Annotated in this window: 61 protein-coding genes and 5 pseudogenes (1 of these 66 running past the window's edge); 28 read left to right on the top strand and 38 right to left on the bottom strand. The window is 57.2% G+C overall.

The genetic code is table 11. The annotated features are described in order from the left end of the window. Positions 1 to 694 precede the first annotated feature (694 nt). From Q0I65_RS03280 to Q0I65_RS03270, 3 genes are all read left to right on the top strand, one after another. Positions 695 to 1879 carry an ATP-binding protein gene (locus Q0I65_RS03280; RefSeq protein WP_296059761.1) on the top strand — a complete coding sequence of 395 codons (1185 nt, stop codon included), beginning with the start codon at positions 695 to 697 and terminating at the stop codon, positions 1877 to 1879. A 746-nt stretch (positions 1880 to 2625) separates the two neighbouring features. After that, complete coding sequence (locus tag Q0I65_RS03275; RefSeq protein WP_296059759.1) at positions 2626 to 2964, top strand: transposase; 339 nt, start codon at positions 2626 to 2628, stop codon at positions 2962 to 2964. Next, positions 2907 to 3806: an IS3 family transposase gene (locus tag Q0I65_RS03270; protein ID WP_296059757.1), complete on the top strand. Its 900-nt coding sequence runs from the start codon at positions 2907 to 2909 to the stop codon at positions 3804 to 3806. The genes Q0I65_RS03275 and Q0I65_RS03270 overlap by 58 nt, the downstream gene beginning before the upstream one ends. Positions 3807 to 4178: 372 nt before the next feature. Here Q0I65_RS03270 and Q0I65_RS03265 read toward each other — a convergent pair whose 3' ends face one another. Both Q0I65_RS03265 and Q0I65_RS03260 read right to left on the bottom strand, forming a co-directional pair. Then, positions 4179 to 4937: an RloB family protein gene (locus Q0I65_RS03265; protein WP_296059754.1), complete on the bottom strand. Its 759-nt coding sequence runs from the start codon at positions 4935 to 4937 to the stop codon at positions 4179 to 4181. A gap of 1 nt (position 4938) precedes the next feature. Then, entirely contained in the window at positions 4939 to 6351 is a 1413-nt protein-coding gene (locus tag Q0I65_RS03260; protein ID WP_296059752.1) for an ATP-binding protein, read from the bottom strand. A gap of 141 nt (positions 6352 to 6492) precedes the next feature. Between Q0I65_RS03260 and Q0I65_RS03255 the strand changes: the two genes are divergently transcribed. The 4 genes from Q0I65_RS03255 to Q0I65_RS03240 all read left to right on the top strand — a co-directional run bounded on the left by Q0I65_RS03255 (position 6493) and on the right by Q0I65_RS03240 (position 11397). After that, on the top strand, positions 6493 to 7602 hold the full coding sequence (locus tag Q0I65_RS03255) for an HNH endonuclease (protein WP_296059749.1): 1110 nt from the start codon (positions 6493 to 6495) through the stop codon (positions 7600 to 7602). Then, on the top strand, positions 7595 to 8713 hold the full coding sequence (locus Q0I65_RS03250) for a nucleotidyltransferase (protein WP_296059747.1): 1119 nt from the start codon (positions 7595 to 7597) through the stop codon (positions 8711 to 8713). The genes Q0I65_RS03255 and Q0I65_RS03250 overlap by 8 nt, the downstream gene beginning before the upstream one ends. A 2023-nt stretch (positions 8714 to 10736) precedes the next feature. Beyond that, positions 10737 to 10994: a type IV toxin-antitoxin system AbiEi family antitoxin domain-containing protein gene (locus tag Q0I65_RS03245; RefSeq protein WP_296059744.1), complete on the top strand. Its 258-nt coding sequence runs from the start codon at positions 10737 to 10739 to the stop codon at positions 10992 to 10994. Between the two features lie 82 nt (positions 10995 to 11076). After that, entirely contained in the window at positions 11077 to 11397 is a 321-nt protein-coding gene (locus tag Q0I65_RS03240; RefSeq protein ID WP_296059743.1) for a hypothetical protein, read from the top strand. A 142-nt stretch (positions 11398 to 11539) separates the two neighbouring features. Here the strand turns inward: Q0I65_RS03240 and Q0I65_RS03235 are convergent, their stop codons facing one another. Then, positions 11540 to 12004, bottom strand: coding sequence for a hypothetical protein (locus Q0I65_RS03235; protein ID WP_296059740.1), 465 nt, complete (start codon positions 12002 to 12004; stop codon positions 11540 to 11542). Positions 12005 to 12135: 131 nt separating this feature from the next. Between Q0I65_RS03235 and Q0I65_RS03230 the strand changes: the two genes are divergently transcribed. The 3 genes from Q0I65_RS03230 to Q0I65_RS03220 all read left to right on the top strand — a co-directional run bounded on the left by Q0I65_RS03230 (position 12136) and on the right by Q0I65_RS03220 (position 14314). After that, the gene (locus tag Q0I65_RS03230) at positions 12136 to 12792 is read left to right on the top strand and encodes a type IV toxin-antitoxin system AbiEi family antitoxin domain-containing protein (protein ID WP_296059739.1); all 657 of its coding nucleotides are present in this window, start codon (positions 12136 to 12138) and stop codon (positions 12790 to 12792) included. Next, the gene (locus Q0I65_RS03225) at positions 12789 to 13679 is read left to right on the top strand and encodes a nucleotidyl transferase AbiEii/AbiGii toxin family protein (protein ID WP_296059736.1); all 891 of its coding nucleotides are present in this window, start codon (positions 12789 to 12791) and stop codon (positions 13677 to 13679) included. The genes Q0I65_RS03230 and Q0I65_RS03225 overlap by 4 nt, the downstream gene beginning before the upstream one ends. A gap of 89 nt (positions 13680 to 13768) precedes the next feature. Continuing rightward, the gene (locus tag Q0I65_RS03220) at positions 13769 to 14314 is read left to right on the top strand and encodes a hypothetical protein (protein WP_296059734.1); all 546 of its coding nucleotides are present in this window, start codon (positions 13769 to 13771) and stop codon (positions 14312 to 14314) included. A gap of 237 nt (positions 14315 to 14551) precedes the next feature. Here the strand turns inward: Q0I65_RS03220 and Q0I65_RS09685 are convergent. The 5 genes and pseudogenes from Q0I65_RS09685 to Q0I65_RS03205 all read right to left on the bottom strand — a co-directional run. Continuing rightward, a pseudogene (locus tag Q0I65_RS09685) lies at positions 14552 to 14965 on the bottom strand (zinc-ribbon domain-containing protein); the annotation flags it as partial. A 62-nt stretch (positions 14966 to 15027) separates the two neighbouring features. Beyond that, positions 15028 to 16026, bottom strand: a complete 999-nt coding sequence (locus Q0I65_RS03215) for an IS3 family transposase (RefSeq protein WP_296059868.1) — start codon at positions 16024 to 16026, stop codon at positions 15028 to 15030. Between the two features lie 2 nt (positions 16027 to 16028). After that, positions 16029 to 16154: a transposase gene (locus Q0I65_RS09680; RefSeq protein ID WP_366513211.1), complete on the bottom strand. Its 126-nt coding sequence runs from the start codon at positions 16152 to 16154 to the stop codon at positions 16029 to 16031. A 254-nt stretch (positions 16155 to 16408) separates the two neighbouring features. Beyond that, the gene (locus Q0I65_RS03210; RefSeq protein WP_296059731.1) at positions 16409 to 16780 is read right to left on the bottom strand and encodes a hypothetical protein; all 372 of its coding nucleotides are present in this window, start codon (positions 16778 to 16780) and stop codon (positions 16409 to 16411) included. 60 nt (positions 16781 to 16840) lie between these two features. Next, positions 16841 to 17683 carry a hypothetical protein gene (locus tag Q0I65_RS03205; RefSeq protein WP_296059728.1) on the bottom strand — a complete coding sequence of 281 codons (843 nt, stop codon included), beginning with the start codon at positions 17681 to 17683 and terminating at the stop codon, positions 16841 to 16843. A 134-nt stretch (positions 17684 to 17817) separates the two neighbouring features. On the opposite strand from Q0I65_RS03205, the gene Q0I65_RS03200 reads away from it, so the two are divergent. Continuing rightward, a complete protein-coding gene (locus tag Q0I65_RS03200; RefSeq protein WP_296059725.1) occupies positions 17818 to 17979 on the top strand; it encodes a hypothetical protein in 162 nt (53 codons plus the stop codon). Here Q0I65_RS03200 and Q0I65_RS09675 read toward each other — a convergent pair. Then, positions 17903 to 18079 (bottom strand): sugar transferase, encoded by a 177-nt coding sequence (locus tag Q0I65_RS09675; protein ID WP_366513210.1) that lies wholly within the window; start codon positions 18077 to 18079, stop codon positions 17903 to 17905. The two genes, Q0I65_RS03200 and Q0I65_RS09675, sit on opposite strands and share 77 nt — an antisense overlap. A gap of 382 nt (positions 18080 to 18461) precedes the next feature. Between Q0I65_RS09675 and Q0I65_RS03195 the strand changes: the two genes are divergently transcribed. From Q0I65_RS03195 to Q0I65_RS03175, 5 genes are all read left to right on the top strand, one after another. Next, positions 18462 to 19328: a hypothetical protein gene (locus Q0I65_RS03195; protein WP_296059723.1), complete on the top strand. Its 867-nt coding sequence runs from the start codon at positions 18462 to 18464 to the stop codon at positions 19326 to 19328. A 3-nt stretch (positions 19329 to 19331) separates the two neighbouring features. Further along, positions 19332 to 20507, top strand: a complete 1176-nt coding sequence (locus tag Q0I65_RS03190; protein ID WP_296059720.1) for an AAA family ATPase — start codon at positions 19332 to 19334, stop codon at positions 20505 to 20507. A 353-nt stretch (positions 20508 to 20860) separates the two neighbouring features. Further along, a complete protein-coding gene (locus Q0I65_RS03185) occupies positions 20861 to 21388 on the top strand; it encodes a type IV toxin-antitoxin system AbiEi family antitoxin domain-containing protein (RefSeq protein WP_296059718.1) in 528 nt (175 codons plus the stop codon). Continuing rightward, positions 21385 to 22218 (top strand): nucleotidyl transferase AbiEii/AbiGii toxin family protein, encoded by an 834-nt coding sequence (locus Q0I65_RS03180; RefSeq protein ID WP_296059714.1) that lies wholly within the window; start codon positions 21385 to 21387, stop codon positions 22216 to 22218. The genes Q0I65_RS03185 and Q0I65_RS03180 overlap by 4 nt, the downstream gene beginning before the upstream one ends. Before the next feature lie 372 nt (positions 22219 to 22590). Further along, positions 22591 to 22911 (top strand): hypothetical protein, encoded by a 321-nt coding sequence (locus Q0I65_RS03175; protein ID WP_296059711.1) that lies wholly within the window; start codon positions 22591 to 22593, stop codon positions 22909 to 22911. Between the two features lie 505 nt (positions 22912 to 23416). Here the strand turns inward: Q0I65_RS03175 and Q0I65_RS09670 are convergent. From Q0I65_RS09670 to Q0I65_RS03165, 3 genes and pseudogenes are all read right to left on the bottom strand, one after another. Then, positions 23417 to 23524 (bottom strand): annotated as a pseudogene (locus Q0I65_RS09670) (hypothetical protein); the annotation flags it as partial. 222 nt (positions 23525 to 23746) lie between these two features. After that, complete coding sequence (locus tag Q0I65_RS03170; protein ID WP_296059709.1) at positions 23747 to 24385, bottom strand: hypothetical protein; 639 nt, start codon at positions 24383 to 24385, stop codon at positions 23747 to 23749. Positions 24386 to 24401: 16 nt separating this feature from the next. Next, the gene (locus Q0I65_RS03165) at positions 24402 to 24584 is read right to left on the bottom strand and encodes a sugar transferase (RefSeq protein WP_296059866.1); all 183 of its coding nucleotides are present in this window, start codon (positions 24582 to 24584) and stop codon (positions 24402 to 24404) included. Between the two features lie 366 nt (positions 24585 to 24950). Between Q0I65_RS03165 and Q0I65_RS03160 the strand changes: the two genes are divergently transcribed. From Q0I65_RS03160 to Q0I65_RS03140, 5 genes are all read left to right on the top strand, one after another. Continuing rightward, a complete protein-coding gene (locus Q0I65_RS03160; protein ID WP_296059707.1) occupies positions 24951 to 25202 on the top strand; it encodes an ATP-binding protein in 252 nt (83 codons plus the stop codon). A 34-nt stretch (positions 25203 to 25236) separates the two neighbouring features. Continuing rightward, the gene (locus Q0I65_RS03155; protein ID WP_296059704.1) at positions 25237 to 26355 is read left to right on the top strand and encodes an ATP-binding protein; all 1119 of its coding nucleotides are present in this window, start codon (positions 25237 to 25239) and stop codon (positions 26353 to 26355) included. A 161-nt stretch (positions 26356 to 26516) separates the two neighbouring features. After that, positions 26517 to 26672 carry a hypothetical protein gene (locus Q0I65_RS03150; RefSeq protein ID WP_296059702.1) on the top strand — a complete coding sequence of 52 codons (156 nt, stop codon included), beginning with the start codon at positions 26517 to 26519 and terminating at the stop codon, positions 26670 to 26672. An 872-nt stretch (positions 26673 to 27544) separates the two neighbouring features. Beyond that, a complete protein-coding gene (locus tag Q0I65_RS03145; RefSeq protein ID WP_296059701.1) occupies positions 27545 to 28846 on the top strand; it encodes an AAA family ATPase in 1302 nt (433 codons plus the stop codon). Positions 28847 to 28851: 5 nt separating this feature from the next. Then, positions 28852 to 29505 (top strand): retron system putative HNH endonuclease, encoded by a 654-nt coding sequence (locus tag Q0I65_RS03140; RefSeq protein ID WP_296059699.1) that lies wholly within the window; start codon positions 28852 to 28854, stop codon positions 29503 to 29505. Positions 29506 to 29603: 98 nt separating this feature from the next. On the opposite strand, the pseudogene Q0I65_RS03135 reads toward Q0I65_RS03140, so the two are convergent. The 4 genes and pseudogenes from Q0I65_RS03135 to Q0I65_RS03120 form a co-directional block, all read right to left on the bottom strand. Next, positions 29604 to 29792, bottom strand: a pseudogene (locus Q0I65_RS03135) (IS3 family transposase); the annotation flags it as partial. Positions 29793 to 29931: 139 nt separating this feature from the next. Then, positions 29932 to 30249, bottom strand: coding sequence for a tyrosine-type recombinase/integrase (locus tag Q0I65_RS03130; RefSeq protein WP_296059697.1), 318 nt, complete (start codon positions 30247 to 30249; stop codon positions 29932 to 29934). Further along, a complete protein-coding gene (locus Q0I65_RS03125) occupies positions 30192 to 30347 on the bottom strand; it encodes a hypothetical protein (protein ID WP_296059870.1) in 156 nt (51 codons plus the stop codon). The genes Q0I65_RS03130 and Q0I65_RS03125 overlap by 58 nt, the downstream gene beginning before the upstream one ends. Next, complete coding sequence (locus tag Q0I65_RS03120; RefSeq protein ID WP_296059695.1) at positions 30340 to 30636, bottom strand: hypothetical protein; 297 nt, start codon at positions 30634 to 30636, stop codon at positions 30340 to 30342. The genes Q0I65_RS03125 and Q0I65_RS03120 overlap by 8 nt, the downstream gene beginning before the upstream one ends. A gap of 205 nt (positions 30637 to 30841) precedes the next feature. Between Q0I65_RS03120 and Q0I65_RS03115 the strand changes: the two genes are divergently transcribed. From Q0I65_RS03115 to istB, 4 genes are all read left to right on the top strand, one after another. Then, positions 30842 to 31372: a hypothetical protein gene (locus Q0I65_RS03115; RefSeq protein WP_296059694.1), complete on the top strand. Its 531-nt coding sequence runs from the start codon at positions 30842 to 30844 to the stop codon at positions 31370 to 31372. After that, complete coding sequence (locus tag Q0I65_RS03110) at positions 31357 to 31659, top strand: hypothetical protein (RefSeq protein ID WP_296059692.1); 303 nt, start codon at positions 31357 to 31359, stop codon at positions 31657 to 31659. The genes Q0I65_RS03115 and Q0I65_RS03110 overlap by 16 nt, the downstream gene beginning before the upstream one ends. Positions 31660 to 31743: 84 nt before the next feature. Next, the gene (locus Q0I65_RS03105; RefSeq protein ID WP_296059691.1) at positions 31744 to 32325 is read left to right on the top strand and encodes a hypothetical protein; all 582 of its coding nucleotides are present in this window, start codon (positions 31744 to 31746) and stop codon (positions 32323 to 32325) included. Further along, on the top strand, positions 32318 to 33091 hold the full coding sequence (gene istB / locus Q0I65_RS03100) for an IS21-like element helper ATPase IstB (RefSeq protein ID WP_296059690.1): 774 nt from the start codon (positions 32318 to 32320) through the stop codon (positions 33089 to 33091). The genes Q0I65_RS03105 and istB overlap by 8 nt, the downstream gene beginning before the upstream one ends. 147 nt (positions 33092 to 33238) lie before the next feature. Here the strand turns inward: istB and Q0I65_RS09665 are convergent. Both Q0I65_RS09665 and Q0I65_RS03095 read right to left on the bottom strand, forming a co-directional pair. Continuing rightward, positions 33239 to 33517: pseudogene (locus Q0I65_RS09665) on the bottom strand (tyrosine-type recombinase/integrase); the annotation flags it as partial. Between the two features lie 199 nt (positions 33518 to 33716). Beyond that, positions 33717 to 33851: a hypothetical protein gene (locus Q0I65_RS03095; protein ID WP_296059689.1), complete on the bottom strand. Its 135-nt coding sequence runs from the start codon at positions 33849 to 33851 to the stop codon at positions 33717 to 33719. Between Q0I65_RS03095 and Q0I65_RS03090 the strand changes: the two genes are divergently transcribed. Continuing rightward, positions 33850 to 34350, top strand: a complete 501-nt coding sequence (locus Q0I65_RS03090) for a hypothetical protein (protein ID WP_296059688.1) — start codon at positions 33850 to 33852, stop codon at positions 34348 to 34350. The genes Q0I65_RS03095 and Q0I65_RS03090 overlap by 2 nt on opposite strands. Before the next feature lie 251 nt (positions 34351 to 34601). Here Q0I65_RS03090 and Q0I65_RS03085 read toward each other — a convergent pair whose 3' ends face one another. Together Q0I65_RS03085 and Q0I65_RS09660 are read right to left on the bottom strand one after the other, a co-directional pair. Then, entirely contained in the window at positions 34602 to 35069 is a 468-nt protein-coding gene (locus Q0I65_RS03085) for a zinc-ribbon domain-containing protein (protein ID WP_296059686.1), read from the bottom strand. A 24-nt stretch (positions 35070 to 35093) separates the two neighbouring features. Further along, a pseudogene (locus Q0I65_RS09660) lies at positions 35094 to 35276 on the bottom strand (zinc-ribbon domain-containing protein); the annotation flags it as partial. A gap of 284 nt (positions 35277 to 35560) precedes the next feature. Between Q0I65_RS09660 and Q0I65_RS03080 the strand changes: the two are divergent. Beyond that, entirely contained in the window at positions 35561 to 35887 is a 327-nt protein-coding gene (locus Q0I65_RS03080; RefSeq protein ID WP_296059864.1) for an ATP-binding protein, read from the top strand. Positions 35888 to 36391: 504 nt separating this feature from the next. Here the strand turns inward: Q0I65_RS03080 and Q0I65_RS03075 are convergent. The 5 genes from Q0I65_RS03075 to Q0I65_RS03055 all read right to left on the bottom strand — a co-directional run bounded on the left by Q0I65_RS03075 (position 36392) and on the right by Q0I65_RS03055 (position 40388). After that, positions 36392 to 37495, bottom strand: coding sequence for an AAA family ATPase (locus tag Q0I65_RS03075; protein ID WP_296059685.1), 1104 nt, complete (start codon positions 37493 to 37495; stop codon positions 36392 to 36394). 1 nt (position 37496) lies between these two features. Further along, on the bottom strand, positions 37497 to 39200 hold the full coding sequence (locus Q0I65_RS03070; protein ID WP_296059684.1) for an AAA family ATPase: 1704 nt from the start codon (positions 39198 to 39200) through the stop codon (positions 37497 to 37499). 69 nt (positions 39201 to 39269) lie between these two features. Then, positions 39270 to 39737, bottom strand: coding sequence for a hypothetical protein (locus Q0I65_RS03065; protein ID WP_296059681.1), 468 nt, complete (start codon positions 39735 to 39737; stop codon positions 39270 to 39272). Continuing rightward, positions 39737 to 40009 carry a hypothetical protein gene (locus Q0I65_RS03060; protein ID WP_296059679.1) on the bottom strand — a complete coding sequence of 91 codons (273 nt, stop codon included), beginning with the start codon at positions 40007 to 40009 and terminating at the stop codon, positions 39737 to 39739. The genes Q0I65_RS03065 and Q0I65_RS03060 overlap by 1 nt, the downstream gene beginning before the upstream one ends. 226 nt (positions 40010 to 40235) lie before the next feature. Then, the gene (locus Q0I65_RS03055; protein WP_296059676.1) at positions 40236 to 40388 is read right to left on the bottom strand and encodes a hypothetical protein; all 153 of its coding nucleotides are present in this window, start codon (positions 40386 to 40388) and stop codon (positions 40236 to 40238) included. Between the two features lie 160 nt (positions 40389 to 40548). Here Q0I65_RS03055 and Q0I65_RS03050 point away from each other — a divergent pair, with 160 nt between their 5' ends. Then, positions 40549 to 40812, top strand: a complete 264-nt coding sequence (locus Q0I65_RS03050) for a transposase (RefSeq protein ID WP_296059675.1) — start codon at positions 40549 to 40551, stop codon at positions 40810 to 40812. A gap of 103 nt (positions 40813 to 40915) precedes the next feature. Here Q0I65_RS03050 and Q0I65_RS03045 read toward each other — a convergent pair whose 3' ends face one another. The 13 genes from Q0I65_RS03045 to Q0I65_RS02990 form a co-directional block, all read right to left on the bottom strand. Further along, entirely contained in the window at positions 40916 to 41737 is an 822-nt protein-coding gene (locus tag Q0I65_RS03045; RefSeq protein WP_296059674.1) for a hypothetical protein, read from the bottom strand. A 568-nt stretch (positions 41738 to 42305) separates the two neighbouring features. Then, the gene (locus Q0I65_RS03040; RefSeq protein ID WP_296059672.1) at positions 42306 to 42560 is read right to left on the bottom strand and encodes a hypothetical protein; all 255 of its coding nucleotides are present in this window, start codon (positions 42558 to 42560) and stop codon (positions 42306 to 42308) included. Between the two features lie 23 nt (positions 42561 to 42583). Next, the gene (locus Q0I65_RS03035) at positions 42584 to 44086 is read right to left on the bottom strand and encodes a serine/threonine-protein kinase (protein WP_296059670.1); all 1503 of its coding nucleotides are present in this window, start codon (positions 44084 to 44086) and stop codon (positions 42584 to 42586) included. A gap of 247 nt (positions 44087 to 44333) precedes the next feature. After that, positions 44334 to 45512, bottom strand: coding sequence for a UDP-N-acetylglucosamine 2-epimerase (non-hydrolyzing) (wecB, locus tag Q0I65_RS03030; RefSeq protein ID WP_296059669.1), 1179 nt, complete (start codon positions 45510 to 45512; stop codon positions 44334 to 44336). Between the two features lie 85 nt (positions 45513 to 45597). Beyond that, entirely contained in the window at positions 45598 to 47091 is a 1494-nt protein-coding gene (locus Q0I65_RS03025; protein WP_296059667.1) for a polysaccharide biosynthesis C-terminal domain-containing protein, read from the bottom strand. 47 nt (positions 47092 to 47138) lie between these two features. Then, on the bottom strand, positions 47139 to 47351 hold the full coding sequence (locus tag Q0I65_RS09655) for a hypothetical protein (RefSeq protein WP_366513213.1): 213 nt from the start codon (positions 47349 to 47351) through the stop codon (positions 47139 to 47141). 304 nt (positions 47352 to 47655) lie between these two features. Then, the gene (locus Q0I65_RS03020; RefSeq protein ID WP_296059666.1) at positions 47656 to 48729 is read right to left on the bottom strand and encodes a glycosyltransferase family 4 protein; all 1074 of its coding nucleotides are present in this window, start codon (positions 48727 to 48729) and stop codon (positions 47656 to 47658) included. 177 nt (positions 48730 to 48906) lie between these two features. Then, entirely contained in the window at positions 48907 to 50376 is a 1470-nt protein-coding gene (locus Q0I65_RS03015; protein ID WP_296059665.1) for a glycosyltransferase, read from the bottom strand. After that, positions 50327 to 51550, bottom strand: coding sequence for an NAD-dependent epimerase/dehydratase family protein (locus tag Q0I65_RS03010; protein ID WP_296059664.1), 1224 nt, complete (start codon positions 51548 to 51550; stop codon positions 50327 to 50329). The genes Q0I65_RS03015 and Q0I65_RS03010 overlap by 50 nt, the downstream gene beginning before the upstream one ends. A gap of 1 nt (position 51551) precedes the next feature. Next, positions 51552 to 52604, bottom strand: coding sequence for a polysaccharide biosynthesis protein (locus Q0I65_RS03005; RefSeq protein ID WP_296059663.1), 1053 nt, complete (start codon positions 52602 to 52604; stop codon positions 51552 to 51554). Then, entirely contained in the window at positions 52594 to 53814 is a 1221-nt protein-coding gene (locus Q0I65_RS03000; RefSeq protein WP_296059661.1) for a hypothetical protein, read from the bottom strand. Before Q0I65_RS03000 ends, Q0I65_RS03005 begins: the two co-directional genes overlap by 11 nt. 28 nt (positions 53815 to 53842) lie before the next feature. Beyond that, on the bottom strand, positions 53843 to 54634 hold the full coding sequence (locus Q0I65_RS02995) for a hypothetical protein (protein WP_296059660.1): 792 nt from the start codon (positions 54632 to 54634) through the stop codon (positions 53843 to 53845). Then, positions 54627 to 55414: the 3' portion of a hypothetical protein gene (locus Q0I65_RS02990; RefSeq protein ID WP_296059659.1), read on the bottom strand. Its footprint extends 529 nt past the window's final position; only the last 788 of its 1317 coding nucleotides appear in the window; the start codon falls outside the window, past its right edge; it ends in the stop codon at positions 54627 to 54629. The genes Q0I65_RS02995 and Q0I65_RS02990 overlap by 8 nt, the downstream gene beginning before the upstream one ends.

Here is a 55414-nt window from a genome sequence, read left to right as displayed (position 1 = left end):
GTTAGCATTGCTTGCTTTCATTTCCCTTGCATCTCCCTTTCTTTTTCCTTGTTTCCGACAATTGCTGTGTATCTCCATTCCCGCCGTTACGGCTTTGGCGGGAAATAGTTTGCTGGATGGGTTTACGGAAAAAAGCAGGGTACCCCCAATCTTGTGAGGGTACCCTGTAGCTGTCGGTATCTAAGCTGAAGCGCGCTGTGGTGCCGGCGACATATAGAGTTTCACCTTGTTTCGAAACGGCAGGTTCGATCCTTTCCGATTCGTCCACGATGTCACCCCAATTCATCGACACTGGCATCAACACAGATGAGATAGATAGTAGCAGAACTATTGCTATTTGGGGTAAACGAATCGGGCATTTTGGGAGTCTTGAGGGGGTCATTTTCAGAGTTGCCAAGGAGATTATTCTGACGTTTGCCGTGGACTTCTGGTAATCCACCAAGCTGGGGCTTCTATCGTTGCCAAAAGACGCAAAGCAGAGCGCCCGACCCCCATCTCTCGGGTGCGAGCATTCAGCAAAGATGCACCGATTCAGCTATTCACTTGCTTCGCAACAATTATTCGGTGTACTTCGCATTTCTTGGGCATTACTGGTTTTGCGAAATAGTTCTAGCTGTATAATTCGCGTTATTGAATTCGACTGCGATTTTCGGAATAGGAATGCGCTATGAAGCTCATATACCGAACCGCCTACATGAATAAACTTGCAAGCGCGATGGGCACGCCCGACATCAAGGTGATCACAGGCATCAGGCGTTGCGGCAAGTCGAAATTGCTTGAAGCGTTCGCCGACCAAATTCGGGCAAGCATCCCGACGGCGAACATCATACGCATCAACTTCAACTTGCTCGAATTCGAACCGCTTATGCAATACTGCGCGTTGCACGACTACGTCGAAAAGCATTTCGTCGAGGACTGCAATAATGTGCTAATAATCGACGAGGTGCAAATGTGCGAGGGCTTCGAGAAGGCCATCAATAGTCTGCACGCATCCGAGAAGTACGACATCTATATCACCGGGTCGAACGCCTTTTTGCCGTCGAACGATCTCTCGACCCTGTTCACGGGCAGGACCTTCGAGGTGGAAGTGTTCCCCTTCTCGCTCGCCGAGTTCGCGCAATACCACGAAATCGTATCGCCCGACGAGGCCCTGACGCGCTACCTGCGAGAAGGAGGTATGCCAGGTTCCTATCTATACCCCGACGAGAGAGCTCGATTCGTCTACATCTCCGACGTGCTCGACACGCTCGTCCTGCGGGACATCAGGCAAAAATACCGCATACGCAACGCTGAACAGCTCAAAAGGACATGCGAGTTCCTTATGGACAACGTCGGCAACATCTCGTCGCTGAAGAGCATGGCGGCCACGCTTTCGCAGGCGGGTTTGAAGATTAACGACAAGACCTTAGCGGCTTACATCGACCACCTCTGCGACGCATTCGCTTTCTACCGCGTGCGCCGATTCGACGTAGCGGGAAAGAAATATCTCTCGATGGGCGACAAGTACTACTTGGTCGACCATTCGTTTCGTTACGCGAAGCTCGGAACCCGCAGGCTCGACTTCGGGCGCATCTACGAGAACATGGTTGCGATCGAGCTGATGCGACGAGGTTGGGAGGTATACGTCGGTGTTCTCTACCAGAAAGAGGTCGACTTCGTGGCCACCAAGCAGGGACAGCGCATCTACATCCAGGTGAGCGACGATATCTCGCAGGAAAGCACCTTCGAACGAGAGATCACGCCCTTGCGGAAAATTCGCGACGCTTATCCCAAGGCCATCATCGCCAAAACCGGTCACGAAACAACCGACTGGGACGGCATCAAAGTCATCGACCTGGGACGCTGGCTCATGGGTCAAACGGGAGAGTTCGACGCTTAGCGGGGCTGCGGGGCGAAGAGCAGTCGGGCCGCTGATCCGGATTCCCGCCAAATTTCCGCCCCTGGGGAGCAGAGCCGCTAGTTCGTGGTCAACTGAGCGAGATGTGTGCCATCTTTTCTAAGGATAATTCAACTTGCTTTTCGCTGACCTGGGGTTTTAATTTTCGAGGGTGTCCCAAGCCATCATGAAAGGGCAAATCGGGCGAAAAAACGTCGCACAACGGAACTGCGGCAGGATTCTTGTACCTCTTCCCGATGCGCTTGTTGGAGAGGGAGGCGGTGGGCGCAAGAGTACGAGGAGATGGACAAAGACGCCTTCCCCGGAAACGGCAGCCCGAAGGTCAACAAGGATTATGAGATCGTGAAGCTCCGCAAAAGGATAGAGAAGCTCGAACGCGAGAATGAGCTGCTAAAAAATTTCCGGGCCTTCTTGAGTCAAGACCATGCGCGAGGCGCGGGTTCCTTAAAGAGCACAGGGGCGAGTTCGGCCCCATCAGAAAGGCATGCGGGATCTTGCGCGCGCCCGAATCCGAATACCATGGCTACGCGAAGAGGAGGAATGCGGATGCCGCGCGAGCATGGGCGGAGGGATGTCTGCTGGACAAACGACTCAGCTGACCGAGAACCGACCGCAGCTGACCGTTTTGCGCACGAGGCTATCGCTGACCTGTATCGTCTTTTCGGACACGCATGCTAGAGGAACCGACCGTCTAGAATGCAAGTCGACGACGACGAAAGGACGATGCCATGTCGAACCCAGCCGCCAAGTACACCGACGAGTTCAGGCGCGAGACCGCCGACTACGTGATCTCGACGGGAAGGCCGATCTCGGAATGCTGCAGGGAACTGGGCCTCAATTCCAAGACGGTCAACCAATGGGTGATAAAGCGCAGGCGGGAGCTTTCCGGCCAGCCCGACCCGAAGGCCGAGGACCGCGAGCTGCGCGAGGCCAGGAGGCGCATACGCGAGCTCGAGATGGAGAACGCGTTCCTGAAAAAAGCCGCGGCCTTCTTCGCCAAAGAGCAGGGGTGGCCGCGCGCTACCGCCTCATGCTGGAGGAGAAGGCCGGGTTCCCCGTCTCCCTGACGGCCCGCATTCTCGGCGTGAGCCGGTCGGGCTCCTGCTCGTGGCTCGCGAACGGCTGCCCGGAAGACGACTGGTCCGCCGAGCGCGACGCGGTGATGCGCGTGTGGCTGGAATCCGACAGGCGCTTCGGGTTCAGGTTCGTGTACGCGATACTGCCGCCGGAATTCTCCCGCTTGACGCGCTACCGAGTCCTGAAATTGATGCGCAAGCTGGGGATACGCGGCTGCACGCCCAACGCAAGGAAAAGGACCGCGGTCCCCGACCCCAAGGCCAGGCCCCGCCCCGACCTGGTGCGCCGCGACTTCGCGAGCCCCGTCCCCACCTACAAGCTCGTGGGCGACATCACCTACCTGCGCACCGGCGAGGGATGGCTTTTCCTCGCCACCGTGATCGACCTGTGCACGCGCATGGTGGTCGGCTGGTCGCTCGCCGACAGGATGACCGCCGACATCGCCGTGGCGGCGCTGGAATCCGCGAAATCCCGCGGCTACGTGGCGGGAAACGCCATATTCCACAGCGACAGGGGGGCGCAATACACCAGCCGGCTCCTCGCGGAATGGGCGCGCGACAACGACGTGCGCCTCTCCTGCGGCCGCACCGGCAGCTGCCACGACAACGCCGTGGCCGAGTCGTTCTTCGCGACGCTCAAGAACGAGATGTACCACAGGAGGAGATTCGCCACCAGGGCCGACGCCAAGCACGCCGTCGTCGAGTTCATCGAGGCCGACTACAACCGCAGGCGGCCGCACTCCACCATCGGCTACCAGGTGCCGGCGCAGGCCATGGAGTCGTTCTTCGAGCGCACGAGGCCGGAGCCGGAGGCGATGCCCTCGGCCGCGTAAATTCCTCTAGCCAAAGTGTCCGAAATCTTGACACAGGTCAAAGATCCCGGAGGACGTCGCTGGCGAGATGGAGTCCGTGCTCAAGGGCCTGGGCACGAACTTCTCGCAGGCCGTGAGGCTGCTCGCGCTGCAGACGACCGCGCTGGGAGGGATGCCGTTCGCCGCCGGCATCCCCCGGAAAGCGAGTTGAGGGGCGGCCGGCTTCGCGGAAAGCTCTGGGCGCTTCTCCTCGGCAAGGCGCCCTGCCCGCTTGAGCATGCTGAGGCGGGCAGGGCTCCGATGCGAATGCTGCGCGAGCATGGGCGAAGAGATGTCTGCTGTATGTGCAAACGACTCAGCTGACCGCAGCTGACCGTTTTGCGCACGAGGTTATCAAGCAAGTTCGTCTTCGACTCCGAGACGCCTGCACAGCCCGAGGTAGCTTTCCTCGGAAGACGCGCCGGTGCGCATGATCTCCATGATACGCGCGCCCACGTTGCTGGTGAGCCGGCCGATGGATTGAGACGGATCCTGGTTGAGCGCCCGCTCGTTCATAACCGCAACCCCAAAACGTCGCGCAAGTCCTCCGACTTTCTCGTTATGCTTCACGTTGAAGCCGAGGACATCGCTCGCGAGCTTTTCGACGTAGCGACGTTTGCCGCCGACATAGCCGTTGCCGAGAATCTCCTCCTCATTAGGCAAGACGTACTCCTCCAACGCGTCGTCGAGGTGCAGTAGGAGATACAGCTCGAAGCTCGGGTTCGTCACCGCAACCTCGGCAACCCCGGAGAACATGCCGAGGTCGGACGCATAGCGCTCGGAGTCGCCCTTGTACACGTCGGCATCGAAGAACACGACAATGCGGTCCGTCTCGGGGTCGAACCCAAACGCCTCCGCATCGCCCCGGATGAGCCGCGCCTGCTCCAGGAGCTTCTTCGGCGCGGACTGGTTTCTCTCGTTGCCGGTCCTCTCCACGGGCCTGAGCTCGATGAGCTCAGGGGCGTTCATCTTTGCGAGCCGCACGGCAAGCGACTCCAGATACCAATACTCGGTATTCGGCCCCTCGCCGATGAAGAAGCACTTCGATTTCGGTTTCCTACCTCCTCTAGCGGAGCGAACCGACCAGGTTTCAAGGGAGTTCAGAGGGGGCATGCTAACCCTCCCGAACATTCAGCGCGGCGCGGGCGCGAGACAGGTCGATAACGGGCACGCCGCCGTACCTGCCCTCCAGGTACTTCTTGTTCAGGCGGGCATCCGAGCGCGCCCCGTCGGCGGCGAAGTCGTCAAGGGGGTACAACCTCGACAAACCTTCCTCGTCGCGCTCCACGAACCAGATTTCATCGCGGCGGAAGTACTCGTAGGACATTATGTCGTTCTCATGTGTCGTGAACACCAGCTGGCAGTCGTCGTTCGCGTGCACCTGGTTGAACAATTCAACCAGGTGCTGCGTCAGCATGGGATGAAAGCTCCTGTTGAGCTCGTCGATCACGAACACCTTGTCCTCGCTTTGGGTGAACAGGATATCCATGAAGTCGAACAAACGCCTCGTGCCGTCCGACTCGTCCTGGAAGTCGAACGTCAGCAAAGACCCTCCGTGCCTCGTCCTCAAAACCGTGGCTTTAGGCTCACCGGCCCCTTCGCGCTCGATTCCCACGAAGAAGTCCTCGTTGCGAATGGTCAAACCGAATTTGTCGCTGTCGCGTTTAGGGGCGTTGGCCCTCAGCAGCTCGGTAATGGTGAACCTGATCTCGGGCGGGACGACCTTGTCGAGCTCGTCCATTCCGACCTCCTCTTTGCACAGTCCGCTGATGCCTGTGTCGAAGGACGAGAGGACCTCGGCCACCTGGTCAAGCGTACTCGATTCCGTGTAGTACTCGGTGGAAGAGGCACGCTGGTTGACGCCGATCGTCTCGATCCCCGCATCGAACCATGCGAAAGCCCTCTTGAGCGCATCGAGAGCCGAGTCGCCCGAGAACGAGCGGCCCTTTCCTATGTAGGAGAGAAACAGGCCAGACCCCATCGTCTCCGACTGATCATGGCAGAAGTCGTCAGCGTAAACGTCGAGCCTGGCGACATCCGCATTATCGGCGGCCTCTCGAACCCCGCTGCAATCTATCGACGACACGCCGTCTCTGAGGAAGAGGGGCTTCGCGTCGCCGCCCAGGGAGTAGAGCCACTCCGAGGTGACATGCATCTTTGACAGAATGCAGCTGAAACCGTAGTCGAAGACGCGCCCTTCGGTTTCGAACTGGATGTCGAAAGTGGACTCGTCCTCGGCGTGCCCCTCCCCACAGCGGCAGTACTCCCTTATCCCTTCTTGGGGCAGCCCCCCGCCCATGACGGCGGCCTTCATGAACGCGAAAGCCTTGTATAGGGTGCTCTTGCCTGCGGCATTGCCACCATAAATCACGGCGTTGCGCAGAATTTTCGCCTCCTTGGAGGAGGCGCAGACGTGCCCTTTCAGCTTGCGCACCTTCGCAGAGGAGACCATCTCTAGGGTGACGGGCTCCAGCCCAACAGATTTGAAGTTCTTAAAAGAGAGCCGGATGAGCATCGTTTCCTCCATTTTGAAACCCAACGCGAAAACGCCGGGTCATTCCTGTCGATATATCTAAAGTGATTCTAATATTTGACGCTTTTTTCGTCAAATGATATTATCTTGGCAAACGACGAGAATTTCGACAAATAAATGATTCAGGAGGTTTGATTGGGCAATCGCAAAAACATTCCATCCGCAACAAGGGACGCGCTGTGGGGCAAGGCCGCCGGATGCTGCCAGATATGCTCCAAGCCGCTGTTCGAGGGAGGCGCATATAGAACATCGGGCAACTACTCGAACATAGCCCATATCCACGCATACAGCGGGGACGGCCCCCGGTTCAACGAGAATCTGTCGGAGGACGACAGGAACTCCATAGAGAATCTTATGCTCCTGTGCCCGCAGTGCCACAAGACCATCGACGACGACGAAGTTACGTACACCGCGGACGTGCTACGAAGCATAAAGTCCAAACGCGAAGAGTATGTCAGCAAGGTAATGCAGGCTTCGAGGCCCCAGAGCGCATACGTTATCACCGTCACCTGCCCCATACATGGGAATGCGACCGAGATATCGCGCAGCGAATGGTCCCAAGCCATGGCCTCCTCCGGCATGGTGCACGCAGGGGACACGGAAATCAGGGTCATGGACTCGAATGCGGCGTCGGGATCGATCGCCAACGATTGCTCTCTGCTTGCCAGGAAAATCAACAGCCGCAGACTAACCATGGACCCGACCGTGCCGCTTGCCATCTTCGCAATCGCGCCCCAGCCGATCTTGATAGCCTTGGGCAGCCTCATCGGAGACAAGCAGCAGGTAACCGTGTTTCAGAAGCAGCGGGATACGGACTCTTGGTGCTGGCATGACGAGGAGCGCCAAAGCTCTTTCCAGCACGACGCCGTCCCCTCCTCCGATTCGGCCGAAGTCGCGCTGGTGCTCTCCGTCAGCGGCGCCGTCAGCAAGGAAACCCTGCCTGCTGAAGTGACAAGCTCCGGAATGCCCGTCGTGGAGTTAAGGGCAGCAAACCCTTCCGTGTATATAGCCCGCACGCAGGAGGACGTCAGGGCCTTCGAGCGCGAGGCGATCAGCCTCCTTGACGAAGTCCACTCCGCAATGCCGCATGTCGCGAAGGTCCACATCTTCCCCGCCCTTCCCGTCAGCATGGCCGTCACGCTAGGCGGCCTCTTCAACCGCAACCTTCTCACCAAGGCCGTCGTCTACGAGAAGACCGACGGCAAATTCAGCCAGTCGATAGAGATCGGAGGCAGCGATGACTAGCCATAACCTGGATATCCTTTACTCGAAGCTCGCCGAGTCCATCAGCATAACCGATGCGATGGCCGATGCCGCAGAGCGCAGCTACAAATCCGTCGGGAGGCACCTAGACGACGATACCTCCCTTGGCGAGACCGACGTCTACACCCAGGGCTCGTTCGCACTAGGAACAGTGATCAGGCCCATAAGCGGCGAGGACGAGGATTACGACATCGACCTGGTATGCGAGATGGAAGACGCGGCCTCTGCGCCAGCATCGCACATCAAGAAAGCCGTGGGGAAAAGCCTTAGAGGCTACCGCAAGGACACCGAAGACGAAGGCAAGAGATGCTGGACATTCCAATATGACAAGTTCCACATGGACGTGCTGCCCTGCTCGCCAGACATCACCCACTGCAGTGACGACACGGCGATCAGGCTCACCCACAAGAACCCGGACGGAAGCTATTCCGACAGGTACAGCAACCCGAAAGGCTACCGCGACTGGTTCATCGCCAAGGCCGGTCGCCCCTACGAGGTCGCGAGGTCGAGGGCATCGTCGACCATCTCCTGCTCGTTAGAGGAGGTTCCCGAGTACTCCGTCAAGTCGCCTCTGCAGCAAGCCGTCCAGATACTCAAGCATCACCGGAACATCATGTTCGCCGGCCGCGACGATGCCCCGATATCGATAATCATCACAACGCTAGCCGCCCGCGCCTACAGAAACGAGCAGGGCACGTTCGATGCGATCCAGGGGATTCTGAGCCGCATGGACCAATACGTGGAATGCCGAAACGGCATCTACAGCATCAAAAACCCAGTGGACGAATACGAGAACTTCGCCGACAAATGGAACGATTGCCCTGAGAAGGCAGCCGCGTTCCACGATTGGCTCGCAGCCGCAAAATCCGACCTCGTTGATACGGCGCTGAACACCAAGGGCATGGACAAGCTCAAGGAGCACCTGGGAAGCTGCATGGGCAATCGACAGGCCAATGCCGCCTTCAAGGAGTTCGGCGGCACGCTAAAAAGCCGGCGGGAGAACGGCGAGCTCTTCGCCTCAGCGGCCGGCATCGCCCCTCTTGCGCTGCATGGCGAGAAGGCAATCCCCAACCACACGTTCTTCGGCCTATGAGGCATGCGGCAAGATCGCTGAGCATGGGGCAGCAACTTTTCGCTTTAAAGCACCGCTTCCCAAACTCGAGCGTAACGCACAGCAAAGGAATACTGACCTGGGAGGCCATGCTCACCCCGACCGAAGGATGCGAGACATACGAGCTTCGGCTGACTTGGAGCAAAGGACGATTCCCAGAAGTCTGGGCCAGATCCGGGGCACTTGAGCGATGCGAAGACCTCGGCTCGATACCCCACCAATTCGGATTTGATGAAAAGTCAAAGAGCGTGAAGCTTTGCCTTCAAAGGCGAGATTGGGACAGCGGACAGCTCATAGCCGACACGTATGTACCATGGGCCATGGAGTGGCTCGTCTTCTTCGAGCTTTGGTTGGCAACAGGAGAGTGGCTCGGTGGCGGCGAGCACGTCGTATAGGCTCGCAATCGCCACTGCCCAGCTCGGCATGGCGGAGAGCAAGGGCACTGGAGCCTGTTCCGCTCGAAAGGATAAACGAGCGGTCGTAAGCGACTGATGTAACTTTTGGCACCCTGAAACTTGACACCGAGCCCCGATTTCATGGCAAAATCGGGGCTATTCATCGCGCGCATGTAAGTTTGATGACGCGTTCATCTGGCAAGCAGCGCGCAGCGAGCATGCAGCAAAATCGCCCCTCCGGCTATCACATCAATCCCACTCCTCGATGCGGGCGAGAGGAGGGCCGGCACCATAGCGACCTGACAAGCGTGCCTTTGGAAGAGCCCGTTACCGTCGATAATCGCAGAGACTTTTTCGTCGGTTGGCGCTCAAGCCCGCACTAACCTCGCAGGATTCCATATCGCCGCTTTTAGTGACGTTTGAACGGTTTTAGCCGGATTATGGCCAGTTTACGTCCGGCAGAATGTCGCGAGCGATTGCCGCCGATGTCCGATGGCAGCGAACAGACTGCGAAGCCAGCCACAACGCATTTGGTCCAAGAGATGCCGAATCGCGCCTATAGACAGAGAGGCACCACGCCCAGAGACACTGCCGTCTCCTCCACAACTGATCTCCCAGCTTGTCGAAACGCTCGACGACAAACTGGGGGACTGAATCGAAGCTGAATACAGCCTTGCCCGCTCCGGCACGCCGAGGCGGTCGGAGCACCGATGCGGATGCCGTGCGAACACGAGTAGTTGGATGTCTGCTGTAGGCCGTGGGCCTACAGCAGACATCCCTTTTGTCAAGACGAAAAAACAAGATTACCTGCAGAAATGCTCCGACTAGGAAGTTGAACTATCTGCCTTCTGGAGTTTGGGCCTCAAGACTTTTACAGCTCATGCCCACCTTCATTGGCAATGAACCGGCTCCGAAAAGCCGCCTTCAAATCGGATAGCAGATCGTCCCATTGGGACAGATTCCCAATGGGACGATTCTTTGCAAACAGCTTGCGGCTACACAAACCCTATCCAGATCAAGCCAAGCGGAGCCGCTCAACCCGGGAACCCTAGCGCCTCATCATTAATTTCTTGACCTTGGAGAGGATGCCGGCCGTCACCTTCCCCGCGGGAAGCTCCAGCCAACTGCCTTTCGCGCTGGAAAGCTGGCGGACGCAACGCCTGTCCGAGAAGAATTTTTCAAGACGGGTGCACACATCAGCTCAACCCTCTTCGCGCATCGACTCGTCTCCGAAGATGTCCTTGGCCGTGCAGGAGCCCAGAACCCCGACGCCGATTCCTTTGATTCGAAGGCGATAATAAATGACGAACACGTCTCTATGCCGCATCGATCCGGCGCCGAAGCGCAGCAGAGACCGCATCTTCTCGGCAACCGTCTACTCATCGCTGTTTGGAACGCCCTTGACCGACCCTTTGAGACGTTGGAAGCCCGCATGGCCGCTCGCATGCCTGCTCCGTAGAATCATATAGCTGGTCCGCATTTCCACGGAGCAGGCATGCATCCAGCCGAAAAGAAAGCGACGCAAAAGAGAGCCAACGCGCAGCCAAACCCCTATCCCGACAAGCTCACAAACGCTGTCAAAAGCTTTACGAATGCGTTAAGGTTTTGACATGGCACATTTCGATGACATATACGACATCGCAGCCGACGGGCACGGGATAATCACCGCCGCGCAGGCTCGAGAAGCCGGCGCGGCGCCCAGCGAGCTCAACCGCTGGTGCGCCGACGGCAGGCTCCTGCGGCGCGGCCACGGCGTGTACAAGCTCGCGCGCTGGGTGCCCACGCCATACGACGCCTACGCCGAGGCCGTAGCGCTCGTGGGCGACGGGGCCTACCTGCATGGCGAGTCCGTGCTCGCCACCAAGTAATTCAGGTGACCGCGAACTGACCGTAGCCAACCGCGAGCCGACCGCCCCCAACCGGCAACCACGCGAGAAACGAGGGCAATTCATGGAGTCAAAATACGAGGAGATGGCCCGGCAGATGAGGGCCGACGACGTAAGCGAGGAGATGATCGCCAGGTTCGTCGCCGAGGAGATGGAGGAAGACGAGTTCCGCCGCGGCAAGGGCGTCACGGAGATCGAGGCGTTGCGGGAGTGGAGGAGGATCCCCGAGCACATCCGCAAGCTGCTGCTCGCCAACGCGTTCTGCCATAACTGCGGCACGGCGGAGTTCGCGCCCGGCTACACGCTGCGCATGCGTCACGGCCGCGTGCTCGTCGAGGGCCGGTGCGCGGAATGCGGAGCTGAGGTAGCAAGGCTCTGCGATTAGCCGTTCACGGAATCCTGCAGGGAATAGGTAGCCGCTGGATGAGCAGCGCTCCCGTGAACCGGGGCGCCCCAACCGCCGGACCAAACCCTTTAACGAGAAAGTCCGCCATTATCGCAGCGCCACTATACTAAAACGCAAACTCTCAATGAAAACGCGCGAAGTCGGCACACTCGTATTTCGCGTATCTGTCGAGCGCATACTCTTCCCGCTTCCCTTTTGCCTTGTTCATCTTGTAGCCGTTGAACTTGATGCTCCTTTTGCCCGCGTTTCTCCCCGACGGGATGGGCCTGATCTCGCTCAGGAATTCCTCAGAGGACATGATCCACATCTTGTCTAGGCGCTCTGAAACGAACACGAAGTAGTAGTTTGGGCGCGGCTCGTGGGATATGAAGGCGAACATGGCGCCGTCTCCCATCTTGACCTCTTTCGAGCGCGCCTTGATCCGGACCTCGACGAAGGTGCCGTCGCCCTTCTTCACCACGCAGTCGACGCCATGGTCGTCGACCAAGGGAACGTAGCCGTCCAGCCCCTCCATCAGCATCTTGCCGATGATGCGGTACTCCATCCGCTTGCCAAAACCAGCAGAGTGCCTGAACGAGAAGCCCATGGCTTGCCTTCTTTCGAAAAAACGGCTAAATAATCCGAGGGTAAAAAATATCTTAACCGCTCGAAGGTACCCTATCCGCAAAAACAAAAGGAATTAGTTGCAAAGGTAGGCTATTACCCTACAATTGAGACATGAAAAGAAACGACCACATATCGTCCATCGCCGAGCTTTCCGAGTCGGAAGGTGTGTTCACGACGGCGCAGGCAGCCAGGATGGGCATACCCCGCGACGCCCTCCACGACGGCGCGCGCGCCGGACGCCTGGAGCGCGTCGCACGCGGCGCCTACCGCCTAGTCGGCTCGGGTTCCGAGCCGACCGACGAGCTCGCGGCAATTTGGAAGCTCACGGCCCCTGCCGAGCTCACGCACGAGAGGGCGCATGCCGGGGCGTGGGACGGCATCGCCGTAGGCGGCGCCACCGCCGCATCGCTGCTCGGCATCGGCGACTTCTACCTCAGCCCGTACCACATCTACGCCCCCAGGCGCATCAACTCCAGGAACAAGGACGCGAGCTTCGCGGTGCGCAAAATCGCACGGGACGAGGTGTCATTCGAAAGCGGCCTGCCCGTCACCGTACCGGAGAGGACGATATTCGACCTCGTGGCGGACGACGAGGATCGCTCGCTCGTGGCGGACGCGCTGCGAGACGCGTGCAGCGGGCGCAGGCCGTTCGACCTCGACAAGCTGGAAGCGCTGCTCGCGTCGAGATACGGCCGGCGCAAGGGGGAAAGGACGCTCGCATCGCTGCTGGCAGACGCGGGCATGGCAGGAAGGGGGCCGCAAGCATGACATACAAATCAGCTGCAGCGCTGGAGATGGCCGTCAAGGAGGCCGCGAAAGCCTCGCCGCAGGACACCGGCCGCGCCATAGCGGGCTTCTACTTCCACAGGCTGCTGTGCCGGGTCTTCGCCGACGGCAACAAGTCCTTCGTGCTCAAGGGCGGACGCAGCGTGCTCGCACGCACGCTCGACGGCAGGGCGACGCGCGACATCGACCTGCTCTCGACGCTCGACAGCATAGAAGGCGCGCTTGCCGACCTGCGAAGGCTCGCGCAGCGCGACCTGGGCGACTTCGTCGTCTTCGAGTACGCGGGCGCCGAGCCTATCAAGCCCGATGACGAGTATCGCAGCGGCCTGTCGGTGCGGTTCATCCCGATGCTGGGCGCAAAGCGCATGCAGGCAATAGCCATCGACCTGGTGATCGACGAGGTGCCGCTCGAAGGCGCCGAGGCCGTTTCACCGGCCGACAGGATAGACGTCAAGGGTCTCGATACATGCGACTACCTAGTCTATCCGGTCGGCGCAGCGCTCGCGGACAAGTTCTGCGCGCTCGCCGAGCGCCACAACGGCCGGGCGTCCTCCAGGGTCAAGGACCTCGTGGACATCGTTGTCTACACTCTGACGTGCGACATCGACGGCACCGACTTACAGGCGCGCCTGCGCCGCGAGATGGCTGTCAGGAAAATCGGGCCGATAGAGTCGTTTGCGATTCCGCAAGAATGGGCCAATCCCCAAGCCCGCCAATTCGCAAAGCTCTGCGCGCAAACTGGAATCCCCACGCGCCTGCACGACATCGGCGAGGCGTCGAAGCTCGCGGCATCGCTGCTCGACCCTGCGTTGGAGCAGCGATGCGGAGGGCTATGCTGGGACCACGAAAGCCTGAACTGGGAGGAGTAGCTCAGAGCGAGTATCAATGAGACAGAAAACGCCCGGCGAAACGGGCTGCGTCGTATCGCGGCATCGCCCAGGCGCTCTTCCGCTCGGAAATGATCGAGCGCTACGGCACGGGCATCCCGCGCATCAAGAGAGACTGCAATGCTGCCGGGGTGAAATTCGGATACAGGCAGACCGTCAACACCACCATCATCCACTTCGACCGCCCAGGCGAGCAGGTCACCCACACGGACGAAGGCGGCAACCCCGTTCCCGTACCTGCTGACGCGGGGGCCGGAAAGCAAGGCAAGGGCAGCCGAGCCGAACCGTCGCGTCAGCTCGATGAGAACGAGAAAAACGCCGTCGACGCGGCGCATGAGCAAGGCAGGGCCTCCGTCAAGAACTTGGCCGAAAGCGCCGGGATCGGACGCGATTCCGGCGCCAATAATCCGCCTAAAACGGTGATTCAGCTTAGACAGTCGATCTCAGATTTTGCATCTGGCCACTTTCTTCCATTCGGCCGGGAAGCCCATGGCCTCAAGAACGCGCCCCGCTCCCTTCGATGTCGCATAGCAACAGGCGTCAAGATACTTGCCTTGGGACTCGCCATATGCAGCGCATCGAGCATTATCTCCCTGAGCTCGGCGTCGAGCTCGTAAAGCGCCACTCCGAAAAACTGCCTCCAGATCGGATAAAGAATCGTCCCATTGGGGCAAGTTCCCAATGGGACGATTCTTCGCATCAGCGTCGACGCATACATAAATCTAACCATCGAAAACGATGCGGACCCCCACAGCTGCCACACATACCCGTCCAGTCCAATATTCGCAAAATCACGCCTATAGGCAGGAGGCGCCGACGCCTCCCCCGTTCCTTCCTCGCCGAGGGGCCGAGGGCTAGTCGAGCCTTATCGGCCTCTCGGGCCTCTTCCTCCCCGAACAGTACGGGCAGTAGCCCGGCCTGGCCCTCACCCTGTCGCGGACGGCCATCTGGCAGACGTGGCCGCACCCGCCGCGCCACCATGCGGGCTTGCGGCTTACGGCCTGCACGCCGGTGGGCTTCAAGCGCTTGTTCATGCGCGGGTGCCACATGGCCGCTATGCTGGGATGCGTGGTGGCCAGGTCGTTGTAGCCGGCGAGCACCTTGCGCCCCGAGCAGTACGGGCAGCCCGGGTCCGCCTTGCCCTTGCGCGCTCGGTTCGCTATGAGGCCGGACCACTCGTGGCCCTCCTTGCGCTTCCACCAGACGCGCTTGTTGGAGTGTGGGTGGTAACTTAGAAATGAACATATGGGACTGCGGTGGAAATCCTGGACCGTTTCGGGTTAGGCGATTTTGAGTGGGAAGGAGAAACTGGACTTTCTTTTAAGGATCCTCAAGCGTGTTGCCGCTCGTATTCCATTGGAGACATGCAGTCCAGGGTGGAATGCATGCGCGCCCTATTGCAATAGAGCTCTATGTGTTTGAAGATGTCCTGCTCTGCCTCGTCCCTCGTCCCATAGCTCCTCTCGTCCGCCGATTCCCTTTTCAGCGTCTTGAAGAACGACTCGGCCACCGCGTTGCCCAGCGGCGTGCCGGGCCTTGATACCGACCGGACCATGCCATGCGAGTCCAGGCATCTCTGGAAGGAACGGGAGGCGTGCTGCGCGCCTTGGTCGTCATGGAAGACGAGGCCGCCGTCGTCTGGCGGACCCTCCCTGCCAACCGCCCGCCCTATCGCGTCGATCGCGACCTTCCCGGTGATGCGCTCGGACATCGACCGGCCCACGACCTTGCGGGAGAAGGCGCCTGTCACGGCCGCGAGATAGAGCCGCCCTTCGCTTGCGGGCATGTAGGCGATGCCGCCCACCCAAGGCCTGTTGCGCCCGCCCGCGGAGAAAGCGCGCTCTGCCAGGTTCAGCCGAGGGTCTCCCGGCTCGACCTTCTTCTGGATGCGGTGTTTTCGGGTCGCGCCCCTTCCGGCAAGCCCGAGCTTCCGCATGGTGCGGAGCGCGCGCTTCTCGCTCACGGCGATGCCGCTTTTCGCAGTTCGCGGTTGATGCGCCGGTAGCCGTAGCGGCCCTTGTGCCGCTCGCTCTACCTGGGTGTTGGACTTCTTCCGGCCGAGATGCTCGTAGAAACCGGATTTCGAGACCTTCATCAGCCCGCATGCCTTCTTGATGGGGCCGATCTCGCCCCTATGCCCTTCGAGGAACCCGCGCCTCGCGCATGGTCTTGACTCAAGGAGGCCCAGAAATTTTTTAGCATCTCGTTCTCGCGCCCGGGCTCCTCGACCTTCTTCTCGAGCTTCACGATCTCGTAGTCCTTGTTGATCTTCGGAGATCCGTTTCCGGGGAACGCGTCGTCTCCCGTCTCCTCGTATTCGCAGGCCCATCGTCATAGCGTCGAGTCCTTTATCCCGAGCTCCTCCGATAGGTCTTTGACCGTCATTTCCCCGGACAGGACCGCCTTTGCCGCCGAGGCCTTGAACCGCTTGTCGTATCGCTTTCTTCTTTGGGTCATCTTGAACACTTCCCACTCTTAACTTGGTGCCCAATTCATCATACCTACTCCGCTTAAGCGTTGGATCTGCTGTTTTGAGACTCGATGAACAGGTTCCGCCCCGCGATATAGAGTCCTATCCTGTCGTTTTGCTGCCCTTGGAGGACGAGCTCAACGTCCTGGCTGACGGCATCAAGTATTTCAGCCATCTCGGCGAGCTAGTCCTGAATCGCCTTAAGCTACAGCACATTCATCGCTTCATGTGTGTCTACGCCCTACCCGGAGAGCTCCTCGCTGATGGATGGCTTCTTGCCGTAACGGTCGTCGGCATCCCTGATTTGAGCGTAGGACTGGCCGTCCTTGTCAGAGTCGAGCTTGATGATCCCCCTGTCGATGGCATCCTTCATTTCGTCTGTCATGTTCACGACGTAACGCGTCGTCTTCTCCGCCCCAACTCCAAGGTCTTTCGCAATGTCAGCCGCTACTGCCACATCGGTAATCTTCTCGATGATTGCCTCAGATTGCTGCTCATCTGCTTGAATTAGTTTCTTGAAGACGCTGATGGCGAAATCGTTTTTCCTGCAGGCAAGCGATCCGCCGGCCTTCTCAATCGCCTGCTGCCTTGTTGCTACCGCTCTATTTGTCATGGCATATCCCTGTCTACCTAGAGAGACCAGTTGCCCTCGATTTGAAGGCTCGAATTTGCATTAAGCTGAAACTGTCTCTTGAACCGGGCGAATCAATTCAAGATACCGGCGTCCGAGCGAGGTAATCGAATAAGAGTCAGAGGTGCTGATTCTTTGGAGCTTTGGGGGCTTGGGGATTTTGGGGTTCCTCTTGCCAAGCTGCGAAAGAAGCTCGCTGACTGCATTTTGAACAGCCTCGAGGTTCTTTTCCCGCTTCTCCTCGTTTTTGCTTTCGAGTAGGCCTAAGCGACATAGCTTTTCGCGAATGATTCTATACTCACTGCAGTCAATTCCTTCTTCCCGAATCAGCCTATCAAAGCTGTCGTCGGCCATATGCCCGGTAATGGGATTGTAGTAGTGAAGTTTAAGGGCGCGGATGTCGAGTCTATTGAGCCTCGACAGATCGTCGAACAGCGTTAGGACAAATGAGTCGCCCGCACTACCGTGCGCCATGCAGTTTATGAAGGCATTGACATTACGAGACACCTTTTCGGGCTCGTTCTCGTCGACCACGCTGTCAAGAAATGCATCCCTGTATGAGCCGTTTGTGTATTTGTCCCGAACAGTTGCTTCTAGGGAGTCCAATCTTTCGTTGACGATCTCGATATTGGAAGACAGCTTGTCGATCAGAATAATCAAGTTTCGCTCTGTTCGCCTCATGCGGCATCCGAAGACGAGGCCAAGGGCACCGGGAGCTACTGCGCCGACAACGCCGTCTGCGAGGATTGAGGCGGCACCCTGAAAGCCTGCGTCGTGAATTGCCGAGGCGAGCAATGGGAGGTTGTCTGCCGCTGTCTCCACAACGGCTTCTGCGCCAGTTGTGGCAAAATCGGCTGCAATGCCCTTTGCCTTTCTGCTATCCATTTTGCTCCTTAGTCAGGTGACGTAAAATTCTTTGCGCACTTTGAAAGCTGAACGCGTCCAGAAAAGAGAAAGGACATGGCGCATGCCGTCGGTATGATTTGGGTGTCGAATTCAATCATGCTAGGAGGCAGGCCGTGTCCGATTCAATCCTATCATTCGACAAGCAGACCGTGAAAGGCAAAATGCGCGAGCTGGTCAGGAAAACCATCGAGGAGACCATCAACGCCACAAGTCGAGTGCAACTTTCTCCTTCGGCAAAAGGTCATAGCCGCCCCTCACCTGTGCAAGCCCACTAAGACCAGGCGTCACCATGGTGCGATAGTGCCATCCGTGAATACGCTTCTCAAACTCGACACAGAAAGCTGGGCGCTCCGGACGGGGACCGATTAAGCTCATCCCTTTTGTCAAGACGAAAAAACAAGATTACCTGCAGAAATGCTCCGACCAGATAGCTGAACTATCTGTTTCCTGGAGTTTGAACCTCCAGACTTTTGCAGCTCATTTCGACCGTCATCGACGATGAACCGGCTCCGAAAAGCCACCTTCAAACCGGATAGCAAATCGTCCCATTGGGGCATTTTCCCAATGGGACGATTCTTCGCATCAACGTCGATGCATACACAAACCCAGCGATTTAGCGAAACGGCAGATCTGAACAAATCGCGAGGCTTTGAAGCATCGACGAGCAACACCGGCTTAGCTCGCAGCTAAGGACGCATGCCTCGACCGCCGCTATAATTCAAACGGATAACGGAATGGCACAGCGCATTGGAGTCATATGGCAAAGAAGAAGCAACCGCAAGCACAAACGCCGGAACTGTTCACCGTCTACTACATGAATCAAGACAAGGTTTTCGAGATGCGCATGCTCCTTGACAACCGGCTTCAAACGGGGCACACGGGAGAGCAAACGGGCTCGACATCGAGCGAAGCCAACATCAACGCCGAAGCCGGCGCAAAAGTCCCGTTCCTTACAGAGCTACAGGGCAACATCGAAGGAAAGATCGGCCACGAGAAGCAGACCAAAATGGTCGATACGCTGGAATACATCCACACAAAAAGCCGCATGCTCTCCGACATCATCGCCCGTTGCAGCGTCTTTGAAGGGAACTCGGCCAACGAAGGCGACCTCGTTTACATCGACGACGTCAATCTGGAGCTCCTCAACGAAGACGAGGTACGTGCGCTCGTCGCGATCATGACGGGGACGTTCGACGGCTTCACAGTTCCCGAGGCGGGCGGGCTCGATATCGGGCACATGTTCCAATCGATAGTAAAGGCGGGGGCGTCGTTCAAGCTGAGAGGCGAAGCCGGAGATGGCTGCGGCGGCCCCATCCTCCTGAAAATACCCATTGACAGCGGCAGCCTCTTCGAAAGCGGATACTCAATCGACGACCTGCTCATAGGCAAGGTTGGCGTCGTGGGGATCTGCAAGGGCAAGGTAAAAACGGACGATCTGCGCAGCTCATTCGATTACTTCCAGACCAAAGACAAGCAGCAGCCGAGCGAAGACGACGGCTTCATCGAGTGCATGGAAGACGTGGGCGCAGAACCCGAAGGCCCGCAAGACGAAGCCGTCGAAAAGCCCACCTACATCGACGTGCTCTCGATTATCCAGGCCGTAAAAGCAAAACCGGAAGCGTAGCCCATGCTCAAACTGACGACTTACAGACGCGGCCAATTCCCCGATCTCAAGGCGAAGCTTGAAGCAGACGGCTACACCTACGCGTCGGCAATGGAGCTGTGCAGCACGCAGAAGCTCGCCTCGCTGTGCAGCGAAGGCCCCGTCGCGCTCGACGTCTCGCCGCTGCTGCCGCTCCTCGATCCCGCCAGCCGCCTCAACGACACCGCATCCGTCACTGAGGTGCTGATGCACCAGCTTCCCGACGACACGCTGTTCGTGGCCGATGAGAACGCGACAGCGGGTCGTGAGTACGACATGCGCACGCTGTTCGACGAAATCGAGAAAGCCGAAATCGAAGGAGAGCCAGCCGAGGAAGCAATGCGGGTCGAGCGCGGAGCAAAGCTCCTCATAGACCTGAGCAACGAGAAGACCGACGAGCTCCTTGACGACTTCGACAGCAAACTCATCGGCCAGGCTCCGTTCAAAAAGGCGCTGCGCAAGCAGGTCGAAGCCTTCAGGCTGTTCAACTCCATCGGCGAGCAGCCGATACTATCCATGCTCCTGCTCGGCCCATCCGGCGTCGGCAAGACCGAGGCGGCCCGCATCCTCAGCGACCTGCTCGCACCTGGCCAGCCCCTTCCGAAGATTAACTTTGGCAACTACAGCAGTAAAGACTCCCTCAACTCGCTCATCGGAAGCCCGCGCGGCTATATCGGCAGCGAAGAGGGCGAGCTCACCCTAAAAATCGAGGCCAGCGAATCCGGGGTCATCCTCATAGACGAGTTCGAGAAGGCCAACCCAGCGGTTTGGAGCTTCTTCCTCGACCTGCTTGAGAGCGGACATTTCACCGACTCGCAAGGCGCGGTGCACGACCTCGACGGCTATGCCATCGTATTCACGTCCAACGCTCCAAAAGAAGAGGTGCGGGAGAAGTTCCCACCCGAACTCCTCTCCCGCTTCAGCCTCAAGGCAAGGTTTGCCCCTCTGAGCACAGAGGGCAAGCAGGCATTCGTGCGACGCTATATCGAAAACGTCGCGACGAAGTACCAACACACTCACAACACGCTTCCCCATCCCGACGATGTAGTAAACGCGGCATTGGAGGGGATCGACGTTTCGAAAGAAGAGAATATCCGAGTACTCAAGAATGAGGCCCGCAAATGGTTTGCCGACTACATAAATGAATGCGCCGATCTTTAAGCGCCATGCCGCGCTGTTTCTGCGACCCTCGGTCACGGATGACAGCAAGCCCAGCGAAAGCGCCGCTACCCAATCAACGTATTCCTGTCGCCGCATTCAGCAAAAGCGCCGACGCGCTCGGCATCGCCCCTCCCACGCCTAAGCCGAACGCCTCCATGCACCCGCAGCCCAAGCGGCCATCAAAAAATGCAGACCTCATAGCTGCCAGTACGTAGCTGGTCCTCATCTCTACGGGATAGGCTTACATTCAGCCGAAAAGAAAGCGACGCAAAAAGCTAACGCGCAGCCAAACCCCTATCCCGACAAGCTCACAAACGCTGTCAAAAGCTTTACGAATGTGTTAAGGTTTTGACATGGCACATTTCGATGACATATACGACATCGCAGCCGACGGGTACGGGATAATCACCGCCGCGCAGGCTCGAGAAGCCGGCGCGGCGCCCAGCGAGCTCAACCGCTGGTGCGCCGACGGCAGGCTCCTGCGGCGCGGCCACGGCGTGTACAAGCTCGCGCGCTGGGTGCCCACGCCATACGACGCCTACGCCGAGGCCGTAGCGCTCGTGGGCGACGGGGCCTACCTGCATGGCGAGTCCGTGCTCGCCATGCACGGCCTGGCGCTGGTCGACCCGCGCGCAATCGAGGTCGCAACGCCGAAACGGGTGCGGCGAAGGCTCCCCTCCTGGGTGGAGCCCGTGACCGCGCCCAAGGGCGAGCGCACCACGTCCTACGAAGGCATCCCCTCCCAGCGTGTGGCAGACGCCATAGAGTCCTGCGCCGGCTCGGTGATGCCCGCCCGACTCCTCGAGGCTGCCAAGCAGGCGCGCGGCGAGGGCCTGGTCGCCGCCAGCGAGTACGAAAGATTGGAAAGGGAGCTGGCATGACGCAGCCTAAAACACCCAACAGCAGAAGGAACCTAGACCTCGCCATAGACAGGCTTTGCGCGAAGACCGGCGACGAGCCTGGCCGTGTGAAACGCCTGCTGGCCACCGCGATAGTCGGACAGATGCTGCCCGACGGCGCCGCCAAGGGCGGCAACGCCCTCAAGATCCGCTTCGGCAAGGACTCCACGCGCTTCTCGCGCGACCTCGACACCGCGAGGGCCTCGTCGCTGGGCGAGTACGTATCGCGTCTAGAGGGCGCACTCGCCAAAGGCTGGTGCGGGTTCACCGGCACCGTCGCGCCCAAGGAGCCGCCGTCGCCCGAGGGCGTGCCCGCCGCATACGTCATGCAGCCGTTCGAGGTCAAGCTCTCCTACAACGGAAAATCGTGGATGACGCTACCGCTGGAGGTCGGGCACAACGAGATAGGGGACGCCGACGACCCCGACATGGTCTCCTCGCCCGAGGCCGCGGCCATCCTTGCCCAGCTCGGGTTTCCCGAGCCGGGACCCGTCCCATGCATGAGGCTCGAGCATCAGATAGCCCAGAAGTTGCACGCGGCCAGCAGCCCGGGCAGCGAGCGAGCACACGACCTGATAGACCTGCAGATAGCCGTCGCCGGCGGCAGCGTCGACTACGCAAGGACCCGCGAGGTGTGCGTCAGGCTCTTCGGTTACCGCCGCGAGCAGGCCTGGCCGCCTGCTATCGTCAAAGGCGAGGGATGGAACGAGCTGTACGGCTCGCAGGCCAAGGGCCTAGATGTCCTGCCGACCGCCGACGATGCCGTCGAGTGGACGAACGCCCTCGTGGCCAAGATCGACGCATCTGAGTAGAGGACACGGGGCGCAGCTTGCCTCATATCGCGCCTCAGCAGTGTCGGCTACTGCCTGGAGCTGTCGACCTACTGTACGCCTGCTGCCGGGTTGCAACCTATCGCTCCCCGGGCGGCGCGAACGGTGACGTTTGCAGGCATCCTAGATGCGAGGGACGTACGGACCGAAGGCATAAGGCACCGCCCGCCAACCAGCAAGATTGTCGAGGGCGCAGATACAAGGTCGGCGAATTGAACCCCTGCGGATGGGCGACGAAGAACACGAAAGGCCCTCATCATAAGCGTACCCGCCGCCCGATACCGACCAAGCAATTCAGATGACCGCAAGCTGACCGCCCCCAACCGGCAGCCACGCGAGAAACGAGGGCAATTCATGGGGTCAAAATACGAGGAGATGGCCCGGCAGATGAGGGCCGACGGCGTAAGCGAGAAGACGATCGCGAGGTTCGTCGCGGAGGAGATGGAGGAAGACGAGTTCCGCCGCGGCAAGGGCGTCACGGAGATCGAGGCGTTGCGGGAGTGGAGAAAGATCCCCGAGCAAATCCGCAAGCTTCTGCTCGCCAACGCGTTCTGCCACAACTGCGGCACGACGGAGTTCGCGCCCGGCTACACGCTGCGCATACGTCACGGCCGCGTGCTCGTTGAGGGTTGCTGCGCGAAATGCGGAGCCGAGGTAGCAAGGCTTTGCGATTAGCCGTTCACGGAATCCTGCCGGAGGTAGGTAACTGCTGGATGAGTAGTGCTCCCGGGAACCGAGGCGCCCCCGCTGGACCAGTCCCTTTAGCGAGAAAGTCCATCATTATCGCAGCGCTAGCCATGCCCATGGTCAAGAAGGATTCGAATGATTCCCCTTAAGGACGCACCCGAGCCAGACGAGCCCCAGTCTTGCGTCCAGCATAGCCCCAAAAACCACAACGCGTCTGCACCAAGGGCTTGACTGCTCGACTCCGTCGCCAATAATTTCCCGAAACCAGCAATTTGCTTTTAGGCGGGTCGATCCCGATTTTTATATCTGGCCATCTTCTTCCATTATGCGCTGCGCGCACATCGGTTTTGAACGTAGCCCGCAGGTGTTTTCAAACGATGCGGACCCCATAACCGCCATGCATAGCCGCCCAGTCCAATATTCGCAAAATCACGCCTATAGGCAGGAGGCGCCGATCCGCCTCCCTGTTCCTTCCTCGCCGAGGGGCCGAGGGCTAGTCGAGCCTTATCGGCCTCTCGGGCCTCTTTCTCCCTGAGCAGTACGGGCAGTAGCCCGGCTTGGCCCTCACCCTGTCGCGGACGGCCATCTGGTAGACGTGGCCGCACTTGCCGCGCCATCATACGAGCTTGCGGCTTATGACCTGCACGATGCTTAGGCCTGCCTAGCAGCCCGCGCTCGCTATAGCTCAAAGTCACTGCGCAAGAGACGTCAAGCCGTTTCCCCATATCGACTGCCCCGTCCAACTACGACCCAAGCGCGAAAAACCGGGAGCAGCTCGGAAGCGCTAAAAAAGATTTCCCTAACCAAGCGCCACCACCCGTCATCACATCCTTCCGCTATCCCGCTTCCAACGCGCGAGAAACCTGCTGGCATCTTCAGCAGAGACGCTATTCCTATCATCGTCTTCGCTCGCAACGCGGAAGGCGGCCGCGGCCAGCTGACAATCTTCCGACAACTCGAAGAAGCTGCCGTCCGCGCGCGCCCCAGCAAGAAGACCGTCGACTTTTGCGAGTTCGACCACCTTTGCGACATCAGCTTTATCAAATGTGAACCTCGTGACTTCGCCGCCACCCAGCGAGGTGTAGCGCCCCAGCCCGAACGAGAGGAAAGACGCACACCCCGCCCCGTCAGCATTGGCAATCCTCTTCGCATAAGCCATGAATTCATTGAGCTTATGCTTCTTTTGCAAAAACAAAGCATAGTGGCACCCATCGTCTAGGAACAAGTTCCTCGCGGCGGCGTCCTCGCCCACTTTGGCGCAAACGACATCGGAAAGCTCGAAAATGCTACATTCGGGCAGAAGCGTCTTGCAGCCGTCGTCTTCCGCGTCGTTCAGGCTGTTCAGCTGCCAGACTCCCATATCGCAAAGTCGGTCCAGGAGCTGTCCATACTGCTTGTCGAACGATTCCAGCGAGACCCACTGCTCAGTACCGTCCACAGCCTTGATAAGGGCGCTGACCACCTTCCTGCCTGCGTTGTCACAAGTCGAGTGCAACTTTCTCCTTCGGCAAAAGGTCATAGCCGCCCCTCACCTGTGCGAGCCCACTAAGACCAGGCGTCACCATGGTGCGATAATGCCAGCCGTGGATACGCTTCTCGAACTCGGCGCAAAACGCCGGGCGCTCCGGACGGGGACCGATTAAGCTCATCCCTTTTGTCAAGACGAAAAAAAGAAGATTACCTGCAGAAATGCTCCGACTAGACAGCTGAACTATCTGTTTCCTGGAGTTTGAGCCTCCGGACTTTTGCAACTTATTCCGACCGTCATTGGCGATGAGCCAGCTTCGAAAAGCCGCCTCTAAATCGGATAGCAAATCGTCCCATTGGGACAGATTCCCAATGGGACGATTCTTCGCATCAACGTCGACGCATATACAAACCCAGCGATGTTGCGAAACGGCAAATCCGAACAAATCGCGAGGGCTTAAAGCATCAACGAGCAATACCGGCGAGGCCGCAACGTCGAGGCCTCAAACCCGGCGAGGTATAATCCAAAACATCGAACGCAAAATAGGAAGGCAGCCCGAATGAACCTAGGCAGCGAGAGCGAGACCGTCGAGTTCAAGAAGTCGACAGGCGAGCACAAGGAGGCTCTGCAGGCCATGAGCGCCATGCTCAACAAGCACGGCCGCGGCGAGCTCTACTTCGGCGTCAAGGACAACGGCGGGGTCATAGGTCAAGACGTCACCGACGCCACCATCCGCCAAGTCGCGGGCTGGATTTCCGACAAAATTGAACCGTCCATATCCCCCGACCATAGAACACCTCGCCAGCGATAACGGCAAAACGTACATACACGTCGCGTTTTCGGGTATGGACGCACCCTATTCCGCGGACGGGCGGTACTTTACGCGCGTCGGCACGTCGAACAAGCAGATGGCCGCGTCAGAGCTGGCAACGATGATCGTCGAGCGCGACCGCGCACGCAACCCCTGGGACTCGCTGCCGTCCGGCAGAACTATCGACGACGTAGACGAGACGGCCGTGCGCGAGTTCGTCGAGATGGGCAAAACGACGGGCCGCATCGGAGACGGGCCGGCCGACGCAGCGAGCGTGCTCAAGCGACTCGGCATGATAGCCGCGAACGGCACGCTCACCAACGCCGGCGCCGTGATGTTCTGCCGCTCGCCGTTACAATACCCGAGGATGAAGCTAGGCCTGCTCGCCGGGAACGACAAGCTCGACATCTTCGACCTCCAACAGGAGGGCCTGCCGCTCATTCAACTGCTCAAAAAGGCAGAATTCTTCGTCATCTCCAACATCCGCCGCAGGTTCGTCTTCGGCGAGCCGGGAATGCAGAGGCTCGAGATCCCCGAGATACCCAGAGAAGCCGTGCGCGAGGCCATCGCAAACGCGCTGTGTCACCGCGACTACACCACGGGCACCGCCGTCGAGGTCAACGTCTACATGGACTTCGTCGAAGTGGTGAGCCCCGGGCTGTTCCCCGATGGCGACTCGCCGGAAAACCACCTGGAAGGAGGAGACGGCGGCCTCAAGCAGCGCAACCCGGGCATCGCGCAGGCACTCTTCCGCTCGGGCATGATCGAGCAGTACGGCACAGGCATCCCCCGCATCAAACGGTACTGCGACACCGAAGGCGTGAAGTTCAGCTACAAGCAGACCGTCAACACCACCGTTATCCGATTCAACCGTCCGGGTGCGCAGGTCATAGAAGAGCTCCCTTCCGGTGCGGAAAGCACCAAGAAGGCACCAGAGCTCGAAGGGGCATTCGACCTGGCTGAAGCAACTGCCATGAGAATCGCCCAAAAAAACGGTAAGGTGACGAAACGTGAGCTCATGGAAGAAGCCGGCGTAGGGCGAACTAAAGCGACGGGAACCCTGAAGAAGCTGGCCGAAAAGGGATCACTCGTGTGGGTCGGCAGAAACTCAAGGGACCCCTACCAGTACTACCGCCTCCCTGATGTCGACTAGGCGATTCAGCTGACCGCAGCTGACCGCGAACTGACCGCAGCTGACCGTTTTGCACACGAGGTTATCAAACCTCTGTTGGGTCGCCATCGAGCCGCAATCGGCAAAACGTCCTTATTCAACAGGAAGAACAAAATAAGCTGCCAGAAAAATCAAACCCCACAATGAAGAAGTCAGCAGTGGAGCAGAAATACGAGGAGATGGCCCGGCAGATGAGGGCTGACGGCGTCAGCGAGGCAATGATCGCCAGGTTCGTCGCCGAGGAGATGGAGGAAGACGAGTTCCGCCGCGGCAAAGGTGTCACGGAGATCGAGGCATAGCGAGAGTGGAGAAAGACCCCCGAACACATCCGCAAGCTGCTGCTCGCCAACGCGTTCTGCCATAACTGCGGCACGACGGAGTTCGCGCCCGGCTACACGCTGCGCATGCGCCACGACTGCGTGCTCATCGAGGGTCGCTGCGCAAAATGCGGCGCCGAAGTCGCGAGGCTGTGCGACTGATGTTGCTGTTGTGGAACGACTACCTCTCGGCAACATCGCACTCGTTGCCCCATTAGGAGCATCCAATCTCTAAACCAAGCGCCGCGACAAGGTGCGCGACCTGCGCAAATACATGCTGAACAACGCCGGCTCCGTGGTTTTCCCGAAAGAAACGATGGGCACCATGGAGGGAACGAACGCCCACGTCGGCGCGGCGAGGATGAAGGGCCGCGGCATGTCGTGGTCAAGGAAAGGCGCCGAGGCGATGGCCTGATCAGGTGCGCGATCGCAGAGGGGCGGCCGCTCATGGCGCCGAAGTTCCCGGCCTTCTTCACGGAGGGAGGGCAGGGCCGCCGAGAGGTCCCTGGCCAGGAGGCCGTCGGCGGTGCCCGAATCCGCGGGGTCCGGCTGGATGCCGCCGCACCAGGCGTCGACCTGGGCGATGAGGTCGAACGCGTGCTTCCGCGCCAGGTCGTGCTAGAATGCGGCCATCCGCAGCGCCGAACGCGCCACGACCCCCATCGCCGCGGCGAGGTTCCCGGCCGACTTTTCCCGCAAAACTTAACTCGCACTTCGGATGAATTTGCAAATTAACCATGATAGGAATAGGAATAGGCTTTGGCTAAATAGCTTCTTTAGAGTACCTTCTTCGCTGCGAGAGCTTTGTGTCGGTTATACTGATTTATCGTTGACCAATTGAACAAGGGTGTCTTATGCGTGATTTCGATTTCAGCATTAAAAGCCTCGACCTGAAAAACTACCGAAGGTTTAAGTCTCTTCATATTGTCTTTGATGATTACCTGAACGTTATTGTCGGCAATAACGGCGTGGGCAAGACAACGCTTCTTAATGCGTGCGCGGTTGCTGCGAGTTCTCTTCTTGCGAAGGTGGAGAATGCACAAAGCCTTAGCATACGAAGGGCCGACGCACGTTGCATCGCTGTCCAAACGGGATCTGTCACGGTTCGTCAGGGCCAATACCCGGTCGAAATTGAGGCTATGGGGTCATTGAATCTTCATCCGTATTGCTGGTCTCGGGAACTGCTTTCAGGGAAATCTAAAATGACAAGAAAGCAAGCCCAAAGCATTATTGCCGCAGGGTATGAGCTTCAACAACGTGTCTCTGCGGGAGAAGATGTTGTTCTGCCCATTTTGGCATACTATGACGCAAATCGTTTCGCTAGTAGGAATACTGCTATTCCTCTGTCTAATGTATCAGGTTCCTTCCTTGCTTCGCGAACTAAGGCCTATTCTGATGCTTTTGGCGTGCAAATTAACGAGGCGCAGACGCTTACGTGGATGCGGAACATGACACTTTGGGAGTTGCAATCTGGTTCAAAAAGCCCCGAGCTTGCTTGCGTTACGCGCGTATTGTCGAATTGCTTTTCGAGCGCTTCCAAGGCGAATAATGTATCTGCGTACTTTGATCTTCAACTCCAAGATATTGCGGTCAAGTTTAAAAATGAAGCCGGAGACGTAGTGATTGAGACAACGTCCTCAATGAGCGATGGCTATAGGTCAGCTGTGCTTATGTTCGCTGATATTGCTCGAAGAATGGCGCAGCTTAATCCTCAGCTTGGAGAAAACGCTTGCCATGCTCCCGGAATAATCATGATAGATGAAATCGACTTGCACTTGCATCCTAGATGGCAAGCACGCATCTTGGGCGATTTGAGGCTGGCTTTCCCGTCTGTTCAATTTATCGTGACGACGCATGCCCCCATTGTGATTTCTTCGGTTGAAGCGCGCGCCTTGCGTATATTGTCTTCGAATGGGGTGGCTCAGCAAGGCGTAGAGACATATGGTGGCAATATCGCACGAATATTGAAAACGGTTATGGGCGTAGACGAGCGTCCTGAAAAGGTGCAGGAGCATTTCAATAATTTCTACAAAAAGCTGGATGCGGAAAAATATGACGATGCTGAGGCGGAGCTTGATAGTCTAACAAGCTTGATTGGATCTAGTGATACCGAATTAGTTGCTGCGCGGACTGCGCTGTTTTTGGAACGGCCGTGAGACTCGTGATTCACATCGTAAAGGGCAAGGCGCCTAAGGAAATGGTTGAAGAGTTGGCCAGCCTTCGGTCGACGCCAGACGCCTCCGTAGATTGGGGCGAACTAAAAAACCGTGAGCCTATTCGCGAATCGCTATGTCGCGAGCAAGGCAATTTGTGCGCCTATTGCATGAGGAGGATTTCCGCCGGCGCCTCGCATGTTGAACACATCGTCCCGCAAAGCATGTGTAAGCCTGGGCAAGATGTCGACTACAATAACATGCTTGCGGTTTGTGACGGGAATGAGAATGCTGGGAACGAGAAGGGATTGACTTGTGACAGACATCGACGCAATACGCCTCTCACGGTCAATCCCTTAAAGCCTGAAACTTTGGAAAATATCGCATATCGTAGCAACGGCCTGATTTATTCTACGGATGAAAGCATTCACGTCGATTTGGTCGACACATTGAATCTCAATTGTGAAGCGGCCTATCTTCCCGAGAATCGCAAAGCAGTAATGGCGGAGTTCAACAAATGGTTGTCTTGCGCTGCGCAACGAGGAAACGCTGCCGGTGCGTGCAAAAGGCGCCGCAAAAAGATTGAGAAGAGCGAAAACAAGCCAGAGTTTGCCGGTGTGTTGTTGTACCTTCTTGACAAAAGAATTCGCCAAGGTAGATAAAGCATGACTCTCTACTGGGCGACGCCGACAACGAAGATTCTTCTCGAGGCGCATAGCATGGGGCGAATTACGGGGATGCGGACGTTTCTTTGGACCGGCTATGCGGCCAGCCCTAGGCTTCTGCGGTACTGCATCGGGCTCATCCAGCCCAGCTTCTCCTTCGGCCGTTCCTCGTTGTAGTATCTCAGATAGGCGTCGAGCATGCGGCAGAACTCGGGTACCGTCACGCCCGACCACTCCCGATGGTGGAAGAATTCATTTTTGAACCTGCCGAAGAATCCCTCGGCCAGTAATGCATATGTCGGCATTACGCGCCGAGCGCGGCATCAAGCCGTTCGTGATAGGCCGCAACTAGGTGCCGGGCAGCGTAAAACATGCGCTTCCATCTGGCTTTTGGTTGGCGGTCCCGGCACATAGCGTTTTCGCTTAAAGCGATTCCAAGAAGGCCAGCAGTCCCTCGTCGGGCTTGAAAAGCGTTTGCTGCGGAGCCTCCCCGAAGGGGTTCTTTCCTAACGCCTTTTCCAGGTTCTTTTCCTTCATCTCCATATCGGCGACCATGTACCTTTGGGTTGTCTGGACGCTCTCGTGCCCCAGCCACATGGCTATCGTGCTCAGGTCGACGCCCGCCGCGAGCATGGCCATCGCCGTCGAGTGCCGCAAAGTGTGCGGCCCTATCTTCTTGCATTTCAGGGATGGGGCGGCCTTGGAGACCCTTCGGACGACGGCGTCCAGCCGCGAGCGCATGCCTGTACGACGCCACGGAGCGACCTGTGGCCCATGAGCCAGGCCATGAACCACGATTCGACCGCCTGCTGGAACGTCACCTCTTCCGAGCTAGCCACGGCGACCACCTCCCACGCTTGCCCAGAACATGTCTGATGCAGCGTCCAAGAGCGCGTCGGTCGCGGTCAGGTACCAGTACGTGTCGGCGACCTTGGAATGCCCGACGTATGCGCTGAGGATGGGCATCATGGCGTTGACGTCGCGGCCCTCCGCGACCCATCTCTCGATGGTGTGCGTGCAGAACGAGTGCCTGCACTCGTACGGGCGGGGAGGCCTTCGGTCCCAGCCAGCCCCTTCGGGAAGGAGAACCCTCCTCGCGATTTGCCAGGCGTATTCGACCGCCCTCACGTCGAACGGCCTTCCACCGGTCCTTTGGAACAGCTGTGTTTCGTAGCATAGAAACTGCACTGGTCACCAACCCTGCTTTTCACCCGTCATCATGAAAAATTTTCACCGATCACCACGCGTGCCAGTAGTCTTGCCAACGCTTGTGCCAACCTCGGCCCGGCAGAGTGCCGGACACCCAGAGGAAGGCAGGAAGGACTTGCTGAGCATGACGCAGCAGATGCAGATCAAGGACCCGGCCGCGAAGGGCAGCACCCCTACCGAGATCAAGGAGGCCACCGGGTTCTCCTACCCCACCATCAGAAAGTACCTCGCCAAGGAGGACTTCTCACCGAAGCGGCCGGTCAAGAGGACCGAGGAGAGCATCCTCGACCCCTACAAGCCGCTGCTCGCCAAGATGTTCGAGGAGGACAGGCGCATTTACCACAAGCAGCGCCACACGGCCAAGCGCATACACAGGCGCCTCGTCGACGAGCACGGGTTCGAGGGCAGCTACTCGACGGTGCAGCGCTACGCGAAGGAGCTGAAGGCCCAAGCGAGGCTCGAGGCGGCGAAGGGGCCTTTTTTGGGCCTGGAGTGGCCGGCCGGCACCATGCAGGTCGACTCGGGCAGGCCGACTTCGACTACCGCGGGAGCCTCACCCGCATGCACTACCTCGCCGAGTCGTTCCCGCAGTCCAACCACGGCCTCGCCCAGCTGTTCGGCGACGAGAAGGCCGTGTGCGTGTGCCAGGGCCTGAAGGACACCTTCGAGCACATCGGCGGCGTCCCGCCGCTGGTGGTCTTCGGCAACGCCACCGAGGTCGGCCGCCGCGTCTGCGGCGAGGTCAAGGAATCCGACCTGTTCAAGGCGTTTCGCATGCACTACGGCTTCGAGGCCGCCTTTGCCAACCCGGACTCCGGCCATGAGAAGGGCAACGTAGAGGGCAAAGTGGGCTGGATCCGCCGAAACCTCTTTGTGCCGGTGCCCAAGGTGGGTTCGCTCAAGGCCTTCAACGAGGGCATGCTCGCGCAGTGCGACAAGTGATCGGAGGAGGACCACTACCAAAAGCAGCTGAGCTGGGCGCAGCTGTTCGAGGCCGACAAGCTCGCGCTGATGCCGCTGCCGGCGGTGCCGTTCGATGCCGTGGACTGGGTCGCGTGCAAGACCGACGGCTACGGCAAGGTCACGATCGGTCGCACCAAGGACTCGCCCGACCACAAGTACCTGGCCGACCCGTCGATGCCCGAGACCGAGGTGATCGTCGGCGTGCGCGCCTACGAGGTCGAGATCGGCACGCTTGCCGGCGAGCGCCTGCGCACCTGCACCCGCCGCTTCGGCGCCGACTTCACAGACGACGAGAACCCGGTTGCCGTGCTCGACGTGCTGGTGCGCAAGACCCGCGCGTTCCCGATGTCGAGCGTGCACGCGATGCTTGCCGAGCCCGTGCAAAAACACCTCGACGTCATGCAGTCCAAGGACCTGCGCGAGCAGCTCAAGACCATGGCCAGGGTTGCTCGCGAGCATGGCATCGAGACCTGCGCGGCGGCCCTCGAGGACACGCTGGCGGCCACCGGCGCGACCGCGCCGAGCGACGTCGAGGTCACCGCGGCGCGCATCAGCTGCGCGGGCCGCCGAGTCCCAGACGACGGCGCGGGCAAGCTGATCATGTACGATGACCTCATGAGGAGAAAGGTGGCGGGCAATGGCTAGGCTCCCGGTCAAGACGCAGGCGCGCTTCGACAGGCTCAAGGGGATGGAGCGCAGGTCGGGCTCGGTGCTGTTGAGCTCGGTGACGTACGGGAAGGCGGCCCAGGAGGCCACCGACGGCCAGTTCGAGTTCCTGTGCTCGCTGCTGCAAAGCGAGTACGACCTGAGAGTCGCGAACAAGATAGCCAAGCTGAGAAGGCAAGCGGGCTTTCCGTTCGCCAAGGACTTCAGGGACTTCTCGTGGGAGGGCATCGAGTTTCCGGCCGACTTCAGCCGCGAGGAGATGCCCACCTGCGGGTTCGTGGACCGCAAGGAGAACGTCGTTCTCTACGGCGGCTCGGACAACGGCAAGACGCACACGGCCGTCGCGCTGGGGCTGATCGCGTGCGGACAGGGCAAGAGAGTGGCGTTCAAGGAGACCTCCAAGCTGATCTTGGAGCTCAACGCCGCCCACCAGGAGGGCAGGCTCAAGCAGAAGCTCGACGCCCTGGAGAAGTGCGACCTGATCATCCTGGACGAGTGGGGCTACCTGCCGTGCGACCCCGACGGGGCCAAGCTGCTGTTCCGCGTGATATCGCTTTGCTACGAGAAGATCTCGCTGCTGTTCACCACCAACATCGACTTCTCGCGCTGGGGTGCGATATTCAGCGACTCCGACATGGCCCGCGCAATGCTCGACCGCGTCATCCACCACGGAAGACTGGTCACCTACGACCGCGAGAGCCACCGCTTGCTCAACTCGCTCATGCGGGCGGAGCCAGACGCCTAGCAGGGGGGCGGAAACCTTGCGCACGATGCCCCGGGGCTCCGGAAGGGAGCCCCCTGGGGGCCACCCAGGGCACCGTGATGATCTGTGAACAATTTCAATGATGACGAGTGAAACGGTCCGTGATTTTTGTGAAAGAAGTGCTTGACGAAACACAAACAGCGCGTCCGGGCGTCCGCATCCCGCGAGGCGGCTCATGTGCGATTCCACGGCGGCCGCGGCGGTGTCGCTCAGCGGCACTATCCTGCCGCGGTTGAACTTCGACTGCCTGACGAGAACGGCACCGGCGGCTGAGTCGTAATCGCCGAGCGTCAGGCGCGTGCATTTCGAGGGCCTCAGGCCGGCCGAGTACATCAGCCCGAACATCGTCGGCAGCGACCTCGCGCGCAGGCCGTCGGGAGAGTGCAGCGAGGCCAGCTCGGACATCATCGACGCGGCCTCCGCGTCGCTGTATATGTAGGGGTCGGTGCGGCCGTGGCACCCGCCCGGCCCTTTCGGGAGCAGCCTCGACTGCGGGTCGACCGCGCACGCGTAGCGCGAGAACGTGCGCAGCGTCTCGTAGAGCCTCACCCTGTACATGGTCCCGCATTCTCGAATCCGTCTATCCATTCGAGCGCGACTTCCGAGGTCAGGGGCCGTCGAACCCCTTTTCTTCCATGTCTTCGGCGAACCGCATCAAGGTGCGGCCCTCGGTCCTCACCTTGTATCCGAGCGAATGCTTGTAATCGAGGTAGCCGCGAACCAGCTCGGCGATCCTAGTCATGCAGCACCACCGGCCAATCGCCGGCCGCCTCGCGCAGGTGCTCGACGTCATGGCGAAGAACTTCCTCGAAGAAGTCGCCCGGCGCTTGGTGGCGGGCGTTAGCCGCACGCTCACATTGGAGGGAATAGAAATGGGCCTCGACAGCAACGTCTCGCAGTTCAATTATTTCGGGAACCATGGCGGCGCCGTGGCAGCCATGGCAACGGACAACGCATCGGTCACGGCAAACCAGACGAACAGCGCGGCGGCCGAAGAGCTCAAGACGATCCTGGAAGACCTGAAAAAGTCGACAAGCGATCTCGATGCCGATAGGCAGCAAGCCGCCCTGGAAACCATCGAGGCTATGAAGGAGGCCCTGTCCGATGCGCAGCCTAAACCCTCAATCATCAAAACGATCATGAACAGCCTCAAGGGCTTCAACGACTGCTCGTCCTTCGCGACGCATGTCGCAGCCCTAGCCACATTCGTGTCGACGCATTTCCCGGGGACCCTGGGATAGTTTGCGAAAAATGAGGCGGCTTGCATCTAATCTTTGCAAGCCGCCTCACCATCGGAGCTGCCGTAGCCTTCCTAGGTTTATCCGCCCATCCTCTCCACGTCCCCATGCGCCCGCAACCCAAGCAGCCATCGAAAATGATGCAGCCCCCATAGCTGCCACGCATACCCGTCCAGTCCAATATTCGCAAAATCACGCCTATAGGCAGGAGGCGCCGACCCGCCCCCATTCCTTCCTCGCCGAGGGGCCGAGGGCTAGTCGAGCCTTATCGGCCTCTCGGGCCTCTTCCTCCCCGAACAGTACGGGCAGTAGCCCGGCCTGGCCCTCACCCTGTCGCGGACGGCCATCTGGCAGACGTGGCCGCACCCGCCGCGCCACCATGCGGGCTTGCGGCTTACGGCCTGCACGCCGGTGGGCTTCAAGCGCTTGTTCATGCGCGGGTGCCACATGGCCGCTATGCTGGGATGCGTGGTGGCCAGGTCGTTGTAGCCGGCGAGCACCTTGCGCCCCGAGCAGTACGGGCAGCCCGGGTCCGCCTTGCCCTTGCGCGCTCGGTTCGCTATGAGGCCGGACCACTCGTGGCCCTCCTTGCACTTCCACCAGACGCGCTTGTTGGAGTTGGCGATCACATCGGTCGGCTTCAGGTCGCCGTTGCGCTCCTTGTTCCACTCCCTCGCGATCTTGGGATGCGTCGTCCTCAGGTCGTTGTAGCCTTTCAGCACCTTGCGGTCGCCGCAGTAGGGGCAACCACGGTCAGCGCCGCCGGTTCTGTTGTAAGCGGATATCTGCCATGCGTGCCCATGCCCGCATCTCCACCAGACCCTCCTCGCGCTGCCGGAGACGATGCCGTCGGGCCTCAGGTCGCCGTTCGGCCCCCAATCCCACTCAGCCAGAAGCTCGAGGTGTTGGCTCGCGAGGTCGTTGAACACCCGCACTTCCTTTGGAGCTCCTCGCTAAAGTCCTCCCTGCCGCGCACTTGTAGACCGTGTCCCGGCACACCCCTGTCTTCCTCGCTATCTCGGAGACGCTGTCCCCTTGGTGTCACAGCTGGCGCATGCGATCATTCTGATTAGACGTGCTGATCATTTCCTTTCCGGACCTCCTTTAGCGGATACATAGCACCCGTCAAGGTAGCCCATAGACTTGGCCAGCATGTCCCATGCGGGAAGTGTCGACTTTCGGCTGACGTTTATGTCGACTTAGATGTTACGGAATACAGCAGCGCCGGCTCGCCGTCGATAAGACCGGGAGCGACGCCAAGCTCGTGAGGAAGATGGCGAACTTCCAGCTGCTCGTGCTGGACAAATGGCTGCTCGAGAAGCCCGACGAGGGCTTCCGCGCCTTCATGCTCGAGGTGATGGAGAGGCGATTCAAGGAGACCCCCACGATCTTCTGCACGCAGTTCCAGCAAAAGGACTGGCATGCCAGGCTCGACGGCGGCATCCACGCCGACGCCATCATGGACCGCATCGTCCACAACGCCTCGTGGGTAGAGATGGGAGAGGTGAACATGCGGGCTAAGTACGGCAAGGGGGAATAGCGCGACCTTGGGAAGGCAAGCGGCGAATTCGCGCTCATGGTCCTGTTCACAAACGCGCCAGGTCAAGGGGGCTGCTGGGCTTCGACGCTCTGATGGAGGCGATGAGGAGCTAGGAAGGCTTCGGTGCGGAGGTGCACCTTCCGCCACCGGCGGCTGTCGAAACGTCAGGTCAGAGCAGGAATCCGCACGTGCGAAAGTAAGGCAGGATTGTGAGCTAAAGAGTCGGAAAACTTCAGTTTTCGGACGGCTTAGGGGAGCGGAAGACAGGTTCGCAACGACGCCACTGCCCGGAGCCGCGACGACAGCCCTAGCGTCGACGACGCCAAGGCACGCGAACTTCACCAACTCGACGTCTCGCTCGACCTGTGGGGAAAGCGGCCGGAATCCGCCTCGCGGAAACGGGCCATCCATTTGCACAGGCCAAGCTTCGCCACCTTGTTGAGCGAGCACCGTCTTTGACGGCCGCATCGACGGCCAGACAGCACTCTATACGCCTGACACGCTTCAACGGCTCCATACGCTGAATCCACAAGGCAAGTCGCAAGCCAGATGATCGGGAATTACCACAGCAACGCTCAGCCTCGCTCTCGTTATCGCAACATAGAGCTTCGCCCTCGTCGCCTGCTCAAGGTTTGCATCATGATTTAACAACCAGTCGCGCATTTTGGAAGTCGGGAACAACAAAACCCGGTCGAAAGTTCTGCCCTTCACGGCGCCCATGTTCTGAGCTCGAACGTCCGAAGGGACTTTTGTCCGCTTGTCATGAACAAGGCAAGCCGCACCGTAACGCTCGTTGTACGCCGCGGCATCAGACTCTCTGACAAGGAAAACACCGGCATGGTCCTCGTCGGAAAATGTGTCAGTCGACGATACGGTCGCAGGAAAGTCCGGGTATAGTGCATCAGCCAAATCCGTAATCTCTTGAGAACAACGGTGGCACGTTCGGAGAGTTTCGGAGTCAATAGAACAATCGAGGTGCCTATCCAACAGGAACCGCCCAAATCCCTTCACTCGATACTGCTTGTTTTTCGTCACGTTGGAGGTGCGATATGTTGCCTGTCGCAAATCGCCGGCGAGACGTACATCCTTAACCTTGCCGATTATGGCGGCAATGAATTCAAGGTCGTAGCCTGACATGTCCTGCACCTCATCTATGCAGACCATTGAGTAGAGCCGCGAAATCCTGTCAAAAACAAGCCCTTCGATCTTCTCATCAATATAGAGAGCTAACTCGGCAACTTTGTCGCTATAAACACGAAGGCTCCCGTCAGACTGACGGAGAGCGTAATGCCGTAAATCGCCCTTTCGGCTTCTTAGAGCGGAAGCTCCGTTAACGAGCTTGATACCGCAAATCTCTTCATCGCCAAGCCCTACTGAACCCTGATAGGGCTTCACACCTTCCCGCAAAAGGAACGTGTACCAAGGCACGATGTCAACGTTTCCGGGAGCATGCCCATACTCACGCAAAAAGACGCGCCTAATCTCGTCAGCGTTCTCATCTGTGAAGGTAGTGAATAGCACGCGCTTATCTGTGCACGCCGCCGCCAACCTCGTCAAATGCGTTGTCTTGCCCGACCCAGCGGCAGCGTCATAGAACACGCCAGCCATGCTACCCACGCCCTATGGCCGCATCGATAAACTCTATGGCGCGCACGATATATTCGGGCCAGACAATGTCCTCATCAGCCGTAAAGAACTTGTACGCGCACTCGGTCTTACTTGCCCTCATGTGTCTCAGGGCGGTGTCGCGGTCCTTGAAAGCTTTATCTAAGACAGCCCCAGTCTTTTGGAGGCCGTTGGCCTCCAAAAGCTCAGGTTCGAGCGTGTTGTACGAGTAATCCTCGATGGACCCTCGTTCCAAGCATCTGCCAGGGAAGCTGACGGCGATACGGGCGCCGATGGGTGCTTGCCCGTCGCAAAGCAACCAGTAGCGACCGTACTGCGAACGCCTTTTATCTACATCACCATCATTATCCGTCAGCGCAACAACCGGCTGCGAGACAGCCTCGGCCATCTGCAAGAACCTTTGCGCCGAGTTGGCGACCGAGACAACTTCGATCCCCTCCTGTATGGGCAAACGTCCTTTGTGCGAGTCCATGTATGCCCGCTGCACTATAAGCTCATCCGAATCGCCCTCCACAAGAATGGCCGCCTTACAAAGAAGGAAGCGTAGGGTCGAGTAGCCGGGCAGCTTCTCGAAGAAGCGAAATGTAGCGGAATCGCAGGCGTCACTTAGCCTTGCGGCGTTGCCGTCAGGACCCACGATAAGCAGGTTACCGAGGTAGAGCTTGTTGGCAACAAAACTGCTGTGCGTGCTCACAAGTACCTGCTGGCCGCCCAGACGCTCGCAAACCCCCTCAAGAAGCGCATTGAGGTTTGCATGGGAGAGATGGGCCTCCGGCTCCTCAAGCAAGATTACACCAGAGCCGCAATCACCGCTTTTCGCAAGCGCAAGCTCGACTTCGGCCATATTTTGGGAACCGGCGCCGGCATGCATGAAGGCAATTGAGTCTAGCGCAGCCACCACACCAGACTCCCAGGCCTGTTTGTTGCCCATATCGCTTCTAAAGCTGACCTTCTTTCCCGTCAGACTCGAAACTTTATCGGAAAGCAGGGAGTTGGCATTGGCGACAGCGTCGCAGCCGTCAAATTGTACCCGCGTCTGCCGATATGCCTGCAAAACGGCGATTTGGTCGTCGCGGTCCAATACATCCTTTGCAAGGTGCGAGATATAAGACTGCTGACTCCCGCTCCTCGCATTGCCCGAGGAGTCAATCAAACAAGACCGAAAGCCCAGCGTCGAAGCCACGAGCCTGTGGCGCGATAAAGTATAGCGCTTAGCGTGATAGTACTCGATAGGCAGAGCGTTGCCTTCAAGCCCTTTGACGTATTCATCGAACTCGGGGCCGAACTCGTCACGATCAAGTTCAATAAGGATGCCAACACCTGATGCGGGCGCCTTACCCACATTATTGTCGCCTTCGTACTTTGCGAGCTCGTGCGCATCAGCGCCGTCAAACGTCGCCTCGATCCGTATACACGGCGGCTCCACCACATGGCCGCTCCTGAGCATGTCGAAATAACGCCCGACGGCGTCGATGCTGAAAAGATCCTGCGTAAGCGCCTGGTTGAGGGACCGCCCGCGAAAAGTGCCCGTCAAAACGAGATGGAGTGCCTCCAGTATTGTGCTCTTGCCGAAATCGTTATTGCCGACAAGTACGTTCATGCCCTGCTTCAACGAGATGCGCACTGGTTCAGAGAACTTCTTGAATCCCTCGATATAAAGCTCTTTGACATATAGCCCTTGCTCCACTCGGCACCTCCCTGCCAACGAGAATTATTTACGTATGTTGGAACCCCTTACTTGCCCACTGCAGGTGATTTAAAGGCTTATGTGGCTGATTTTTGCCTGACGGCCGCCCTCAGCGTCAACCCAACTCACTTCGACGTCAAAAACAGGGTTCAAACCCAGATATGTAATGAGCACCTCGTCGAAGCTCTTCTGGTATTCGAGCTCTGGAAAGGGTACATGGTCCCTCATCACAAGCCCTGCCCTGTCCTTGTCCAGGACCTTGAAGTCCACCTCTCTAGCGGGCTCCTTGCCAACATTGCAAATCCTTAGGCGCCGTCCCTTGCCGACGCTGATTGCGCGAGCCTCTACACAGGCCTTGCGTCCCTCCTCGGCATCAGCAAGCTCATAAGCCTTCAGCTTGGCATCAAGTTCGGCAACCTTGGCCTGCAATGACTCCGCCTTGTTGGATTTGCGAATAGAGACAATCGAAGTCACAAGCGCGGCCAAAGCGATGACATCACCAATGGCCGTTGCTGCATCAATGCTTGCAAGATCCATTAGCGAAAAGCCTTCTTGAAAACCGTATCAAGCTCTTTTTGAACAGCGGCCACGACTTCTTCAGAAATCTCGTCAACGGCAGCGCTGATAGACTCGGAATTATCCTCTATGAGCGCTCCTTTCGTGGTTTTCAGGCTACAGTGGGCGCATTTGAGCTCGGTTTCATCCGGCGCATTTGACAAATCACCAGCGACGTCGTCATATTCGAACTCGTCGTTGCCGCATGCGCGACAAACCATCCTTACCTCACGCGAGAGGTTGTCAAGATTCATGCCTGTCCTCCTGAAACGCCCAAGTGCCGGGCTACGCCACGCTAGCGCACGTATGCACTAACAAAACTCTCACAACTACCTGTACGCGCACCCCTGATTCTCGTGGAACAAAATGCGGCAGGTATGTCTTTTGAGGCTACGCTGCTCACAGCCATGATAGCATCATCGCCGACAGTCGCACGCTTGAACTGTTTTCCGTCGGCGTTACTTTGATGGAGGTCGCGCTCTACCAGCCGGTTGCGACCATGCCGGAATCGATACCCGCAGCATAGCGCACTTGAGCCGACGTGCAAGCCACCGACGAGACATGCTCGGCCCCACGTCCCTTGCCGGCACTCAGCAGAACCTTCGTGTCGACCATCAACACGAAGTTCCTCATCTTCCTGGCCTCGGCGCGACGGACAGCTCGCGTGTCAGCCTGTGAAGCTCGCGGTGCGATGCCATACGCTGCGTTCGACGGCTGGTACACCGACCCCAGCTACGGCCTATCCCGCACGCCTCCTCGTGCGGGATAGGCAAGGTCGAGGAGGTGGCCAGAAGTGCACAGGCGCTTCTGCGGCATCGTCACGGCGGTGAGATTCGACATAGGCAACGGGCGCGTGGAGGCCATCAACAACAAGGTGAAAGTCACCGTGAGAATGGGCTACGGCTTCAAGAACGTGGACAACCTCGTGGCGCTGCTCATGCTCAGGTGCGGCGGCTGCAAGCCGGCGCTGCCGGAAAGACCGGCAAAGGAGAGGAAGTGCTCGAAAAGGAGGGGCAAGAGGACGATGAGGGAGGGTAGCGGTAGCTTCTTAGGCTAAGTCCCTGTCACACAAACTACCAAAGCCCCATCAAAAAGACACGCTGACAGCATTGACAAGCGTACAGTCTAGCGACACATCATGTTAGGGATAAGAAAGGTGCTCAGACGAGCGTCTGCAACACATTGAGCACATAGGGCAAGGCCGCCAATGCCACATCAACGCCCTTGTCGGTCAACCAGCCTAGGACCTTTCCGAGCTTCCCCTCCGCATCTTGCTTAGACTTGCCCTTGGACATATCCAAATCAAGCAACAGCAGCTCTAACTCTTTCTTCAGCTCGTCATCCAAAACGTTACACGGAATGGCTTGGACCTGCTCGGCAACCTGCGTTATCGTCAAAACGTTCTCGACGCTGTTGTGATTGACGGCGTTGGATTGAATATTCACGGTGCGCGATGCGGACTTTGCGAAACCGGAAGCCACCTTCGCCCTGTAATGCTTCAAGTGATCCCTGATATAGAGCAGGTCATCCCTGAAGGTCGAAGTCTCCGATTCGAAACCATAGCCCCTCAAGCCTACCGAGATATTCTTAATTTCACCCCCGTAAACTTGAACCATCCTATCAACGAATGGCTGTACTTCTTCCTCTTGCCCAGAGAGCAAGAGGTGCTCGCACTCGTCGAGATCCTCATCAACAGCTGAGAGGGCTAAGCGAGCCGGATTCGCTTCCAAATCCCTACGCTGAGATTCCTTTAAGCAGACAAGCTTTCCCCTTAGCTTCTCCAAATCGCCCTTATCATCAAAAATTGGCTCCGACGAAAGGGACATAGCCCTCGCCTTGTACCTGTCCAACCCAATCTTTATATTCGAGTCAGAATTCGCAAACACCGATACGGTTTCTTCAACCAGCTTGCCCATCATCAATCTGTTACCAGCTGCCAATGTCGCATCAATCCTAACGATATACTCATCCACAACAGGCACAATCGCCCTCCTACTCGTTAGCCATAGCTTATTTAGCCAATACGTCAGCAATTCGCTCACTAGCATGCCCGTCGCCATAGGTCGAAGTCAATCGATAGAGGCTGGGACTTCCAGGAAACTACCTTAGGCATCAGCTCAATCTTCGCAATCGGTCACATAATATCAGATGAAATGAGGCCTTCTCGACATTGCGGAACCCGATATAGCATGAGCCACACGGCCTCACGCTCCAAAACTCATCAAGAGCGAACGCGCCTCCGTCCCCCATTCACCTGGCTCAGCGACCCCTAACGCAGTCTTTCAGCTTCTCGCTGATGACCTCCATAGAGGCATCGTAGGCATCGGATAGCTTCCTCATCGAATCGAACAGCTGAGTACGGGTCCTTGAGCCAGAAGTGACGCTATGAGCCTTCTGGCGAAATGGCGAGAGGGCTTTTACCAGCTCGACGTCGCCGATCCTACACGAAAGCAACAGGATATCCTCCAGCGACTAGCGCTGCATTTCCGAGTCCGCAGGATTAACAATCCAATCCGCCCATTCCTTCCCTTCAGTAGCAAGCTTATCCATCTAGAGGCAGCATTTCCCCGTGGCCCTCATACCGCGCTGGACGGCTTCTTGCAGCCCCACCAGATTGTCGCGCTCGAAGCGCCACCACTCATCCTCGCGAGAAGCATCGAGCCTCTTGTTCTCGAGCTTATTCTGGTGCCTTGCCGTCATATAAGTCGCAAATAGCGTCACGGCCCCGCCGATAAGCGTGCCGAGAAGCGACGGGAGCGCTGGAATCAAGACGTCCAGAACGGCACTTAGGCTGCAAGAGCCCAACGCAGAATCCTTTCTTCGAGAGCCTACATATTCGCAAGCATATCGTTAATGGCGCTTCCGAACTCGGCATCTTTCTCGGCGCGCTCGAGCTCGGCGCGGCGCCTTGCCAGTTCTTCCTCATACTCGCGTTGCCTTTCGCGCCTCACCATGCGCGCATACTCGCCGTTAGCCCAATCGACTACCTGACCGACGTATTCGACCGCTTCCTTGGCCCTGACCTTGTCGTAGCCCACCATCGGCACCGTGAGGGTTGAGCCGGAGCAACCGAACCGCTTGGGATCAAGATAGAACCCATCGGTGCAAAAGGACGTCTGCCCGTAACTCCTGAAAACGTCCAGCCAGCGGCCTTGAAGCCTGTCGCTCATCTCGAACAGGATGGCACCGTTTTCCCATCGCTTGCCGACGACGCGAATCATAGGCACTTCATCGGATGCAACATTCTCCAGAGCACGGCGCGCAGCGGCTTCAGCGGCGGCTTTGCTGGACAAGGCTTCGACATCCAAGAGAACGGCCTCGATGCTCGGGTAGCGGTCGTCGGGGTTCTGCGCGATCATGCGTTCTACGACACGGTCCAGGAAGGCATACTCCCCGTCGACATCCGAGATTCGCCTGTAGTTCGCGCCCTGCGGGACGACAGCAGTGAAGAGCTCGTTCAGGATCAAACCGAAAGCATAGATGTCGGTCCGCTGATCGCACGAGCCGCCTTTCACGCGCTGCTCAGGAGCGGCGTATTGAAAGTTCGCCAACCGGTCAGACGCGACAGTCTCGACGGTCGCGCCAGGATAGCCCTCCTCAATATGTGCGATGCCGAGGTCGGAGAGCAGCAAGCGATTGGACGAGGCGTCGTAAAGGAGATTTTGGGGCTTGATATCCCTGTGAAAGTTCCCATCACGGTAGAAGGGCCTAAGCTCGTCCATGAGAGCCAGGACCATCTCGGCCAGCGCACCTGCAGAAAATCCCTCAGCCCGCTTCATCAGGCCATCGAGGCTGCCGTCCATCAAAGGCATGACGTAGAAGGGCCGCTTCTCGTTGCCAGAACCGATGCTGCCAAGGTCAACCGCCTTCACGACGGCAGAGCACTTGCCTTCCAGCTCGTAGCGCGCTTCCTGGAGAAAGCGCTTCAGCTTGGAGGGATTGCGGGCCGCTTCCGCGTTCAGCAGCTTGAGCGCGTAACGTTCGCCATCCGAGGCGGCAACCTCGTACACGTTGCCCGCGCCGCCATTCCCGATTCCCTTTACCCGAGTATAAGTTTCTTCGAACGTCTCAAACACCTTATTATTACGGGACGCAACAATTGCCGCACCATTCTCTTCCTGGAAATAGGCAGCGGCCTTGTACGTTGGAATCATGATGGCGTTACCTGAAAGATCATAGCTCAGATTTTTAAGGTAGCCCATTCGCTCAAGCTCGTCGAAAACCAGCTTATCTGCATTCTCCACGGAAACAAACTGATTATCATCCTTATAGCGCTCGACGATTGTCGAAAGCGCCCCTGCGAGCGTGTTGTCTAGTTTCAAGTTAGCCATAGACACCTTACTTAAAGACGATAAAAATAGCTGATAGCCATCAGAGGGAGCACGAGAACAACTACGGTACAGAGCGACGGTGCTCACATCTCAGCATATTGCCTTATCTCCTCCGTCGTTAACGGCGGTTTTCTCGCATAACTCAACAGCCCTCGTCGCGCGATAGTATTTGGGAACGATGAGGCCGACCCTTGCGTCGAACGCGTCGGCATAGGCTGGGCGACCGCCCAGCCTATGCCAGCCACGGCTACCCCTGCTTCCTCCAAACCATACGGTCAACAATGCCCGTATAGCTCTGGATGATCTTCACGACCTTGGTACTCACGGTCTCGTCGGCGTAGTCGGGCACGGGCGCCTCGGGGTAGCTGCCCCCGTCATCCAAGGCCACGGCGGTGCGGACCGCCTGCAGAAGGCCGCGCTCGGAGATGCCCGCCAGCGTGAAGCACGCCTTGTCGAGCGCCTCGGGACGCTCGGTCGAGGTGCGGATGCACACCGCCGGAAAAGGCTTGCCGATGCTCGCAAAGAAGCTCGACTCCTCGGGCAGAGTGCCGGAATCGCTGACCACCGCGAAGGCGTTCATCTGCAGGCAATTGTAGTCATGGAAACCCATGGGCTCGTGCATGCGGACCCTCGGGTCCAGCTTGAAGCCCGTGGCTTCCAAGCGCTTGCGAGAGCGCGGGTGGCAGCTGTACAGGATGGGCATGTCGTACTTCTCGGCCAGCGCGTTGATGGCAGTGAACAGGCTCGTGAAGTTCGCCTCGGTGTCGATGTTCTCCTCGCGGTGCGCCGAGAGCAGCATGTAGCGCTTGGGCTCCAGCCCAAGCTCGCCAAGGACGTTGGACGCCTCGATCTTCTCGAGATTGGCGCGCAGCACCTCCGCCATGGGGCTGCCCGTCACGTAGGTGCGCTCGGGGGCGCAGCCCGTGTCATTCAGGTAGCGGCGAGCATGCTCGGAGTAGGCCAGGTTCACGTCGGAGATCACGTCGACGATGCGGCGGTTGGTCTCCTCAGGCAGGCACTCGTCCTTGCAGCGGTTGCCCGCCTCCATGTGGAAGATGGGGACATGCAGGCGCTTGGCCGCGATGGCGGAGAGACAACTGTTGGTGTCGCCCAGGATGAGCAGAGCGTCAGGCTTCACCTGCGCCATGAGCTTGTAGCTCGCGGCGATGATATTGCCCACCGTCTCGCCCAGGTCGGCCCCCACGGCGTCGAGGTACACATCGGGGTCGTCCAACTCCAGGTCGCGGAAGAAGATGCCGTTCAGGGTGTAGTCGTAGTTCTGCCCAGTGTGCGCCAGCAGGCAGTCGAAGTGCCGCCGGCACTTCTTGATGACCTCCGAGAGACGGATGACCTCGGGGCGCGTGCCAACGATAATCAGCAGCTTCAGGCTGCCGTCATTCTTGAAAGCGACTTGCGTTTCACTCATAACTATCTCCTTAACTATTTTCATCTATTGAATTCGATTCAGGAACAAACCAAACGAGAGAAAAAGCTACTGTTTCGAGAATTTGTCACTTGCCTTTGCCAATCAGAGACTTCACGAGCCCAATCTCTGAGCCGTTAAAGTAGACGGAAAATAAAGCAACAACATATACGACAAGAAAGACCATGGCGCATAGCAGCAGCCCGAGCCATCCCTCGATAGGAATGCCATTTGAAACATTAGCCGTCACAACAATCGCAATTCCTGCCGCAACGAGCCAAAAGGGATAAGCAGATTTTAAAAAACTAAACAGCCTGAAACCAAGGTACTTCTTGTAAAGAACACATTGCCCAGCCGTACGCACAAAATAAGACAAGCATATTGCAGCGCAGGCCCCAGCTGCTCCGAACCTGCTCGCGAGCAAAAACCCTAAAACGATATTCATTATCGCCATCGCGATGTAGATCACACCCCGCTGCTTAACATAGCCCGCAGCAACGATTGCGGTGTTCTCCACAAGTAATGGCAAATCGAATACGCTCGGTATTATTATGAATAGCGTGCAGATGACTAGCATCCCGTATTCTGGCCCGACCCAGCACGCGACAAAACGCGAACCGATTGCGAGAAATCCCCCGACAATACCGCCGATTATCGCAAGCTGGATTCGCCCTATTCGCAAATTGAGACGATGAAGCTCATTGACGTCCTTTGCGTTCAAAATACGCGATACTTTAGGCATGAACAGCCCGTTAAGTGCGCTAGCCACTGTATACACATAGCTCTCCAGCGAGGACGCAAGACCGAAGAGCGTGATTTCCCATGCATTCGAGACAATAGCAAGCACGGATGGCATAATCGTGAATATAAAACGCTGGCAAATTTGAACGACCATCGACCAGAACGAAAAGCCCAAAACCTCCCTGTAGGATATTTGGACATCGGGGCGCACCGAATATCTAGCGCTGGTACCGCGAGAGACCACGAGGTATTTCAAAAGCGAGCATACGAGCCCCGTCCCTGCATTTATCAATACAATCGCAAAGACGCCTTCATTAAGCAGCAAGGCAACGACTATCAGCGCGACAGCCGCAACTTTTTGGACCAAGTTAATACCGTTTAATGCGACGAACTTTTCATTAGCCGTCAAAATTCCGTTGAAGGAAATTAGCGGCAACGACACGACACTGTAGCAGGCGACAACAAAAAACAACCCTTTGAAGATGCCAAGTTGGTCATCTCCTAAATTTGCGTAAATTACATCAATATTGAAGTAAACAAGGGCGAGCAGAGCAAACACCACTGTCGCGATGGCGATATACAGCTTTAAAACCACCCCGAGAAACGCGTTCGCCCTTCGCTCATCGCCCTTCGCATAGTAGGCAGACAGAAAGCGGGACACAGCATCGCCCAAGCCAAAATCCAGAAGAAAGAGATTTACCGCAGACATAGCGAGGGTATACAGGCCATAGTCATCTGATCCGATACATGAAATCATCCAGGGTGTGTACAAAAGACCGCTTAATGCATTGAAGGCAACACCCGCATAGGAAAGTAGAGCGCCTTTTTTCAAATCATTCATATGTTACAACTCAAATACACAGGTTGGCGTTGGGATTTATCTCAATACTAAGACAATTTGCGAATCAGCTTCGCAGGGACACCACCAACAAGGCTATCCTCTTCAATGTCTCTGACGACACATGCGCACGCAGCAACCATACACCCCTCGCCAACCACAACATTGGTTACAAAGGTACTTCGAGCGCCAATCCAGGTACCGCTACCAATCTTTTGATTGTAAATCTCACCCTCACCAGCGCGCCTACCATGCGTCCCCATAACATGACCACCAGTGTTGAAATGCACATCGGGCGCGATGTCGCAATTGTCACCAATGTATACCTTGCCGTTCCCGTTAACAGAGAAATTGCGTCCAATCCAACAATTCTTGCCAATGATAGCAGTTCCGCTCAAATACACGGGTCCAACCACTTTTGTCCCAGATCCAATCGAATGACCAAGCGAGTTCAGGAGCTTTCGTTTTAGTTCAAAAGCATCCGTCCCAGCAAGGGGGCCGTTTACTAGATGGATGAATAGCATTCTCTTAACTGCCCTGATAATCCTTCGAACTATCATCGTCTTTTTAATCCTGCCTCTTCATAGAATCGAAAACTGCCGCCTCGGCCTCTTCGTTACTGATGTCGTAAGCCTTGCTGCATGGACCAGCTGTAAAGGGATTTGCTCGTTTCCCGACTATTGAGTCAGACAGCTCCAAGAGCCTACTTGCCGCAGAATGCGCCCCCCATTCGCCGTGCACGGTTTCCCTTGCAGCCCTGCCTAGTCGAATCCTTAAATCGCCATCGATTGCAAGCAGCCTAACTTGTCTCTGAAGACTCTCTATGCAACCGCACGGATATATCAATCCGTTAACCCCGTGCCTTATCAGGAAGTTCGTGGAACCGCATGCATGACTCGCCACCACAGCTGTGCCACATCCCATAGCCTCGTTAAGAACCGCACCCCAGCCCTCCCTATAGTCGCTAGTGAAAAGAAATACATCCGATTCTGCCATGGCGCTCTTCACCTCGTCAGGGCCTTTGGAACCCAGCATCTCAACCCGACCGCTTAGACCAGCGGCTTTTACAGCCTCCTGAACACCTGCGAACTCAACGCCGTTCCCTATAATCCGAAGATTGAAAGGAATGCTTTCGGCATACAGCGACCTGGCAAGTTCAACCGCATCATACGGCCGTTTCCAATCCAATAAACGCCCCGCCCATAATATACTCAGTTCGGAGGAACCGCCTTTGCGCAAAGGTCCGCAAGCATTCTTTTCCATAACGGGGGGAAGCTCAGGAAAATAGCCCCATTTATATTTCTTACCCGGAAACGCGCCAATTTTAGAAAAATCCGAAGCGGCATAGCTGCTTGCGCATAACAAATGCAGGTTTTTCCTGCTGAAGCGGGAAAACAGCCATTTGTATTTCAGCAACCTGAGAGGGTTCCGCAAAACCCTATCGCCGTCTTTGAGCAAGCGTTCCGCATAAACGAAAGTCAACCTATCTGACCATACTCGACGAATCACCGAGCGCAATGCCGGCGCACCAGCATTGATTACAATGTCGGCATCGTATATCGCTCTGGCCGTCTCCTCGTCCTCGCCGTCATATGCCTTGATTACAAAAGGGTACATATCGTTGTAATTGGCATAACCCATCCTCAGCCTCTCTTCGGGGATTGGCTGTGTTGCGACGAATCTGAATGACCCATCGAGTAAATCTAAGAATTCCTCGCACAGGGGAAGCTGATGGTGGTTCAAAAAATTCGATATGAGAACTAGCTTAATTTGCTCGCACGTTGTCCGCATAGCTCTTCTCCCTTACAGGCCTCTTTATCATATTGAAGGCGCCTTTGCCTTATTTCGGCACGGCGAACAATGGCTACGCGGATATGCTTGCACGGCAATCCGCGCTAAAGCAGCTTCGTAATCACCGCAGCAAAAACTGCATGGGGCCTCGATCGTCTCACTGCAGCCGCCCGTGTCGTAGGTTACCACGGGCGTTCCGCAGGCCTCTGCCTCTAGATTTACCGTAGGAAAGTTGTCCTCCACAGTCGGGTTGAAAAAGATATCCGCCGCACTATAAATTGCAGCAAGCTGCACTGCGGAATCTGTTCTAGGTGCCAAAATCACTCGCCCCCCCCCGGCGAGTTTTACGATTGTTGCCTTCAACGTCGACAAGTCGGCGGGCACAACCGTGGCAGCATCCGAATCGGAAATCTCGGCACATGCAGAACCTGCGGTCACTATGACGGGGGTCCCGCAGGCTTGCGCTTCGGCAACTGTCATGCCGAACGTTTCCTCCACACCAGGGTGCACAAATACGTCGGCAGCGCTGTACGCCTCCGCCAGCTGTTCTTTGCTCTCGGTTTTGGGCAGCGCGACCAATATGTTGGCAAGTTTACCAATTTGCTTCTCGGAAAGCCCTACCAGCACGATGACGAACCTGCCGCTATCTAACTCACTTGCGAGTCGGACAAAGTCACCGAGACCTTTTCGATCGCTCCAAGGACTTGCTACGCCAAGCACCATGAATCGATTACCAATACCATATTGAACACGGAAATCGCTCGGAGTGGGTTTGAACACGGATGCATCTACTGTGTTGTGGCGTACTTCCACGGGATACTTGGCTAGAAAGCTCTCACCTACTAATTCGGCAAGCCATTTTGAGGGGGTTATAAGCCTCATACGCTCGGCTGGCACAAGAGTAAAGTACTTCTCCTTCTGCTCGAAATTCCACGAACAAGTGAACGGCGAGTACGTCTTGGGATATGCATGCAGCTGGGGACACTTCTTCGAGTGCGCGCAATGGGTCCTCCATTGCGCGCACTTCACATATGTGAAGTGCGCGCAATGGCCCGTAAACGCCCAGCAGTCGTGCAGGGTCCACTCGACCTTGCAATCGTGCTCTGCAAGCCAGCCAAATAACATCGGAATATTCACATAGTACCCATGGATATTGTGCAGATGGACCACGTCTGGCCCTATTTCATCAAGGCGTCTCAGTAGCTTCCGTGTCGCAAAGGACGAGTAGAACCCATGCTTGCCCGTAAGTCTGTCCAACAAAGCATGGGTCTTGCAGCCAGCCTCATTGGCAAACTTCCATTCCCCTTTGTCCTTGGGGCTACGTCCCCTTCCCCAGAAAGCATAGGAAGTGTCCCCATTCGCCAGCCTGTCCTTGTGCTCATTCAGCATGATGTCACCAGTCGAACCGTTTGGGACGCAGTTAATCTGCACATATACCGCCAAATCCTTATACCTCCTCGTAGTAAGTGTCAGGATTCTCGGGATCGAAAGGCTCATTGGCCCACATCACGGTGACAAGATCATCAGCTTTGCTGAGGTTAGTGATCGAGTGCGTGTATCCGGGAATCATCTCTACCACACGCATGTCCTCGCCGCGCACCACGAACTCAGCCACCGGGTAGGGATTCCCATCGCTATCCAAGCCAACCCTACGCAACTTGATACTCGCGGTGCCTGATACTACAAGAAATTTTTCCCACTTGCTCATGTGCCAATGGTTGCCCTTGGTTATACCGGGTTTGCTCACGTTAACGGACACCTGCCCGCGCTCCGGTGTGCGCAGGAACTCGGTAAAGCTACCACGCGCGTCTGCATTGGAACGAAGCTCATAAGCGAAACGCTCGGATTCATAGTAGCTCAAGAAGGTCGAGTAGAGTTTCTTGGAGAAGCCGTCCTCGAGCAAGTCGGGTACCACCAGCGTTTCGCGGGCATCGCGAAAACCCTCAAGCATGGCAACAATCTCACCCAGCGTTGCTTTCTGCGCACCAGGCGCATAGCAATACCTTCCCGCTGCGTCAGGTACGCACTCGAGCCCCTCGTAGCAGCATCGACGCGTTTCGCCCAGGAGAGCATCAAGCATGGTCGCAACGAGGTCGTCTATATAGAGCAGCTCAAGCTCCACACTCGGATCGCTGACTTTAAACTCGCGGTTATTGGCGATGGCATCGCAGAACGTTGCCACAGCGGAGTTGTAGTTGGGGCGGCACCACTTGCCATACAGGTTCGGAAAGCGATAGACGTAAGCCTTCGCACCAGTTCTTGCGGCGTAATCGAACAGCAACTCCTCACCCGCCAGCTTACTTTCGCCGTACGGGCTACCCGCATAGCGGCCCTGAAGGGTCGCCTGCACGCTGCTGGACAACATCACTGGGCATGTGTTCTTGTGGTGCTCGAGCAGACTAAGGAGAACCTCGCCAAAGCCTCGGTTGCCCTCCATAAACTCTTTCGCGTCCTTGGGTCGATTGATACCTGCCAGGTTGAATACAAAATCCGCCGTTGAGCAGTAGAAGCTCAGCTCCTCCTGCGTGCCATCGCGGTCGTATTCATAAATCGTGAGCGGCAGCAGAGATTGGTACTTCTTCCTGCGGTCCTTACCATCCCGAATGTTTTTCAAGGCCTCACATAGGTTCCTGCCAACAAACCCTTTAGAGCCGGTAATAAGCACCCGCATCTTACTGCACCGCCTCGTGCTCGCGGCCCTCAAGGGCCAGCTGCACGTACTCGGCAGTCTTGACTTTCTCCACGGTACCCGCCACGTCCAAACGAGTAGTGTTATGCGAAGTATAGCTCTCGTCTGCTTGGGTCTTCACATCACCCTGGACGGTGAAGCTATCATAGTTCAGGTCGCGTGAGTCGCAAGAAACACGGAAGTAATTGCCCATGTCCTCGGCTCTCAGACGCTCCTCGCGCGTCATGAGCGTCTCGTAGAGTTTCTCGCCGTGGCGTGTGCCGATTACCTGCGTTCCTACATGACCGAACACCTCCTGCACCGCTTCAGCTAGGTCGCCAATGGTGCTAGCCGGCGCCTTTTGAATGAACAAGTCACCCGGGTTGGCATGCTCAAAAGCGAACTGCACCAAATCCACTGCCTCATCCAGGTTCATGAGAAAACGGGTCATATTGGAATCCGTAACCGTAAGCGGCTCACCCTTTCGAATACGATCAATAAAGAGAGGAATCACGCTTCCACGAGAGCACATGACATTTCCATAGCGGGTGCAGCAGATAGTAGTACGACCGGCACCATTACGGGCGTTGGCATAGATGATGGACTCCATCATGGCCTTCGACTTGCCCATAGCGTTAATGGGGTAAGCTGCCTTGTCGGTGGACAGACATACCACACGCTCCACCCCCTCGTCAATTGCGGCATGAAGGACGTTATCAGTACCAATAACGTTTGTACGCACGGCTTCCATAGGGAAAAACTCGCATGAAGGCACTTGTTTGAGCGCGGCTGCATGGAAGATGTAATCAACGCCGTGCATCGCATCGCGCACCGACCGAGCATTGCGCACATCGCCAATGAAGAAACGCACTTTGGATGCTAGCTCAGGACTTCTCTCCTGCAGCCAGTGTCGCATGTCGTCCTGCTTTTTCTCGTCACGGCTGAAAATACGAATCTCAGCAAGATCGGTATGTACGAAATGCTTCAACACGGTCGAGCCGAAACTGCCCGTGCCACCGGTGATGAGTAGAGTCTTATCTTTGTAACTAGTCGTCATTATTCTCCAATCGTGTATTCGCTTTTGTCAATCGATTCGATTCCCGATCAAACAGCCCGCAAAAATAAGCAAATGCCATAAACAGCAACGGACTTCCCTGCATTATCGGCTCAACAAAGAACTGGGTCATCAAGATGATGAGAAAAGACAGAATGATGCTTTGCTCGAATACATCCGAACGAGATGCCACTTGAATCGTTTTCGCGATGCTTTGCACAGTAATCAAAACGAGAAGTACCAAAGGCAACAGCCCCGCCTCGTCAAACGTATCGAGCCAGAGGTTGTGCGCATACCCGTATCCCGACGTGGTGCCAATCACGTTTCCGCCGAGAATTCCCTCCGAAAAATGCGCAATGTAATACAACCACCTTTGCGACCTGTCGTCATCGCCCACGCCTTGGTAACTAAATCTATGGGCCATGTAGGAAGTCTCGAAACTGCTTTTTAGTGATAGAAAATCAGCCTGATACAGCGCAAACACCACAACGCACAGAATGAAGATAAGCGCTGCGCTCTTCGTCGCGTCAAATATCGACTTGTTGACGTTGCAAAGTTTTATCGCTAGCAAAACCAGACCGGAAAGAGCCATCAGAACGAAGAATGATCTTCCACCTAGCATGAAATCGTAATACAGAGCTGCAACCATCACTGCCAATGTCACTATTTTTAGCAGCCTTTTCCGTTTTGCCAGAAGAACTGCCCACATAATCGCAATCAAGGGGGTGAAGAGGATTGCCTGTGCGGTCGCAGCAGAGTAACTCCTCGTCCAAAAATCGATGCATTGACCATTACCTCCCGTGCCAGAGAGGATATTTGCGACAAAGTTGAGCATCCCATGGGCGGCAAAACCGAAGCAAATTAGGAGAACAAACACACTGGGCGTACATCTGGGAAACAGCCGCAGCGCCATATTGCCAAGAAGGTATGAGCTGGCTACTCCAATGCCAACGAGAAACAACGATGTCGTCATACCGGTGATGCCGCCAAATAAAACTGTACAGGTGGGATACGCGACAGCAAACAGGTAAAACCAAAGGAAGAGACTGCTACGCGGCATTTCTAGCGTCCTGCAGAACACCAGCAGAAGAACGCAGCCTGCAATAGAAATTAGGTTTCCATAAGCCAAGAAGTTAACACTGAATAATGCGACCACAAGGATGTAAAACCTTTGCGCGGCGCTCATACTATTTATCAACTTTAAGAATGTCATTACTCTGATTCCGAAAGGCTCTCAACTTTTAATTAAGCCCCGAATAAAATTTGAAGCCGAATTTTGCCATCACGCGCTTCATGGCGCCAATAGCGCCTTTCGGGAGATGCTCGGTCATGCACGTACGAACTGCAATCTGCACTTCGTGGGAAAGGGGGCATAACCCCCTGTCGCCCTGGTACACGGGGTCCTTCCTAAAATAGCGCGCCGCCTTGTGCAGGATTTTCCCCTTGCGCACGACATCGAGCGTCTCAAACTCACCTCCTAGGCTCGCGGCACACACTGCGCCATATTCTCGAGCCTTACCCGTCAATGAGACCTCATATTGCCACGCGTTTAGATCCTCTCCAACAGTCGCCTTCAGGAATTCGGCGCTCCAGATGCCCGCGTAAAGGTTAACCCTATAATTGCCATCCAAATCAACCCAGTACAGCCCCTCATGTCCCAATATCTTCCTTTTAGGCATGGGCCTTTTGAACAAACGAAGGTAATCGATTTCAAGCTCCCCCATCTGATCAAGAAGCGAGCTGATCTTCTCTTCGCGCACTCGATTAACGGGATAATAATCATCGAGCGTCAGCAGCACATAGGGAGTCTCAACGCGATCGAGAGCGTAAGCAATCCTCTGGGGCATCTCAACCCCCGCGCCAGCTGCCACGATTTCAACGCCCTTGTACGTCCTATCTGTAGGCTTGTCGGTTACGAGCAAAACCTTGAAACTACGTTCGGGCCAATTTCTATTCAGTAGCTCAATGTGTCCATCCCAAAGATCCGAATAGGCGTCGCAGCTGCTTATCAGCATTGTAATAATCCTACTCATGGCGCGCGTATCCCCCGATTGCCTTCTCGACAATTCCTCTGAAGACCGCATTGCTGTTCTCCAGTGTATGGTTCATGCGTACCACCTCGTCACTCGCGTCATAAAGGCGCCGCTGCAGCTCTGCGTCGTAGAACAAGCGTTCAATCTTTCGCTGCAGGTCCGCAGCATTGTTGGCTACACAGCAGCAACCAGCCTCAGCGAGGTACTCAATGGCCCCACACTCGGAACTGCCGTAGCCCACCACCATGGCCCCCGACGCTAATGCGTCTGCCACCTTGGTAGAAAGAGAATAACGAGTGATGTCAACATCCCTCTTATCGAAGCCCTCGACCACCACCAGGACATCGCTCTCCAGAGTCTTCTCGAGGACCGTCTTATAGGGCACAGAGCCCATGAAATCGACCATCGGCTCATCAACGAGCATCTGGTACTGCTTCGAATCGGTCTCGTTGGAATATACCTCCAGACGGTAGTTGGGATTGATGCGACCTAGAACTTTGCCAAGTTCGAGGAGAGACCGGTTCCGCCCGAGCCTGATGTTGCCGAAGTAGCGAATAATCGGGCGCTCGGTATTTATAGGCCTAAACGTCCTTCTGTGAGCCTCTGATGTCAGGTAAACCGTCCCACCTCGCAAGCCAAACGCCGAGTTGTATTTATCACGTATTTTGTTGCCAATGTAAACAGCGCTTCCACCGTGCTCAAAAACGCGACGCACCAGAGAACGATAGGTTCTCTTGTACAGCCAATAGAGCGGCGAGACAGTCTCATTCTCCTCGAAGT

The sequence above is a fragment of the uncultured Ellagibacter sp. genome (assembly GCF_934643285.1).
Classification (GTDB): Bacteria; Actinomycetota; Coriobacteriia; order Coriobacteriales; family Eggerthellaceae; genus Ellagibacter.
This window is presented reverse-complemented; position numbering and strand designations above follow the sequence as displayed.

Bases quoted from the DNA above. Each gene is read 5' to 3' on its own strand.
- Q0I65_RS03280 (WP_296059761.1), top strand. From the start codon at position 695: ATGAATAAACTTGCAAGCGCGATGGGCACGCCCGACATCAAGGTGATC.
- Q0I65_RS03275 (WP_296059759.1), top strand. From the start codon at position 2,626: ATGTCGAACCCAGCCGCCAAGTACACCGACGAGTTCAGGCGCGAGACC.
- Q0I65_RS03265 (WP_296059754.1), bottom strand. From the start codon at position 4,937: ATGCCCCCTCTGAACTCCCTTGAAACCTGGTCGGTTCGCTCCGCTAGA.
- Q0I65_RS03260 (WP_296059752.1), bottom strand. From the start codon at position 6,351: ATGGAGGAAACGATGCTCATCCGGCTCTCTTTTAAGAACTTCAAATCT.
- Q0I65_RS03250 (WP_296059747.1), top strand. From the start codon at position 7,595: ATGACTAGCCATAACCTGGATATCCTTTACTCGAAGCTCGCCGAGTCC.
- Q0I65_RS03245 (WP_296059744.1), top strand. From the start codon at position 10,737: ATGGCACATTTCGATGACATATACGACATCGCAGCCGACGGGCACGGG.
- Q0I65_RS03240 (WP_296059743.1), top strand. From the start codon at position 11,077: ATGGAGTCAAAATACGAGGAGATGGCCCGGCAGATGAGGGCCGACGAC.
- Q0I65_RS03235 (WP_296059740.1), bottom strand. From the start codon at position 12,004: ATGGGCTTCTCGTTCAGGCACTCTGCTGGTTTTGGCAAGCGGATGGAG.
- Q0I65_RS03230 (WP_296059739.1), top strand. From the start codon at position 12,136: ATGAAAAGAAACGACCACATATCGTCCATCGCCGAGCTTTCCGAGTCG.
- Q0I65_RS03225 (WP_296059736.1), top strand. From the start codon at position 12,789: ATGACATACAAATCAGCTGCAGCGCTGGAGATGGCCGTCAAGGAGGCC.
- Q0I65_RS03220 (WP_296059734.1), top strand. From the start codon at position 13,769: ATGATCGAGCGCTACGGCACGGGCATCCCGCGCATCAAGAGAGACTGC.
- Q0I65_RS03215 (WP_296059868.1), bottom strand. From the start codon at position 16,026: ATGGGCCTGCGAATACGAGGAGACGGGAGACGACGCGTTCCCCGGAAA.
- Q0I65_RS09680 (WP_366513211.1), bottom strand. From the start codon at position 16,154: ATGACCCAAAGAAGAAAGCGATACGACAAGCGGTTCAAGGCCTCGGCG.
- Q0I65_RS03210 (WP_296059731.1), bottom strand. From the start codon at position 16,780: ATGACAAATAGAGCGGTAGCAACAAGGCAGCAGGCGATTGAGAAGGCC.
- Q0I65_RS03205 (WP_296059728.1), bottom strand. From the start codon at position 17,683: ATGGATAGCAGAAAGGCAAAGGGCATTGCAGCCGATTTTGCCACAACT.
- Q0I65_RS09675 (WP_366513210.1), bottom strand. From the start codon at position 18,079: ATGAGCTTAATCGGTCCCCGTCCGGAGCGCCCAGCTTTCTGTGTCGAG.
- Q0I65_RS03195 (WP_296059723.1), top strand. From the start codon at position 18,462: ATGGCAAAGAAGAAGCAACCGCAAGCACAAACGCCGGAACTGTTCACC.
- Q0I65_RS03190 (WP_296059720.1), top strand. From the start codon at position 19,332: ATGCTCAAACTGACGACTTACAGACGCGGCCAATTCCCCGATCTCAAG.
- Q0I65_RS03185 (WP_296059718.1), top strand. From the start codon at position 20,861: ATGGCACATTTCGATGACATATACGACATCGCAGCCGACGGGTACGGG.
- Q0I65_RS03180 (WP_296059714.1), top strand. From the start codon at position 21,385: ATGACGCAGCCTAAAACACCCAACAGCAGAAGGAACCTAGACCTCGCC.
- Q0I65_RS03175 (WP_296059711.1), top strand. From the start codon at position 22,591: ATGGGGTCAAAATACGAGGAGATGGCCCGGCAGATGAGGGCCGACGGC.
- Q0I65_RS03160 (WP_296059707.1), top strand. From the start codon at position 24,951: ATGAACCTAGGCAGCGAGAGCGAGACCGTCGAGTTCAAGAAGTCGACA.
- Q0I65_RS03155 (WP_296059704.1), top strand. From the start codon at position 25,237: ATGGACGCACCCTATTCCGCGGACGGGCGGTACTTTACGCGCGTCGGC.
- Q0I65_RS03150 (WP_296059702.1), top strand. From the start codon at position 26,517: ATGAAGAAGTCAGCAGTGGAGCAGAAATACGAGGAGATGGCCCGGCAG.
- Q0I65_RS03145 (WP_296059701.1), top strand. From the start codon at position 27,545: ATGCGTGATTTCGATTTCAGCATTAAAAGCCTCGACCTGAAAAACTAC.
- Q0I65_RS03130 (WP_296059697.1), bottom strand. From the start codon at position 30,249: ATGCGCTCGCGGCTGGACGCCGTCGTCCGAAGGGTCTCCAAGGCCGCC.
- Q0I65_RS03115 (WP_296059694.1), top strand. From the start codon at position 30,842: ATGACGCAGCAGATGCAGATCAAGGACCCGGCCGCGAAGGGCAGCACC.
- istB (WP_296059690.1), top strand. From the start codon at position 32,318: ATGGCTAGGCTCCCGGTCAAGACGCAGGCGCGCTTCGACAGGCTCAAG.
- Q0I65_RS03090 (WP_296059688.1), top strand. From the start codon at position 33,850: ATGCAGCACCACCGGCCAATCGCCGGCCGCCTCGCGCAGGTGCTCGAC.
- Q0I65_RS03095 (WP_296059689.1), bottom strand. From the start codon at position 33,851: ATGACTAGGATCGCCGAGCTGGTTCGCGGCTACCTCGATTACAAGCAT.
- Q0I65_RS03075 (WP_296059685.1), bottom strand. From the start codon at position 37,495: ATGGCTGGCGTGTTCTATGACGCTGCCGCTGGGTCGGGCAAGACAACG.
- Q0I65_RS03065 (WP_296059681.1), bottom strand. From the start codon at position 39,737: ATGGATCTTGCAAGCATTGATGCAGCAACGGCCATTGGTGATGTCATC.
- Q0I65_RS03060 (WP_296059679.1), bottom strand. From the start codon at position 40,009: ATGAATCTTGACAACCTCTCGCGTGAGGTAAGGATGGTTTGTCGCGCA.
- Q0I65_RS03055 (WP_296059676.1), bottom strand. From the start codon at position 40,388: ATGAGGAACTTCGTGTTGATGGTCGACACGAAGGTTCTGCTGAGTGCC.
- Q0I65_RS03035 (WP_296059670.1), bottom strand. From the start codon at position 44,086: ATGGCTAACTTGAAACTAGACAACACGCTCGCAGGGGCGCTTTCGACA.
- wecB (WP_296059669.1), bottom strand. From the start codon at position 45,512: ATGAGTGAAACGCAAGTCGCTTTCAAGAATGACGGCAGCCTGAAGCTG.
- Q0I65_RS03025 (WP_296059667.1), bottom strand. From the start codon at position 47,091: ATGAATGATTTGAAAAAAGGCGCTCTACTTTCCTATGCGGGTGTTGCC.
- Q0I65_RS09655 (WP_366513213.1), bottom strand. From the start codon at position 47,351: ATGGGGACGCATGGTAGGCGCGCTGGTGAGGGTGAGATTTACAATCAA.
- Q0I65_RS03020 (WP_296059666.1), bottom strand. From the start codon at position 48,729: ATGGGTTATGCCAATTACAACGATATGTACCCTTTTGTAATCAAGGCA.
- Q0I65_RS03015 (WP_296059665.1), bottom strand. From the start codon at position 50,376: ATGAGCCTTTCGATCCCGAGAATCCTGACACTTACTACGAGGAGGTAT.
- Q0I65_RS03010 (WP_296059664.1), bottom strand. From the start codon at position 51,550: ATGCGGGTGCTTATTACCGGCTCTAAAGGGTTTGTTGGCAGGAACCTA.
- Q0I65_RS03005 (WP_296059663.1), bottom strand. From the start codon at position 52,604: ATGACGACTAGTTACAAAGATAAGACTCTACTCATCACCGGTGGCACG.
- Q0I65_RS03000 (WP_296059661.1), bottom strand. From the start codon at position 53,814: ATGACATTCTTAAAGTTGATAAATAGTATGAGCGCCGCGCAAAGGTTT.
- Q0I65_RS02995 (WP_296059660.1), bottom strand. From the start codon at position 54,634: ATGAGTAGGATTATTACAATGCTGATAAGCAGCTGCGACGCCTATTCG.